Raw genomic sequence first — 53,700 nt, 5'->3', positions numbered from 1 at the left:
GAGGATACTTGGAGGGAGACTTCCTGGGAAAGTAGGACGTTGCCAGGCGAGAGAGAAGAAAGCCCCCTGTGCGCCACGAGATGTGGTGGCAGGGGGCTTTTTGTTATGCAGAAAAGCCTTGTAAGTCAATGATCAACCCATGAAATTTACTCGCTTTTGTGCATTGCTTATTTTGATACGGGGAAGCATGTCTATAACAATAATTATTAAATTCTGTCTATATGGAGGAAATGTGTCTGTTTAGGTTCGTCAGAGTCTCCTTTTACATATTGCGTTGACACCCCTATAGGGCGTTGCTATACTGCATTCAATATTTTCGGCCTAGACAAGACGGGTCAGGAGAATTACGGGAGGGACTGTGATGACGGATCGCTTTGAGACAAAATTTGCACAAGAGGGTCTGACGTTTGACGATGTGCTCTTGTTGCCAGCACATTCCAAAGTTTTGCCGCGGGATGTCGATGTCAGCACGCAATTGACGACAGATATTCGATTGAATACGCCAATCATCAGCGCAGCGATGGACACGGTGACAAATGCAACGATGGCAGTGGCTATGGCACGTGAAGGCGGCATCGGCATCATTCACAAAAACATGAGCATTGAAGAACAAGCTGAAGAGGTGGATCGCGTCAAGCGGTCGGAGAGTGGGGTCATTACGAATCCCATTTTTTTAACGCCTGAACACCCGATTCGCGATGCTGAAGGACTGATGGCGAAGTATCGGATTTCTGGTGTGCCGATTGTCGCAGATGGCACACAGCGCTTGGTTGGTATCATCACAAACCGTGATCTCCGTTTTGAACGCAACTATAATCGACCGATTGGTGAAGTGATGTCGAGTGGCAATCTGGTGACAGCGCCAGTTGGTACGACTTTGCTCGACGCCAAGGAGATTTTACGCAAACACAAGATCGAAAAACTCCCGCTTGTCGATGAAGCTGGCAATCTGCGAGGTCTGATCACGATTAAGGACATCGAGAAAGCCCGTCGTTTCCCGAATGCTGCAAAAGATGTACATGGCCGCTTGTTGGTCGGTGGCGCCGTGACGGTGTCCGCAGAGTTCACTGACAGGGTTGCAGCGCTCGTGGAGGCACAAGCGGACGTCATTGTCATTGATACGGCGCACGGGCACTCAGAGAGCGTGTTAGAGGGCATACGCGAGGCTCGTCGCCGCTATCCGGACGTGCAGTTGATTGCTGGCAATGTCGCGACTGGCGAAGGCACACAGGCGTTGATCGACGCCGGCGTGAATGCAGTGAAAGTCGGGATCGGGCCGGGATCAATCTGTACCACGCGCGTTGTCGCCGGCGTCGGTGTACCGCAAGTGACGGCCATCTACAATTGTGCTGCTGTCGCTAGGCGGGCTGGCATCCCTGTCATTGCTGATGGGGGCATCAAATATTCTGGGGATATCGTCAAAGCGATTGCCGCTGGTGCAAGCACGGTCATGGTAGGCAGCCTCTTGGCTGGTACGGAAGAGAGCCCAGGCGAGGTAGAAATTTATCAAGGACGTCAATTCAAGGTCTATCGCGGCATGGGATCCATCGGCGCGATGAAGGCGGGCAGCGGCGCGCGTTATTTCCAAGGTGGCGAAGGCGGCGAAACGAAGAAACTCGTGCCGGAAGGCATTGAAGGACGCGTGGCCTATCGCGGGCCGGTCAATGAAATTCTGTATCAGATGGTCGGCGGCTTGAGGTCTGGTATGGGTTACTGTGGTGCGCCGGACATTCAAACGCTGCAGAATGAAAGTCAATTTGTCCGGATTACGGCGGCTGGATTGCGCGAAAGTCATCCACACGACGTGCAAATTACAAAAGAGTCACCCAATTATAGTGTTTGAGCGTATTTCTTGGGGTGACAGGCGCAAGCTAGTGTACTAGAATCAAGGTTGGCGAAGAAATGACTGCCGGACTCATTAGGTATCATAAGTGCAACAACTAGATTGGCTCGACGTAAGGAGGCAGGTCATATGGCGAAGACAGGAACGGATCTTGTCAAACGTGGTATGGCAGAAATGCAAAAGGGTGGCGTCATCATGGACGTCATCAATGCGGAACAGGCGAAGATCGCCGAAGCAGCAGGTGCTTGCGCTGTCATGGCACTTGAACGTGTTCCATCTGACATTCGCGCTGCAGGTGGCGTCGCGCGCATGGCTGACCCAACCATCGTAGAAGAGGTGATGAACGCAGTTTCCATCCCAGTGATGGCAAAATGCCGGATCGGCCACATCGTGGAAGCCCGCATTCTGGAAGCGCTCGGCGTTGATTACCTCGATGAGAGCGAGGTCTTGACACCGGCTGACAACAAGTATCATGTCGACAAGTCGAAATTCACCGTGCCATTTGTCTGTGGCGCGCGCGATCTCGGCGAAGCCCTCCGTCGCATCGGCGAAGGCGCGTCCATGATTCGCACCAAAGGCGAACCGGGAACAGGGAACATCATTGAGGCTGTGACGCACATGCGCATGATGCAATCGCAGATTCGCCAAGTGCAAAATATGTCCGAGGACGAACTCTACGCTGAAGCAAAGAACATCGGCGCTCCCTTGCACTTGCTGAAGGAAGTGCAAGAAAGTGGCGGATTGCCAGTTGTCAACTTTGCTGCTGGTGGGGTAGCGACACCTGCGGACGCAGCTTTGATGATGGAGCTTGGCGCAGACGGCGTATTTGTCGGATCCGGCATCTTCAAGTCGGATAACCCGGAGAAATTTGCACGTGCAATTGTACAAGCAACCACCCATTATCAGGATTACGCGCTGTTGGGCGAGTTGTCCAAAGATCTGGGTACGGCGATGAAGGGCATTGATTTGAACACGTTGCGTGATGAGGATCGGATGGCAACGCGCGGTTGGTAATCAACAGATAAAAAGGGGATCAAATCGGATGAAAGTTGGCGTAATCGCGGTTCAGGGGGCATTTCGAGAACATATTCGCGTGCTCCGGGAGCTTGGCGCGGACGCCGTCGAAGTGCGCCGAGCAGAACAACTAGAAGATGCGGACGCTGTGATCATCCCTGGTGGGGAGAGCACGGCGATCGGCAAGCTGATGCGCACATACGACTTAATGGAGCCGGTTAAAGCGCTCGGCCAAGCGGGCAAGCCGGTGTTTGGCACGTGTGCCGGGATGATTGTGCTCGCCAATCGCATTTCAGGCGGCGAGGCGACACATCTCGGGCTCATGGATGTCGAGGTCAATCGAAACTCATTTGGACGGCAAAAGGAGAGCTTCGAGGCTGATCTGGACATGGCGGTACTGGGTGATGAACCATATCCAGCTGTGTTCATTCGTGCACCACATATTGAGTCAATCGGTGCAGAAGTGGAAGTTTTGGCGACATACGAAGACAGAATCGTCGCCGTACAGCAAGGCAACTTGCTGGCAGCATCCTTCCATCCCGAATTGACAGGTGATGTGCGCTTGCATGACTACTTTTTAAGCTTGGCAAAACGATCTTAATAGACCAGAACCGCCTCTGTTCAGAAGGTGGGCAGCCTTGTGTTGTCTGCTTTTGCGCAGGGGCGGTTTCTTATATTGCATACAACATGCTATGCTTTGTACAACCATTTCAGACGAATGAGGTGCCAGCATGCTTGACATCCGTGCCATACGGCAAAATCCAGACGCGTTCAAGACGGGTCTTGCGCGGAAGAAGGTAGATTCGAGCGTCATAGACAATTTACTGCTTGCTGATGAAGCATGGCGATCCAATTTAAGTGAGACAGAGCGGTTAAAGAACCTGCGCAACACGACATCTGAGGCCATTGCTCGCAAGAAGAAGCAAGGCGAAGATGCCACAGAAGATATCGCCCAAATGAAGCAGGTTTCGAATCGCATTAAAGAACTGGACGATGAGGTGCGCACGCAGGAAGAACAGGTGCGCGAGATTTTGCTTACGCTGCCAAACGTGCCACACGCATCCGTGCCAGAAGGCGCGTCAGAGGATGACAATCCGACTGTACATACCTGGGGCAACATCCCCACACTCACCTTTACGCCAAAGCAGCACTGGGAAATCGGCGAAGAACTCGGCATTGTGGACAGCGAGCGGGCTGTGAAAATCACGGGATCGCGCTTTGTTTTATATAAAGGACTTGGCGCCCGCTTGGAGCGCGCCTTGGCCAGCTTTATGATCGATCTGCATACAGACAAGCACGGCTATACCGAGGTTTTCCCGCCGTTTATCGCCAATGAGGAGAGCCTCATCGGCACAGGCAACCTGCCCAAGTTTGACGACGAGATGTTTAAACTCGAAGGGCTGCCGTATTACCTGATTCCGACGACAGAAGTGCCTTTGACCAACTACTATCGCGACGAGATTCTAGCCGCTGATCAACTGCCAGTGAAATTGACCGGCTACAGCGCTTGCTTCCGTTCCGAAGCCGGATCGGCCGGTAAAGATACACGCGGTTTGATCCGCCTGCATCAGTTCCAGAAGGTTGAATTGGTCAAGCTGGTACAACCGGAGGTTTCCTATGAGGCGCTGGATGAACTCGTCAAAGAATGTGCAGCCGTGCTGGAAGCGTTGGAATTGCCATACCGCGTGATTGAGATTTGCACGGGCGATCTCGGTGCCAAAGACGCGAAGAAGTTCGACATTGAGGTTTGGTTGCCTGGCGCCGAGACGTATCGGGAAATCAGCTCATGTACCAACTTCGAGACCTTTCAAGCCCGTCGGGCAAATTTGCGTTTTCGGCGCGATGATACATCAAGACCGGAGTTCGTGCATACGCTCAATGGGTCGGGATTGGCTGTGGGACGTACCGTGGCAGCCATCCTCGAGAACAATCAGCAAGCAGATGGCAGTGTACGCATACCGAAGGCCCTGGTGCCGTATATGGGCGGTGTAGAGGTGATTCCGGCGGTGAGCGAGGCGTAATCGCGTAAGCACAGACCCATGTGCCGTTGTGCGCGCTTGTTTGTCAGGCGCGCATGAGGTGGCATCACGGGCGCTGATTTCATATGTAGGATAGACCGGACTGCGATGCGTGGTGCGTTGCCGTACCAGCAGCCATCATGAAAGTGGCAGTCAATCGAAGCATCGCGATGATGTACATGACGATACTGTATTATTTTCAAGGTAGGAGGGGACTCATGCGCATTTCGCATGTGAGTTTGCAGTTGACGGCTGACGATTTGAATCAGTGGGTGCAAGAACTTGCGCCTGATGTGAAGTTGCGGATTAGCGAGATACGCGAAGATGGCGTCCACGGGCAGCTGAAGTTTTTGATGTGGTACGTCGATTTTGTCGCGCGGCCGCATTGCTATCGGGATAGGGAAGAGATAGCTGTGGAGATCTCTGCGCGAAAACTGGTCCCCATTCCTGCTGCGATCGTCCAACGTCAGTTGGAAGAGGCGATGAAGGATGCGCCGCAGGGTATTGAGGTGTTGCGGCAAGTGCTGAAGCTGCATGTGCCGAGTTTGTTGGAGCCGCTGAATATTGGGCTGAATGTGCGGGATTTTACGTGTCGGGATGGACGGTTGCTGATTAATGTGGATGATTGTGAGCTGCCGTTTTTGAAGGGGAAGATGGGATTGCCGATACGGGATGTGGGGGTGTGAGGTAGAGATAAGGTAGCGGATGAGGAGTGATGGCAGCGCGGTTAGAGCGGTGAGGAACGGTGGTTGGAGAATTGTGGATTTTGGGCAGTTGTGTATTGAATTGGTGTGTGGGAACGGGTAGAATAAAGGGACGTTGATTGATGTGCACCCGTAGCTCAGTCGGATAGAGCGGTGGTTTCCTAAACCGCGTCTCGCGGGGGTTCGAATCCCTCCGGGTGCGCCAAAAAACACTCCAACCACGCGAATCTCTGGATATCCAGAAATTCGCGTGGTTTTGTCTTTATTGGCATTTTCTCTCCCAACATTCATATCTCTCGCCCACTTGACACACCAATGTTACAATCATATACAATGGTACGTATACCCGATTTGAAACGTTTCGATTTTTGGAGGAATACGGATGGCTACACTCAAGGACGTTGCCAAATTGGCTGGAGTCTCCATTGGCACAGCGTCAAGCGCGTTAAATAGATACGCTGGCGTCAAAGACTCCACAAGGAAAAAGGTGTTGGAGGCAGCTTCGCTATTGAATTACAGACCGAATGGCGCAGCACGAGATCTCAAAACCCAAAAAACCGACACGATTGCTGTCTTCCTGCATGACTTGGCAGGGCCATTTTACTCTGAACTCATCAGAGGAATTCAAGATGTTGCAGATGAGTATGAGTATGCCACCATTGCGAGCAGAGGGGGGAAAGGAAGAAACACGACGTGGACTCGACTATTACTAGAAGGTCGGGTAGATGGCGCCATCGTTTTGGATCCAACCGTCCCTGATGAAGTGATTCGATCCACGGTGGGTCCTACTCTTCCAATTGTTCTTTTGGATCGCATTCTTGATACGCCTTACTGTCTGTATGTCGCGGCGGATCACGAGGGAGGGGCTTATCAGGTCACCAGGCATCTGTTGGAGACTGGCATGAGGCGAGTTGCCTTTGTATCAGGTCCTGCAGATTCCCATGACAGTAATTTGAGATTCAAAGGATACCAGAGGGCGCTCAAGGAATTTGGAATTGAAACAGATCACGGGTTGATATTTCACGGCGATTTTACAGAGAGAAGTGGGGAGTTAGTCGCAAGGGCGATGCTGTCGTGCAATGAGTTGCCTGAAGGGGTTTTTGCGGCAAATGACGAGATGGCATTGGGGATCATACACGGTTGCGAGTCTAGCGAAATTAGAGTGCCAGATCAGATGGCGGTTGTTGGCTTTGACGACATTACCGTCGCGTCATATATAAATCCCGCATTGACAACCGTTCGGCAACCGATGTATGAACTCGGTGGAGCTGCAGCTCGAAATCTTTTCCGGGCGATTCGAGGCGACAAGGACATACCACCCGTCATATTGCCGACGCAGTTGATTTTACGTGACTCATCCAGGTTTTATGCACGCGGGGGAGAGGGGCATAATTTACCAGTCAACGTGTAATCCTTTTTTGTATTGATATATATGTAGGACAAGTGATACTATTATCACTACAGAATTTGAATCGTTTCAATTCGCAGATTTGTAAACGCTGTCGCGTCGATCCCGGTTAGATTCGCAGATAGGCGTCCAATGTCTGCCACTGTTCCATTATGGGATAGTTTTGAAACGTTTCAAAACTAAAACGTTTCAAATGCCGGATTTGGGGTGCTTTGTTGGATAGTTACAAAATTGAGGCGTTTCATTGAAAGGTGGTGTTGTTTCATACAGGGTTGCGCAAGCGTGTGAGCAATTGCCCTGTTGTTTGTATCGATTGATTTGAGCGTAGCCAAAATCCAAGTGCATGAGAACCAGGGGGTTAATAAAAACATGGCAAAGAAAAGAACACTACTCGGTATTGGCGCAGTTGTTGTGGCTTTGGGCATCTCGGGATGTTCGACTGCGGCTGGAAATGGTACTTCTGCAACAAAAAATACGGGCGCGGCTTCGACAACGACTTCGAATTCCGTACTGACGCTCGGCGGGCCTGTCCAAGGCTCTTACACCAGCAAGAATTTTAACCCGTTTGTCCCTACGAGTATCGACACGAAGGGTACGGTTTATGAATCGATGTTTTACGTCGATGTAGTGAACAATAAAACATGGTCACTGCTGGGGACAAAATACGCTTGGTCTAAGGGTTCTACGGTCCTGACCGTCCAGCTTCGCCACGGGGTAAAGTGGTCTGACGGCACGCCGTTTACGGCCAAAGACGTTGCATACACCTTCAATATCATCAAGAAATACCCAGCGGCGGATCAGAACGGTGTGTGGAATATTCTAAAGTCTGTCCAAGTGGTGAATCCATATACGGTTCAGTTTACGCTGAAAAAACCCGATGTTCCAGATGCGACCCATATCCTGGAACAGCCGATTGTGCCGCAACATATATGGTCAAAAGTCCAGGGCGATGTCACGAAGTCGCTGAATTCGGATCCTGTAGGTACTGGACCTTATGTGCTAAGCCAGTTCAGCCCGCAGGCCGTATTCTTCAAAGCGAATCCAAACTATTGGGGTGGCAAGCCGGCAGTAAACGAGATAAAGATTCCGGTGTTCAGTACCAATGAGGTCGGCATCATGGCCATTGAGGATGGTCAAGTAGATTGGGGCGGTACGCCGATTCCGGGTATCCAGAAACAATTTATCAGCAAAGATCCCGCCCACAATCATTACTGGTATCCCACGACGAGTAACGTGTTGTTATACACCAATCTCAGTGATCCCGCGCTTCAGAATCTCGCAGTGCGGCAAGCGGTCAGCGCTGCAATAAATCGCGAGCAATTGTACACGTTGGCTGAAAACGGGTTCGAACCTGTGGCAACCCCGACAGGGCTGTTATCTAGTCAATTGAGTTTCCAGGATCCAAGTCTTCCGAAATCCGAGAAGACCTTTACGTTCAGTCCATCCCAGGCAGAGAAGGATCTGACTGCAGCTGGTTACCAAAAGGACAGTTCTGGATACTTTGCGAAGGATGGCAAGGAATTAAATTTCACCATAACCACAGTCGCGGGTTGGACGGATTATGATCAAATTGCATCGATGATCGCGCAAAACTTGAAAACGGTTGGGATCAAGGCCACTGTCCAAGAAGGTCAATACAATTCGGTATCTGCCAATCTCACCAATCACAAGTATCAATTGGCAGTGATGGCTTCAAATTCGGGACCTGGACCGTATTTCTTCTATGAAGGTTTGTTAGACCCGAACGGCACAACAGACTATGAGGGTTATCAAAACCCTGCGACCACTTCTTTGTTAAAACAGTATGCTGCTGCGACGACGACGGCAGCACAGAAGAAAATCGCCTATAAGCTGGAGGATATTGTCGCAGGGGACTTGCCATCCCTCCCGTTGCTCCAAGCGGCTTCGTGGTATGACTATAACACCACGCGCTTTACAGGTTGGCCAAGTAAGCAAAATCCGTATGCTGATCCGATGCCAGGTGGCATGGATGAAGGGATTATCTTGACCCATCTCAAGCCCGTGAAATAACGCCTCGTTGCCCGGAGAAATAAGGTTTTCATTCCGCGATGTAGGGTTGCTGTTCATTTCAGCGCCCTACATCGCGTATCGTGATCGGGCGTATTTGGTAGATATGTTGCAGTGTGTGAAAATGCGCAAGGTTAAAGGAGGGAACAGCGATGTCCTATATTTTGAAGCGTGTTGGCACCTTTGTTTGGATGCTGTGGGTTGCGACCACGCTCAATTTTATTATCCCTCGTATGATGCCAGGGAATCCGGCTGAGGCTATATATGGGAAGTTCCAAGGACAGCTATCTCCATCCGCTTTGAAGGCGATGGAGATTCAATTCGGCGTAAATACGGGTGTTCCGCTTTGGAAGCAGTATCTCACCTACTTATGGAATATGCTGCATTTGAATTTTGGGGTTTCGTACAATTACTATCCTACAAAGGTATCGACCATCATCGCTCAATCTTTGCCGTACACGATTGGTTTGGTTGGCATTTCTTTGGTCATCGCTTTTGCTGTCGGGACCTTGTTGGGCATTTATGGGGCTTGGAGACGCAATGGCAAACTGGATTCCATCCAATCGCCCGTGCTGCTTTTTTTTCAGTCGATCCCGGCATTCTGGCTTGGTCTAGTAATGCTATTTTATTTCGGTTTTATCAAAGGATGGTTTCCTTACAGTCACGCATATTCGGATGGTGCAACGCCATCCTTAACATGGGGCTTTATCAGTGACTTGTTGTGGCATGCAACATTGCCTGGCTTGGCCCTCATATTGACCGGCCTCGGTGGCTGGATGTTGGGTATGAGAAACATGATGGTGCAAACGCTTGGCGATGATTACATCACGTTTGCGGAAGCCAAGGGCGCGCCGCAAAGAACTTTGATGCTTCGGTATGCGGCTCGGAACGCGATACTTCCGAATTTCACTGGATTTGGGCAATCCCTGGCTGCTGTCATTGCAGGATCAGTCCTAGTGGAGAGTATATTTTCCTATCCTGGAATCGGATATGCGTTGCAACAGGGGATTCTCGCTGAGGACTATCCCTTGATCCAAGGTATTTTTCTAATTATCGCAGCGGTCACGCTGTTCGTGAACATGATTGTTGACATTCTGTACGTTCGCTTAGATCCGCGTGTTAGAGGTGGGGGGGACGCAGTGTGAGCACAACCCAAGTCGGTACCAATTCGGCGCAGAACAGCCGATCGAACGCGAGACGTAAGAGATTTGCAACGCTCGGTGTCTTCTTCAAAAACGGGAAGGCAACGTTTGGCATCGTGCTCATCGCCTTATTTGCTTTAGTTGCGATTTTCGCACCTTTGTTAACGCATGTCGATCCACAGGCGATTGTGGGTCAACCAAATCAGGCGCCGAATGGGCAGTTTTGGTTCGGAACGACAAACGAGGGACAAGACATTTGGAGTCAATGGGTCTGGGGAACGCGCACATCGCTGTATGTGGGTATTGTCGCTGGGGCGATCTCGACCGTCATTGCGGCATTCATCGGTATACTCGCCGGTTATAAAGGTGGATGGATAGACTATCTATTGAACCAGTTGATTCAAATCTTTCTTGTTATCCCTGGGTTTCCGTTGATTATTGTGATTTCGACTTACGTGCATAACGTGGGGCCCAATGTGTTTATTCTGGTGATTGGTCTCACTTCATGGTCGTATGGGGCACGTATGAAACGCGCACAAGCACTGACCTTTGCGCAAAGGGACTTTGTCTTGGCTGCAAAGTTATCAGGTATGGGTGACCTTCGTATTGTAATGACGCAAATTTTCCCGAACATGTTGTCGTTCATATTTAACACCTTCATCTTCGCTTGTGTAGGATCTATTCTGGCCGAAGCTGGATTAGAAGTGTTGGGAATCGGCAGCCAGAGTGTAGAGAGTTGGGGCGGTATATTGAACGGAGCACTCCAGAACGGCGCGTTATTGAGCGGCGCGTGGTGGTGGTTCATTCCACCTGGATTGTCGATTGCGCTCGTTGGGTTAGGGTTTACGTTCATTAACTTTGCATTAGATGAAGTCGCCAATCCGCGTTTAAGAAAACCGCCCAAAATCAAGAAACGCCGGACTGCGGAGGTGAGCGCATGAGCCGAACACCAGTATTAGAAGTGAACAATTTATCTGTCGGCTATGAGACAACCAAGGGTCTGCTTGAAGCGGTTCGAAAAGTGGACTTCAGCGTCTATGAAAACGAGATTGTTGGCTTGATTGGTGAGTCGGGCAGCGGGAAGTCAACGTTGGCCTATGCACTCATGCGGCTATTGAAAAATGGCGCAAAAGTGACCGGTGGATCTGTGAAAGTGCTTGGTCAAGACATCTACAATATGGATCCCGAAACGTTGCGTAAATTCCGTTGGAGCAGCATTTCTATGGTGTTCCAAAGCGCAATGAACGCGCTCAATCCGGTCATGACTGTTGAACAGCAGATCATCGATACGCTTCGTTTCCACAATCCCAATATCAGCAAAAAAGCGGCTTTCGAGGCAGCTTGTGAGTTGTTCGAACTGGTCCGCATTGATCCAAGCCGCTTGAAGAGTTATCCACACGAATTGTCTGGCGGTATGCGGCAGCGGGTGGTCATTGCCATTGCGATCGCGCTGAAACCCAAGTTCGTCATCATGGACGAGCCAACAACCGCACTTGACGTGGTCGTTCAAAAATCGATTTTGGATCAGATCATGGAGTTAAAAGAACAGCTTGGATTTTCCATATTGTTTATTAGCCATGACTTCAGTTTAGTTTCGGAGATTGCGGATCGAGTGGCCGTCATGTACAGCGGTCGATTGGTGGAAGTCGCTGATAGCGACACGCTGTCCACGCCCGAGGGGCATCATCCATATACAGAAGGGCTGATTCACGCCATTCCGCGGTTAACGGACAAGCACACCAAATTACGGGGCATTCCAGGGAACCCTCCGGCCCTAGATAAAATCCCAAGTGGGTGCGCATTCCACCCGCGATGCAAGTATGCTGAGGCCGCTTGTTTTACCGAGGCGCCACCTATCGTGAAGACGGAACATCATTCGATTGTCGAGTGTCATTTGCATGCGAAAGTAGGTGGAGCCCGTGTCTGAACAATCACTTGTCGATGTGCAAGACCTCGTTGTTCGATTCGCGGTTGGCGGGCGAGGCGGCAAACCGAGATACATCACGCCTGTTGACAACGTCAGTTTTCAAATTGGACAAAGGGAAGTATTGAGTGTCGTTGGGGAATCCGGCAGTGGAAAATCGACCATTGGCCGCGCGTTAATCCGTGCTCTCACACCTTCTCGTGGGAAAATTCATTTCAATGGTACGGACGTGACCAAGACCAAAGGTCGTGGGCTTAAAGCGTATCGTGAAGATGTACAAATGATTTTCCAAGATCCGTTTGGATCCTTGAATCCAGTAAACACGATCGAACAGCACTTGAAGTTTCCAATTCGCAAACATCAGCATCTTACTGGATCGAAATTGAGTGACAAAGTCGAGGAACTGTTAACCGTGGTCGGCCTGACTCCGGCGAACGAAGTGCGTTATAAATATCCGCACGAGTTATCTGGCGGACAACGTCAACGTATTGCCATTGCACGCGCATTGGCAGTGAATCCGAAATTTCTGGTGGCGGACGAGCCGATTTCCATGTTAGACGTATCCATCCGCGCAGATATCTTGGAATTGCTGAATCAGCTCAAGGAGAATTTTGATCTGAGTTACCTCTACATCACGCATGACCTTGCTTCAGCGCACTATTTCGGCGATAGAATCATGGTTTTGTATGGCGGACGGGTGATGGAAATCGGAGAATCCGACGAGTTGGTCAGAAATCCGAAGCATCCATACACGCACTTGTTGTTGGCTGCGACACCGGGAACGTCCACTCGCAGGAACTTGCGTGAAACAACCATTCAAGCGCCGAATCTGTTTGAGGGACGGAAAGGATGCCCATTTGCGCATCGCTGCCCGAAGGTGACGGATGTATGCAGAAAGACTGCGCCTTCTCTGTCGACAGTTGACAATGATACGCACCATGTGGCGTGCCACCATATTGACTGATTCGTTTCTGTATCTCGTCTTACGAAATGTGGGCAGGTTGGGTCTTTACGTGATCCGGCGCGGCTGACAAAAGCAAAAAGCCATTTTGGAGGGATTTATCGTGCGGATTCTGATGTTGGATATCGACTCTCTGCGGCCTGATCATCTCGGCTGTTACGGCTATCATCGCGACACGTCGCCGAACATTGATAGAATTGCGGCTGAAGGTGTGCGTTTTGAAAATTATTACACCACTGATGCGCCTTGTTTGCCGTCGCGCACGGCGCTCATGAGCGGACGCTTCGGCATCCACAACGGCGTTGTGGGACATGGCGGCACTGCAGCTGATATTCGCCACGAAGGGCCATCTCGTGAATTTCGGGATAAACTCGCACATGAAAGTCTGCCAGCGTTTATCCGCACACTTGGGCTTCGCACTGCGCTTATCAGCCCATTTGGGGAACGGCATTCCTCCTGGAATTTCTATGCGGGATTCAATGAAATGTACAATACCGGGAATTTTGGTATGGAGTCGGCGGAAGAAGTGACACCGACCGTGCTCCGCTGGATTGAGGGAAATGCAGCGGCGGACAACTGGTTTCTGTACGTGAATTATTGGGACCCACATACACCGTATCGCGTGCCGGAAGCGTTTGGTGATCCATTCCAAAACGAGCCGTTACCAGCGTGGTTGACCGACGAGGTCTTGGCACATCACAGAGGCATAGTCGGTCCACATACTGCCCGCGACATCAACATGTATGACAATGGTGTCGATCCACGATTCCCGAGGCATCTCGGGGAGATTGCAGACTTTGATGGGCTGCGCAAAATGATCGACGGGTATGATACGGGCGTTCGTTATGTCGATGAGCACCTTGGACGTGTCTTTCAGGCGCTCGAAGCGCAGGGTGTGATGGACGACGTGATTATCGTGATCACATCAGATCACGGGGAAAATCTCGGTGAACTCGGTATCTACGGTGAGCATGGTACGGCGGATAACGCCACCTCTCGCATTCCGATGATTGTCCGTTGGCCTGGGATGCAACGGGATCATGTCGACCAGGGCCTACATTATCACCTCGACCTGGGGCCAACCATTGCTGAACTGACTGGTCGGGATCCGATGCGAAGTTGGGATGGGCGCAGTTATGCAAAAGCCCTCACCGAGGGTCAAGATGCCGGACGAGACTATCTCGTCGTTGGACAATGTGCGCACGTCGCGCAACGCAGCGTTCGATTTGGTGACTGGCTGTATATCCGGACCTATCATGACGGGTTCCGCCTCTTCGATGACGAGATGTTGTTCAATTTGAAAGATGATCCGCACGAACAGCACAACCTCGCGAACAGTCAACGGGATGTTTGCAAAGAAGCGGTTTATTTGTTGCACGAGTGGCACACCGACATGATGAAGTCGATGGATTTTGATGTCGATCCCCTGTGGACAGTCATGCGCGAGGGTGGCCCACACCATGCGCAGAACGCTGATTTGCGCACATACGTGAATCGGCTGGAAGAGACAGGCCGGGGGTGGGCGATTCCAGAACTCAAGCGCCGTCACCCGAAGGCATTTGAGTGAAGTGGTGACTTCATGCCTCAAGCTTTGTAATGAAACGGAAAATAGGGGGATACATCGATGACTTACGACAATTCAGCGTTTCATGTAAAAGCTGGAGATTTCGACTTCACCTTTTTAAATAGTGGAGATATCTCTAAAGCGACATATAAATCCATGTTAATCAATCGTTTGGTGACCAATTCGATTGATGGGGCTTTCAACAATCTGTACTTACGGGTGCATCGAGGTTCGACGATGAAAGTCTTTCCGTTGCTTGGCGTCAAGTCCACGAGCGATGTGTATTGTGGCGATGGAAGGATGATCTGGCGCGGAACTGCAGATGCGGTCCAATATGAAGTGACCTTCTATCTCTCTGATCAAGGGATTTGGTTTTGGGATGTAAAAGTGAGCGGCGATGATGTAGAAATCGATATCATTCTCGGGCAGGATCTAGGTTTGGCGATCAAAGACACCGTGCGCACGAATGAAGCGTATGCATGTCAATACATTGATCACAAGGTTTTCGAGGACGAAAACAGGGGCGTTGTGATGTGCTCACGACAGAATCAACCCCAAGATGGATCATATCCCTATATCCAACAAGGTTGCTTGACGAAAGTGATTGGCTATTCGACAGATGGGTACCAATTTTTCGGGCTTTCTTATAAAGAGACAAACCAACCAGAAGCGTTGATGAAAAGTACGCTGGCGAATGAAGTATACCAATATGAGTTTGCGTACACGGCGTTACAGTCAGAGCGAAAACACCTTCGTGGCACCGACCATATTGTCTTTTATGGATTATTTAAAGAAGATCATCCCTTGGCGGTTAAGCAGTTGGAATTTTACGGGGAAGTCGAGGCTGCTTGGGATCATATTCAATTACAAAATCATTTGCCGGTTTATCAAATGAAGAGAGCATTCATTTCACCCCGATTTGGAGCGCCGCTTCGGACAATTCAAATGACGCGTGAAGAAGTGGGGGGCCTCTTTCCTCGCAGACATGAAGAGGAATGGGACGGAGAGACGTTACTGTCGTTTTTTACAGACACCCACGAGCACGTGGTGTTGAAAGACAAGGAACTACGCGTGGAACGGCCGCACGGGCACATTTTAATGACGGGGAAAAATGATGGCATCGTGGAAGATGTGCTCACATCAACTTCATATATGTACGGTGTGTTTAATTCACAGCTGACAGTTGGCAACACTTCGTTTCACAAAATGATCACCAATACGCGTGACGCGCTGAACATCATGAAGACATCGGGTCAGCGAATCTATATCGAGATGAATGGCACATATCATTTGTTGACCATGCCATCCATGTTTGAGCTCGGGTTCAATTATGCAAAGTGGTACTACAAGACCGAAGACGATCTGATCATCGTAACAAATTACACCGTATTTGACAGTCCAGAAATACGATTGAACGTGTGCTCCACAGCAGGTAAAAGCTATCGCTTTTTGGTTACAAATCAAGTAGCTATGAATAACCAGGAATATGAAGTGCCATTCCGTTTGGAATTTGATGATGAAACGGTTTCGTTATATGCAGGTGACGGATCTGACAGCTCGTCTGTATATCCGAAGTTATGTTATCGTCAGCGGGTTGACGGAACTGATATCGCCTTAAAGGACGAAAATCTGTTTGCTTCGAATATTGCAGCGGGGACTTGTTCACTCGTTGTGCTTGAATTGCGTGCGACGAATGAGTGGACGATGGTCACGCAGGGGCTTCTCCATGGAGAAGCGTCTTCTTTTGTAGAGCGCGAGTGGAAGTCTGAAGTCGAGCGTTTTCGCGCATTCTATCAATCCTTGATGAACGGCTTTCGTTTGTCACAGAATGGCGATTCAACCGATGAATTCGAAAAGTACAATGACACTGCATGGTGGTATACACACAACATGCTTGTTCATTTCTCAGTTCCGCACGGGCTTGAACAGTATGGTGGAGCGGCATGGGGAACCCGCGATGTGTGCCAGGGTCCAACAGAATACTTCTTGGCTACACAAAACTATCATACGGTTCGGCAGATATTGGAGACTGTCTACACGCACCAATATGCAGATGACGGGAATTGGCCACAATGGTTCATGTTTGACAAATATCATCAAATTCAACAGGAAGATAGTCACGGGGACATCATTGTTTGGCCGATAAAAGCATTGGCTGATTATATCATGACATCTGGAGATGACAGCATCTTACATCAAGAAGTGCCCTATACGGAACGGGGCAGCTTTGATTTCACAAGTGTGTCGGAAACGATCCTCGACCATGTGAAAAAGCAAGTTGGCTATATCAAGCTGCACTTCTCTCCGGGTACACATCTTCCGATGTATGGTGATGGCGACTGGGATGATACGCTGCAGCCAGCAGATGCGCAACTGAAAAAACGTTTGATCAGCAGTTGGACTACGGCGCTCACATATCAGGCATTGGTCAAGTTGTCTTTGGCGCTGGAGCAAGTAGACAGCGAATTTGCTATGGAGTTGCAAAGCGTAGCTTCTAAAATCGCCGAGGACTTCACCGACGTTTTAGCGAAGGCCGGGGTCGTCCCAGGCTTTGTTCTGACCGCGCCAAACGGACAGATGGAGCTGATGCTGCATCCGAGCGACGAGAAGACTGGGATTCAATATCGCTTACTTCCGATGCTCCGCAGCACGATAAGTGAATTATTCACCCTTGAACAGGCAGAAGCACACTATCACATCATTAAGAAAGAAATGTTCTTTCCAGACGGTGTGCGGTTGATGAACAAACCCGCTCAATACGATGGAGGGGTGAGCCATTACTTTAAGCGTGCTGAACAGGCGGCCAATTTTGGTCGTGAAATCGGGCTTCAGTATGTCCATGCACATATTCGATTTATAGAAGCAATGGCGAAACTCGGAAAGTCGGAAGATGTATGGCAAGGGTTGCAGATCATCAATCCAATTGGCATCAAGAAAGTTGTTCCAAACGCTGCGCTTCGGCAAAGCAACACTTACTTCAGCAGCTCCGACGGCAATTTTCTCACGCGGTACGAAGCGCAGGAACAGTTTGACAGGTTAAGAACGGGTACTGTAGAGGTCAAAGGCGGATGGCGTATTTACTCCAGCGGCCCTGGCATCTACATGAACCAATTCATTTCTCACGCTTTGGGCATTCGGTTTCATCTCAATCATCTTGTGATCGATCCCGTTTTGCCGCAGAAACTCGATGGATTGCAATTTCAGTTCCAGGTAAAAGGCTATCTCGTTGTCTTTGTTTATCATCTTTCAGGTGCGGCCTTGAGCCGAGTCGTCATCAATGGGCAAGATGTGTCGACGGAAGCCGTAGTGAACAAATATAGAAATGCAGGGTTGATGATAACGAGTGATGAATTGGATAGGGTTATGACAGACGGGGCGAACGTGATCGACATTTTCATGGAATAAGGTCATGCCAAGCGCAGCGCCAACGTCGTTTGGTTAGCATGCAGCCAAGTGGTGTAGATCCATCTGTGTAAAATTGACGCTGATGCAGCAAGTTGCGATCACGATATTCACTTATGACGTGCAAGGCTCAAAAGGGCCTTGCACGTTTTTACATGGTCTTATCAAGGCGCTGCTTGTGGCGAAAAGGGACACTGGACTGTACAGTCGCCATCTCTGAATCCATAACCAATGTGATGACATCTGACGAAGACGATATATTTTTCAATGAGTGCGTGATGTACAATAAGACTAAATATTTTAACAGGGGAGTGTTCGCGCTGGCAAACATCATCTCATTCGGGATTGTTGGTGGTGCAAGCTTTCGTGCCCAGTATTTCTTGCGAATCGCGAGAGCGCTTCCAGAACGATTTCGCGTGTGTGGCATGGTGGTCAGGAATGAAGAGAAGGGCACGGCATTACAAGAGGCGTGGGGTGTGCCGACGTTTCGCACGATAGATGAAATGTTGGCCCGTGAACGGCCACTGTTTGTTGTGGTGTCTGTCGGTGTTCAGTATTGTGCGGACATCATATTGCAATTGGCGCAAGCGCGTATCCCTGTATTGTCAGAAACACCGCCGGCTGCTGACTTAAACCAGTTAACGGCGCTCTATGAACAAATCGTTGTCCTAGGAGCAAAAGTGCAGGTAGCAGAGCAGTATCATTTGCATCCGATGCACAGCGCACGGATAGGAATGATTCAGTCCGGCTGGCTTGGTAAAGTCTCTCAGGTTACGGTCTCTATTTCGCATATGTACCATGCGGTGAGCTTAATGCGAAAATATTTGGATGTAAAATTTGAGAACGCCACAATTCGGGCCATGAGATTCCACACATCCATTGTTCTCGGTCCTACGCGTGAAGGCCCGCCAACTGAAGATAAAATCATTCCAAGCACGCGCGATCTTGCGTGGATTCAATTTAGGGATAAATTGGCGCTGTATGACTTCGAACAGAATCAACATCGTTCGTGGGTTCGCACCAATCACTTAGCTGTTCGTGGGGATAGAGGGGAAATTTTTGATACCCACCTCAATGTGCTGCAAGATGTATCAACACCATTACATCTGGACTTGAAACGGATTCATAAAGGTGAGATGGAGAATCAAGAGGGACATTATTTGGAAGGGGTGATTGCAGGAGAACGATGGGTGTATCGTAATCCCTTTGCCCCTGGAAGATTGTATGATGACGAAATTGCGATCGCCACTTGTTTACAGAAGATGGCGGATTACGTTGACGGTGGGCCTAGTTTTTATGGCTTGCCAGAAGCCGCACAGGATCACTATATCGGATTGATGATTGAACAGGCGATTGCAACTGGTTCAACCGTGACAACGGTTCAGCAAGCTTGGGCCGCTGAGGGATTATGCATTAATATCATAAAATAAATCATATCAACATTTACTTCATGCTCACCGCGCTACCGAATCTTTTCTGACTCACAGGAAAAACAATCATGCCCGATGGCGCGATCACGCCAGCATCAACTCGAATCCCATACGAAAGAAGGACGACCGCATGAAAATCGCCATCATTGGCACAGGGAACATCGGAGGTTCACTCACTCGTCGCTTCACGCAACTCGGTCACGAGGTATCCATCGCCAATTCGCGGGGGCCGGAGACATTGCAGGATCTCGCAGCGGAAACCGGCGCCTCGCCGAAGACCGTTCAAGATGTCGTCCGTGGTGCTGAAGTTGTGGTTGTCACAATACCACAGAGAAATATTCCCAATCTACCAGCTGATCTCTTTGTCGAAGTGCCGCAAGATGTAGCCGTGATCGACACCGGAAACTATTATCCCAAGCAGCGGGATGGTAGAATTGCGGCAATCGAAGATGGATTGCCGGAGAGCCGCTGGGTGGAACAACAACTGGGCCGGCCTGTCATCAAGGTGTTCAACAATATTTATGCGAAACACTTGTTGGAGCGCGGTGTACCTGCGGGCACGAAAGGTCGGATTGCACTTCCGGTGGCTGGAGATGATGCTGCGGCTAAGACGAAAGTGATGCAATTGGTGGATGAACTCGGCTTTGATCCGGTTGATGCGGGTGGACTAGATGAATCGTGGCGTCAACAGCCTGGTACGCCATGCTATGGAGCGGATTTGGACGCCGAGGGACTGCGTGTAGCCTTACAAGCGGCGAATCCTGACCGCACAGATGACTGGCGCGCTTGATGGTCGATAAAGGAGTCTAGGAAGGTTTTGTCTATGGCGAGAAACAGCGTTGAATGTGGAACCCTGCGGAAATCCTCAATCACTTCTGCGACAGCTCATCAAGTGATTGAGGTAAGGGGTTCTACATCCCGTTGTAGTATCCCAAGTAAAGAACAGACAACGACACACATAAACATTTCAAATCAGCCTCTACACACCGTGGCAGCATTTTAAATTGACTTCGATCACGCTGGAATTCTAAATCAAGATGTCCGCATCTTTGACACGAACCAGCAGGAAACAAACTCGTGCATGAACCGCGAAGCTGTCAAACGAACAAGCGGCACTAGGGAAAATCCACCCTACATAGAAGTGAAATAAAAGGTCATATTTTTACACTACACATCGCGTTATATTTATGAAAAAATACTGTATGTATATTCAGGACGCGCTTACATTGAGACAAAGGTTGTCTAATGGCGAATCAAATTACGTGATAAAATGAAATGGCTCGCATCGTTTGTATGCTGAGCGTTGATTTTATAGAAAATTTAGATGTCCGGCGCTGATGTCATTGTTTCACAGTTGGAGTTGTGTCCACTCATCGTTCTTCGTTCAGCAAATCGTATATTTTTGGGGGGCCTTTTTTTATTGTGAAGGAATGTCGCAAGCAACTGCTTAGAGAGGTGATTTGCCATCAAGAGCGTCAATGAGAGTGATCATGCCAAGAAATTGTTGTGGGCGTATGTCAGAAGTCACAAGATGTATTATGTCATATCCTTTCTCGCCATCATGGCGGCCGAGATCATTACGGTACAGTCGCCAGCGCTAGTCGGGCGGTTTACGGACGTGTTAAACAAGGGGAAATTAACCTTCGGATTGGTGGAGCGTTATAGTCTCTGGTTGGTCCTGATTGCGATAGGTTTTTCCATCTTTTTTGGTATCGGTCAATTTCGCACAGGTCAGATGGGGCGTCAATTCGAATATTTATTGCGCCGTCACTTGTTCACGCATTGGGAGACATTGTCGACTTCTTACTTTCGCAAGCGCAGTATCGGGGATTTGCTGAATCATGCGATGAATGATGTTCAAGCAGTCCGTCAGGCGATTTCACAGGGGCTAAATCAGCTCTCGAACGCCATTTTTCTGCTTTGCAGCTCACTGTTCATGATGTTTCACACAGTGAGCATCAAGTTGACTGCAGTGAGCATCATTCCCATATTGTTCATCCCGCTCTTTGTCGTTTGGTTTGGCCCGCGGGTGCGCAACGCTTCTCGGCGCGCGCAAGAGTCACTGTCCAGTATGACCGATTTAGCGGAAGAGAATTTCTCAGCCATCCGATTGATCAAAGCGACTGCCAATGAAAGCGTTGCAGTAAACCGGTTTGAAGGCAGTGTAGACACGGTTGTCGAGCGACAGCTGATCATGGCTCGCCAAACGGCATTATTTCAATCGCTCATCCCTTTGATGGGTTCCATTAGCTTTTTCATCGCGCTGTTGTATGGCGGTTATTTGGTCGTTACCCATCAAATTCTGCTTGGCGCGTTTGTTGCGTTTACCATGTACTTGGCCTTGGTCATCAACCCACTGCAACAGATAGGCAATGTCATCAACAACTTCCAACGGGCTTCTGCCTCGTTGTTGCGGTTGAGCATACTCCTTGGCGAACAGCCGGACATCACTGACAAGCGCAATCCTGTGGAGCTGGAGTCGATTCGCGGCGACATCGAGTTCCGGATGCCAGCTTTTCAGTATCCGGATGGGGATCATCCGGCATTGGCGGATGTCTTTTTTGCCATCAGCCATGGTCAAACGCTGGGGATTGTCGGTCAAACGGGCTCTGGCAAAACGACGTTGGTCAACTTATTGCCGCGTATTTTCGATCCGCTGCCAGGCACGGTCTTTGTCGACGGCTACGATGTCAGGGATTTACGGTTAGAGGATTTGCGCAATGCCATCTCCTATGTGCCGCAGGATGGATTTCTGTTCTCTGCCAACATTGGGGAAAACATCAGCTTTTCGAAGGAAAACGCCAACTTGGCGGAGATTGAACAGGCGGCCCGTCTGGCATGCATTTATGAAGAGGTGCAGGCGTTTCCGGCCAAATTCGACACGGTGATTGGCGAGCGTGGTATCGCATTGTCTGGTGGACAGAAGCAACGCACGGCCATTGCCCGGGCATTTCTGAAAGACGCCCCCATCCTGATTCTGGATGACTGTTTGTCCGCAGTGGATATGAACACCGAGAAGCGCATTGTCAATTCGCTGAATGAAGTGAGATCGAACCGTACCACCATCATCATTGCGCACCGCTTGTCCGCAGTACGTCACGCAGATCTCATCATCGTGCTTGACGAAGGGCGTCTGGTGGAAAAAGGGACGCATGATGAGCTGATAGCGCAAAATGGGATATACGCAGATATGTTCGCGCTCCAACAGCAAGATAGTGAGGTGGCGATGAATTGAGTGACCCTATGAACGCCAAGGCTCAAAAACAACCGGATTCTAATCAGCAGCAGGAGAGCAAAGAGAATAAAGACAGTAACGGAACCAGGAATGCGACCCCTGATCTCGACCGCAGTTCATCCAAGGGCATCACTGGCCTGATTCGGTTACTGCCGTACGCAAAACCGCGGGTATGGGGTTTTGTGCTGATTTTCGCATTCGCTATCATTTTCAATATTACAGGGACGCTTCAGCCGTATCTGGTCAAGGTGGCTATTGATAATGACTTAAACATATCCAATCCGGACTTGCGTGGTTTAATCATCATTGGCCTCGTATATATTCTGTCCGTGGTGATTGGCGTTGCGGCGAACTATGCCCAGGTCGTGATGTTGCAGTACAATGGGCAGTCCATCATCCGGGCCATCCGACTCGATTTATTTCGACATATCGCAAATCAGGCGATGCAATTTTTTGATCGCACGGCTATCGGGCGTTTGGTGACGAATGTCTCCAATGACACAGAGACGGTCAATCAATTTTTTACACAGTTCTTTTTGAGTACAGTCAGCAATGGGATGTCCCTGGTCATGATTGTTTTTGCGATGTACGAGTTGGACGCAAGGGTGGCCACGTACTCCATGATTCTGGTGCCGATTGTCTTTGTCATCTCATTTGTGTTTCGCAAACGGATGCGTCGGGCATATCAAACCACTCGTACAAGATTATCCAACGTCGTGGTGTTTCTGGCGGAGAATCTATCGGGTATCCGGATCATTCAGATTTTCCTGCAGGAAAAGCGTCAGGCCAAATTGTTCGAGCAGTTGAACAGCAGTCACCGAGAGGCCAACATTTTGGAGTATGGCACGTCGGTCAGCTTCAACCGTTCGCTCGAATTGCTAGGAAACCTCGCGGTGGCTGCAATGATTTTCGTAGGCGGGGACGTGGTGCTCCATCACGGCATGGAGTTTGGCACGCTGTATGCGTTCATCACCTATATCAGGAACTTCTTTGCGCCCATCAACGCAATTACACAGCAGTGGAACACACTGTTGTCCGCGTTGGTATCAGCGGATCGCATTGGGAATGTCCTGCGCTTGGAGCCAGCCATTCAAGATCCGGTCGAGCCAGTGCAGATCGACGATTTCCTTCGGTCTCAAGGCAGCATTGAGTTTAAGCATGTGTCTTTTGCTTATCATCCAGACCAGCCTGTGCTGCGCAACATCGATTTTACGATTGAGCCGGGCGAGTTTGTCGGGTTTGTCGGCGCGACGGGGGCAGGCAAGAGCTCCATCATGAGTCTGTTGATGCGCTTTTACGATGTGACTGATGGGCAGATCCTGGTTGGCGGCCAAGATGTGCGTGATTTCCGCCAGGCGGATTTGCATTCGCTCATTGGCTTGGTCCAGCAGGATGTATATGTGTTTTCGGGCACGGTAGCGGATAATATTCGATTGTTCCGCTCGGACATCTCCGATGAGCAAGTGGTGAATGCCGCAGTCACTGTGGGGGCGAACCGATTTATTGAACGGTTGCCGAATGGATACCAGACACCGCTGTATGCCAAAGGAATGAATCTGTCGATGGGTGAGCGACAGCTCTTGGCCTTTGCTAGAATCGTGGCGTTGGACCCAGCGATTATCATTCTGGATGAAGCCACGGCCAGCTTGGACAGCCGGACGGAAGAATGGGTTCAGGCGGGGCTGCAGGCAGTTTCTCAATCAAGGACCACGTTGGTCATCGCGCATCGGCTGTCGACGATTCGCAATGCGGATACGATTTATGTACTGGATAAGGGCAGGATTGTCGAGCGAGGCAATCATGAAGCGCTTGTGGCTGCTGGTGGTTATTATGCCGCCCTGCACGAAAACTCCGGTATCGACGCGAAGGACTTTCGCAAAAATGCGCAGATGAGACTTGAGTGTAAAGCGACGACTTAGGGAACTAAGCATAGGTAGGGCGCAGATATGTCCCATGATTCCGATTTTGTCCATCAGAAAAAACCAGGCTGTCGAGTATTTTCCCGACAGCCTGGTTTTTTGTGCATCAGCGTCCCCGTTTCATCACGGCTTCACTGTGACGTCTGATTCTGTGTCAGTGCGGTAATGAGCATTTGTCCGACCGGGCTGCCAAGCCCAGTGCATGGATCCCAGCCAGCTTTCGCTTGATAGGCGCCGTCCGGCGCATCAGCAATGTCGTTATTGCCGCTGGTGATGTCGTGAAACGCATCGGAATCAGAGCCAAGGCTGTATAGCGTCGGGTTGAGATAGCCGACGGCATGGCCCAACTGTTGATTGGCGATGGCAATCAATCCGGCCCAAAGCGGGGCGACGGCACTTGTGCCGCCCATGGCGTACTGTTGACCGTCCACCAGGATTTGATAGCCTGTATCCGGGTCTGCGTCACCTGCCACGTCAGGCACGCCGCGTCCGACTTGGCCGCCGGAATTCGCCGATGGTGGCACACCCGCGTTTTGTTGCCAGCTCGGGAGCGCAAACACGTCGCTGACGCCGCCGCCTGTGGCGCCTCCATTCGCTCCGTCGTTCCAGACGACCTCACTTTCGATGGTCCCCTCCCCTGTTGCCGTCAGACTGGTTCCACCGCAGGCCAGCGCGTAAGGCGATGACGCCGGAAAGTCTACGTGAACTTTGCCATCCCCGACATTGTCCGTCGAGCCATTATCTCCTGCAGCAACACACACTGTAATGCCGAGTGCAGCGGCATCTTGGAAGGCTGAGTTCATGGATTGCATCGCTTGTTGGGTCCATGAACTCTCCGGCGCGCCCCAACTGATGGAGAGGACGGATGGGTGATTGGTGGTATCGTGAATGGCCGTCGTGATGGCGTCCAAAAAACCGGCATCCGTGTTCGCCGTAAAGTACACGGATGTATGCACGCCAGGGGCTACGGACGCAGCGACTTCGATGTCGAGCTCGACCTCGCCATCCGGGCCGTTTGCATCGCCAGTCGGTTGATTTGTCGCGCCATCGACAGAGACGGACGTGACATTTGGCGCTGGCAGGCCGAGATCGGAAAAGTACGTCTGTATCGAATTCGTTTGATAACCACCGCCGAGTTCTATGATGCCAATGCATTGGCCTGTGCAATCGACGGACGGGAAGTTGTACAATGCAGCGACTTGAGGTGGTGTATACGTGACGGGTTCGGTCGCGGTCGCGCGCATCTCTGCAGTGCGCGCCTCGGTTGTGCGGATGCGGAAATGCGTTCTTGCCTGCGGGCGATTATCCAGGCCCAAGACGGCAATGACGATTTCATGCAAGTGACTGGGGATGTGGATAGGCCCAGTGTGTCCGCGATATGTGAAACTTGGGTGTTCAAACTGATAGAGATCAACCTGAAAAGCGGAAGTGAATGACGAGAGGGCGCCGGATAGCACCACGGTTCGCGCTGCTGTGTTGACACGTTCTACAGTCAACTGGTGCGCCTCTGCGAATAATTTGACAAGCGCGATGTCAGCGGGATCCGCTCCGTGCGCAGCCTCAAATTCAGCGTGGCTCAAGTGTTGACGCTTTGCAGGTGGTCGCTTGCTCAATTCGGCGATGTAGTCATCGAGGTTGGATGTGCTGCGCCGCCGCAGGATGAGCGTCACGGTGATGTGATCTGCCGGATTGGCCAGGCCAATGCGTTTGGCGCCAGGCACAATTGTTCGATCACTACCGACCAGCGGTATCCTACTACTGTCGTTTACTACGTTGTTTGTTGGTTGGTCCATTGCGGTTCAGTCCCCTTTCCAGTGTGTTCAGGAGATATGACAACAAGTGGAGACTTCATTTTACCATAACGGTTGGCAGGATTAAGTTCATTTTTGATATTAAATACGCAGTTTCATGACGCATTATCATAACTCCGGTGTTTCTGCGATATCTGGGGATTCTTTCAGCCTTCGTCCGAATTGGTCTTCACCCTGGCGAATGGCGGGAAAACAGACACCGACAACGCCACATAAAACCAATAATATACCGGATGCGAGATATATACCCGAAGGGGGAATGCGGTCCATCAACCACGAACCCACAAATAGCCCCAAGGGATTGCCGACACCGGCAAAAAGGCCGAATGCGGCCATCACACGGCCGCGGATTTCATCAGGCGCTAAAAGTTGCAGAGCCGTAAATAATGGAATGTTCATCAACGTAATGACGACAGATGCGAATACCAGCGCCAGGATGGATTCTGTAAGATTTGCGAACACAGGTAGGCTGACGAGGGCGAGACCAGAACCAGCAAGCGCGAACAGCAGGAGTTGCCACATGTGAAATCGCTGTGATAGCCGTGACGCGACGATGGCGCCAACTACGCCACCTACCGCCCAGGAGGCTTCTAGAAAACCGTACCCACGTAAGCCGGCATGCAATACCACTCGGCTAAAGACAATGGTGAGAATGCTAACCGGGCCGGCAACGAAATTGAGGATTGCGACATACAATCCGAATGTGCGCAGCGACGGACGCTGCCAAATGAAGCGTATGCCTGCAAGGCTGTCTCGCAAAAAGCCTGATGCACCGCGTTGGCCCTTGCTGCGAATGGTAGGAACACGTAGCATCGCAATGGATAGCGCGGAGAGTAAAAAGGACACCCCGTCTAATAAAACGGCGTTTACGGGATGGAGAACGGCGACCAGCATGCCGCCAAGTGCATATCCCGTCAAATTGATGATATTGCTGGTCGCGCTGAGCAAGCTGTTGGCGCTTGTCAGTTGGCGTTCAGGGTCTGGTAGTATCTTGGGCAAAACGGCGTTCTGCGCCGGGCCGAATAGATAGGCAGCCATCGTCAATAAAAATGACGCAGCGTAGATGCCAAATGTGCCAGCGTGATCGAATGCCATGAGCGTGCCCACGGTCAGGACCACAATTCCCCGGAAGACATCACTGCTGACCATCGCCGCTTTTTTGGGCAGTCGATCCGCCATGGTTGCGAACGCCTGAGACACGAAAAGTTGAGTCAGCATCGGTATCAAGACGACGACAGCTGTGTCCAGGGCAGAGCGGGTTTTCCCCAACACGTACCACATGGTCGCCATCGAGAACAGCATGTCACCAAGCAGCGACACAACTCGGCCGCTCCAAAATACCATAAAAGTGGGCAATCTCATGAGCCCCAACCATGTGTGACTGTTGGCCCTTGTCTGTGATTCTCCCATCATTTAGCCCTCCACCTCAGGTTTCATGTATGGTGATCACGCTGGGTCATATGCGCCGTGGTTCTCGCGCAAGATGACGCGTTTGGCATGCTCAAGGAGTTCTTCTAACCGTTCTCGATTCAGTGAATAGTAGTAACGATGCCCCTCACGTTCGACATGAAAGACATCTAGGTGATAGAAAAAGGACATGTGATGTGACACCGCAGCGGCTGAAATACCCAAGTCCAGCGCTAATTCCTGACCATACCACCGCCTTTGCGACAGGCGATTGACGATATCCAAGCGCGTTTTGTCAGATAACGCTTTGAAAAGGACAGCCAACTGTTCCCAATCGGCATCCGGACCTAGATATGTGCCCGAGTTGGTGTCAATGATGATCCAGTCTGCTTCTTCATCAGGTCTTGGCATAATGGCTGACGCCAGATGTAATGGACTGATGTGGATTCGCACGCGTTTGGTAAATATTGATGTGTCTGCCTTTAACGTTTGTTTAAAGAACCGAATTGGATCTTTCTGAAATGCCATCGTGTATCGGGGAATGGCACTCGTCCCGATAGATGCCAGTTCATTTTTGATGGCTTGATAAGCCTGTTCGTAAAAACCTTTGAAAAGGTATAGCAGGCGGTGTTGGGTTTCTGCAGGATGACGTAGACATTCTAGAAATGTGGAAACTGCTGGTCTTGGTTCTTTCTCTTGTTCCATCAGTAATTTTTCGGTTTCAAGACACCCCGCTTCGACATTCCCGTGCCACAAAGTCATCGTCAACTGTTCCGGCACTTGCTCCTCGAATGCCAAACGGGCCAGGTATTCGAGCAATTTCCGTGGATCTAGCTGTTCCAGCACCCCAATCAACTCCGGGACTGAGCGCAGTTGAGGATGTTCCAATGCGAGGAAGAGCAGTGGGGCTTGGAAACTTTCGTTTCCCTCTGGTCGGCGGCAGAAAAAGTCCAATTCTTGCCTCAGATAGTTGGATAAGTTCGTCCTTAGACCCGCAGTGATTTCGCTGATGTTGTTATCTGCTGCCAAGCGATACTCCTGCAAGAGCGCTTCTATCAAGTCGTAGTTTGCTGCGTGGTACATGGATCTGATGAACTCCATCGGTTCATGGTACTCAAACGAGACATCTCTCAATAAACGCTCCCTTATTTCCTCCAATGTGTATGCACCCTCTTAGATTATATATATGGTTAATTTATAGATCTATCAATAACATTAATCAAGTGTTAAATGTAAATTGAAATTCATTTTGACAACTGCGGTTGCATGCTGTGCATGTGGATTGTGAGGTGAACTGCTTTTTGTGGGAAAGCAATATCGAGATCGAAAAAGGGTTATGCCGCAAAGGATTTGGCGGAATGACATTTACCACACGTCCGCCCGCGCCTACATGGAGGCGGCGGACGGTTTCACTGATTTTCGCATTTCACTTCTTCGGCCAACTGCGTACGACACATAGGGAATGCGACTCAGCCAGTGTGAAAGCACCATAGATGCCAAATAGACAAACAGGATGCAGACTGGCCACAATCCATAGTACAACCACTTCGAAGGCCCAGAGATCTTCAAGAAATTGAGCACTTGCTCAACGTAGACAATGAGCATCGGCTGAATGAGCAGGATGCCAAACGATGCGTTGGATGCGGTTTGCATAAAGCGGGTGACCGGCTGCCATGCCTGCTTCATTCTTCGCTTGGCCCATGCAACGCCCATGCACAGCAGAGCGATGGAAATGACGAGACTGTACGGAATCATAATCGGCTGCACCACCATTTGCGCGGTCGACTCCGACTCGCCAAACACGAAGATGTCGAGGAAAAAGTGGGCCCAGAGCACCGCAACACTGGCGCACAAAATGGTGACCACGGTCGTGATGTGTTGTTCAATAAAGTGCCTGATCTGCTCATAGTGACAGGCGATGATGCCGCCACCGATATACCAAAACTGGTATGTGAGGATGAACTGCTCCCGATATTTGACGATTTCCGCCAGAACCGGCGGCAATGAATTCGCTGGAATCCCCGGAATGACGAATTTGCATACGGCCATGAGCAAAAGTTGCAGAACGAAGCTGCCGATGAAGATGTGCAAGTGATACCGTCTGAACTTTTGCAGCCCTTGCAGAATCAGTGGGAACAAAATATAAAATTGCATCGTGACAAAGAGGAAATAGAGATAATATTGATTCCCTGTCAAAACGGAACCAATGAAGTTTCTGGACATATCCGGGAAATCCCAATAATGATGCAGCGGGTAGTAGAGGCCTTTAAAGATGATGTAAGCCATTATCCACACCAGATAAGGGATGCCGATGAGCAGGAATCTCTTTTTCCAAAACGTGACGACGCGAAGTGAACCACCATAATAGGTCACAAATAATACGAGGCCGGTAATCAACATGAACGATTCTCGCGTGAAGTGCAACGACGTGATCGCTGCACCAAATGCGAGAAACAAGGGCGTCTTGTAGGCAGCCATGGTCAGGTACACGGTTGTCACATGGACACATACGACTGCGAACATAATTAGCGCGCGCATGAAGTCAATCTCATAGAGATGGCGTTTCGCCACTTGGGTACCCCCTATTCACTGTTTGCAGTCTCAGTGAACAGGGTAACTTTTCTTTTTTGAATTTTAATTGATTTTCATATGCATGCGTTGGCCACAATGGCTGAACAGATTCATTCAGCGAAATCAAAATCGTCTATTTGCGCAATCACCGGCTGTGACCACACCCAACTGTTCGCTGGCGTTTCAGATGGGTTAAAAAATACGTATGCGTTTGGCACTACGTCATCTTTGTCCTGCAGGACATCGATGGCTGCTTGAATGTTCATGGCATCTGGGGTCCCGTAAATCGTCCCGTTTTCAACGCTCGTAAATTGATATGCGCCGCTAATGACTTGGAAAACGACGTCAGCTACCGTATCTCCGCCGTATGCGCCATTTGCCATGCGATTTGCGATGACATCTCCGACGCCAATCTGTGCTTCTTCCGTTTCACCGTCCGCTTCCGCGTGGATGACACGTTCCATCCAATAGAGGTTTTGCGCGACAGTCGATGTCGTGGGAATGGCGATTTCCTGTCCGATTTGTAGATTGCCCGCTGTCGCAGAAGGATTATCCGCCAGCAAATTGTTTAAGGATATCCCGTAGTCCGCGGCGATTTTCCATAGTGTGTCACTTGGCTGAACGACATATGCCGCAGATGTAACAGCATCTGATGATGTGGATGACGCACCAGTTGATGAATCTGGAATGTTGAGCGCGGTGCCTACCAGTAAATCCGCCGGGTTGACACTCGGATTGGCACTTTCCAACGCGCTGATGGAGACATGTTCAGCTTGTGAGATGGTCCATAACGTCTGACCTCCCTGGACAGTGTATGTAGCAGCAAATGCCGATCCGACGCCAGCCAAAAGTGTCGCAGCGGCGGTCGCTGTGCCAATAATCCATGATTTGATTCGCATATGTTTTTTCCTTTCATCAAAATCCAGGTGATTGTTTTGTCTTGGACAGTAGGTTATGCACACTATCAAAACATTCATTCAGTCTTCCATCAACCAACGATTTATTCCATGTGAAATCCTGTATTTTCTTTTGTGATCAATTGGATGATCGCGATGATAAGGATGGCAAGCCAGACCCTAAGCAGCTCTGAAAGGCTGGCGTGTTGCCCTGAACGACGGTGTCAACTCTGGCGCGTTTGGGAACACTCTCCTCAAAGCTGATCGAGGAGGTGGGTTTTGCACATGTTGTCGAAAAAGGCGACCATCGGGGCACGTGTGCCAAAGATGAACATCGAAGACGCGCCATTGACGTCTTTTCATCAAAGGTTGACCGTGTACTCCTCCGGAGGGCCATTCCTCGATGGATACACGTTGAGCATCATTGGCGTGGCGCTGCTCCAATTAGGTCCGCGATTGGATTTGGGCGCAGTCTGGAGCGGTTTGATTGGCGCATCGGCCTTGATTGGGCTGTTCATTGGCGGTTTTTTCGGTTATGTCACCGACCGTGTCGGGCGGCAATTGATGTACACAGTTGATCTTATCGTCTTCATCGCGGGTTCCATCGCCCAGATATTTGTCGGCAATGCGGTGGAATTGTTTATCTTGCGCTTGATTCTCGGTATCGCAGTGGGCGCGGACTATCCGATTGCCACTTCTTTGTTGGCGGAGTTTGCGCCACGCAAACATCGCGGCGCGATGCTTGGCATGCAAATTGTGGGATGGTATGTCGGGGCCACAGTGGCTTATATCGTCGGCGGACTGCTCATCCAATTTGGCGGATCTGAGGCGTGGCGGTGGATGCTTGGCAGCAGCGCGATACCCGCCATCATTCTGGTCTTTATGCGCAAAGGCACGCCTGAATCGCCGCGCTGGCTGATGAGCAAGGGGCGCAAGAAAGAAGCTCGCAAAGTGGTTAAAGAAGTTTTTGGTGAAAACGCGTCCGTAGCAGAAATCGCTGAAGATACGCAGGAGACGTCCTTTCGCATGGTATTTTCCGATGGCTATTTGCGACGTGTGCTGTTCGTCGGATTATTCGAGATGTTCCAGGTGGCCCCATTGTTTGCGCTCTACACGTTCGGGCCGCAAGTGTTCAAGGCATATGGCATCGCGCAGGGCGGATTCGCCAACTTGGGTCTCATCATCATCAGCGTGCTGTTTTTAATCGGCTGTATTCCCGCGTTGTTCTTGGTGAACAAAATGGGCCGCCGACCGATGATCATCTGGACATTTCTCGCCATGACCATTGGCATGTTGCTATTGGGTCTCTTCCCGCACGGGCCGCTTTGGATCATCTTCGTCGGCTTCTTTGTGTACGCGATTTTCTCCGGCGGGCCAAACGTGTTGGATTGGATTTATCCGAATGAGCTCTTTCCCACCGAAATTCGCGGCACAGCGGTGGGCATTGCCACATCCATCAGTCGCATCGGCGCTTTCGTGGGCACCTTTATTCTGCCCATCGGTCTGAACACCATTGGCATCGGTCCGACCATGATGATTGGCGCCATCGTGACATGCGCAGGTTTGCTGGTCTCCATCTTTATGGCGCCTGAAACGACGAAAAAAACATTGGTCGAGGCCAGTTCCGTCGACAACGGCTGAACAGATGAGATGATCATTCCGTACACGATTGTTTCGTTTTACTCAAACCGATCTCGAACTCCGAGCATCATCGGACAAACGTCGATGGTGCTTTTTCTTTCCGCGTATATTGAAGCGGTTGCCACAAGCCCAATGTAACTACCTCATCACTTGAAGAAATGGGTATTTGATACGAGATATAGGCCTTTACGGCATTCGACCACATTTCATAAATCTACATAAACCTGTATGTCGGTTCCTTGAATGGGGGTGTACAAGTGGACGACTTCAAGAAGGACATTCAAAAGCTCGATCTCGGCGATTTACATGCTGAACAGGTGAAGCCGACCGAAAAGACGGGGCAATATGATACAGTGCTTTTCCGCTGCGGCGGTTGTTATCGTTGTGCTGGTTGCGGTGGCTGTGGCGGTTGTTACCGCTGTGCTGGCTGTGCAGGTTGTTATCGTTGTGGCGGCTGTTATCGCTGCGCAGGATGCTTTGGCTGTTTCCCCTGGTAATCTTGTTTTGATTCTTCCGGTTGCGCACGCACATACGCATACATGTATTCCCCCCGTCCAGCAAAGCGGCATGCGGACGGGTTTTTTTATGGAACGGTATCAGCCCACCGTCGATATGATGAGGAAATGAATGTGTCATCGTGCCTAAAGTTCATCTTGCTGAAGGAGGATCAGCATGGCGAGTGTCCAACCTTGGATGCGATTGAAGGTGAAGGCCGATACGTTTTTTCTCCCTGACGCCGACGGGACGGTTTATTTCCGCAACAATGCCGGATCGTTCAGGATGGAAGGAACGTCGGTGCAATCGTGGATCGAAAAACTGCTGCCTGTCCTGAACGGACAGCATACGTTGGCGAGTCTGACGGACGGACTGCCAGCGCCGTATCAAGACCGAATTTACGAGGTTGCAGGCATCCTCTACGCCAACGGGTTTGTGCGAGATGTCAGTGAAGATGCCAAGCATCAGTTGTCCGAACAAATCTGTGCGTACTATGCCCCGCAAATCGAGTTTGTAGATCACTTGATAGGTTCTGGGGCATCCCGGTTTCAGACTTACCGAAATGCAAATGTTCTGGCGATAGGGTCTGGCGCGCCGCTGGTTTCGCTGGTTGGGGTGCTGTTGGAGTCCGGGCTCTCCACAGTCCATATGGTGGGTATGGACGCCGATGGGACAAATCTGCAGAGACTGGAGGCGTTCTTGGCCTCGTCTCAACGCTTGGACATCCGTGCGGCAATCCGAGATTTTACGCATCAAGTGAGTGGTTCGGATGCCCTGCGCGAGGCTGTAGAGACCATGGATGCGGTGGTCTATATATCCCCGACGGGAGACATGGATACGCTGCGTGAAATTGAATCCTTTTGCAGCCAAGCGCATAAATGGTTCTTGCCCGCGATTTGTCTGGAACGGTTGGGCATCGTGGGTCCACTGCTCAAGCCGACCGATGCTTCGCGCGTCATCACGACTTGGGACGCCATGTGGCGGCGGATTCATCCGTCGGTTTTCCAACATGACCTTCACGTGAGCGGCTTTGCATCGACGGCAGGCGCCGTGTTGGCCAATGTGCTTGTTTTCGAATTGTTCAAGGCCATCACGGGCGTGGAGGAGGCAGATGCAAAACATCACTTCTACACGTTGGATTTCGAGACGCTCGAAGGGAAATGGCATGACTTCATCCCAGGACAAATGGAACTGGGGCATGGGGAAGCGCGGTTCATCGCAAATCTGCAAGATCAGCTGACAACCACAACGTCGACGAACATGGCTGATGTGTTGGCTTACTTCGCCAAATTGACGGATAGCACTTCGGGCATATTTCACATTTGGGATGAAGGGGGACTGACACAACTGCCGCTGGCGCAATGTCGAGTGCAGCCGATTCATCCATTTTCGCCTGGTCCGGCAGAACTGTTGGTGGAAACGGTGTGCGCGGGATTGACACACGAGGAAGCGCGGCGTGAAGCGGGGATTGCGGGAATTGAAGATTACGCGCTGCAATTGAACACAGGCTCAGCAAACGATGGACAATTTATCGGCGTTGGCGCGGGGATAACCACGGCAGAAGCGATTGGGCGGGGCTTGCTTCGTTGTCTGATGAATGAACTCACGCAGACGCTACAGCATACCCCAGCCACGATACAGTTGGTTGAACTGAAGCAGATTCACGATGAAAAGTGCAAGTATTACTTTGAGACCATGTGCGCGGTTGGCATGGACCCCGTCGTTGGACTCGGACCAGAAGTCCTCGGTTTCCCTGTCGTTTGGGTCGGCAGCCACGGGCGTTTTGTCGGCAGTGTTGGATTTTGCGTCGGCATGGCGTTCCAGCGCGCCCTCGAATACACCTTGTTGCGTGAAATCCGGGCGGAGGAAGACGGCGCGGTGCGGGATGCCAGATGGGTTGTTGTCGATCCAGCGCATGCACTGAGCGAAGCGGCGGCGATGGCCATCGAGATCGAACCGTGGCTTGGGTTTGACGCCCATCACGCAGAGGTCGTCTCCGCGGTGGAAGCGCTGGCGCGCCAGGGGAAGGAAGTCACGGTCTTGGACCTAGCGCTGGAGCCCTTTTTGACGGAAATGCTGGCGGGCGTGTTTGGTGTATCCATCCGACAGGGGGCATCACGATGACGGCGCGTATTTTGGTCGCGGGAACGGGCGTGCTTGCAGACCATGTGTGCAAGCGATTGACCGTCGAAAACGTGTGTGAGGTGATCCGCCAGCCTGAAGTGGAGGCCGCAGTGCCTGCGGACATCTGTTTGGCGCTTGTGCTGGACGATGCTTGGCAACCGCACGTGCATTCCGCCGCTGAAAACATCTATCGCCCGGCTGGGGTTCCTTGGCTGCGGGGGTTTGTCGCTTTTGGCAACGGGATCATCGGTCCACTCGTTCGTCCGCATGGCGCTGGCTGTTCACAATGTGCGGACTTGCGCACATTGATGGCGGAAGCTGATCGCCGCGAGATGTTGGCGTTGCGCATCCAGTTTGCGACGCAAGGCGGGGTAGAACGAGATGCTTGGGCGACCCGGACTGGGCTCTTGCACATGGCGAACATCCTCGTGGCCGAGGCAGTGCGGATATTGTGCGATGGCGAGGCATGTCGCATGGTGGACCATATCGTGTGCACAAACTTGCAGACCCTGGATACGACGCGACACTTCATTTTGCCCAATGCGCAATGTCCTGTTTGTGGCACATTGCCGGAGGATGCGCCGGAAGCAGCTTTGATTCCACTTCATTCTAGCCCGAAACGGGACGAAAACAGCTTTCGCAGCACATCGTTGGCAGATTTGCAGGAAAAACTGACACATGACTATTTGGATTACGATACGGGGCTGCTCAACGGTAAAGTGCACGACTTAATCACCCCATTTGCCGCCGTCAGTGTCAATCTCCCGCTCTTGGTCGGAGACGAGGGCACCTCTGGTCGATCCGACTCGTATCCGGAATGCGAACTGATTGCCATTCTAGAGGGGCTGGAGCGATACTGCGGCTTGGAACCGCGCGGCAAGCGCACAGGCGCCATTTTTGACTCATATGCGAATCTGCAAAGCGATGCCTTCGATCCGGCGAAGGTTGGCTTGCACGGCCCAGCGCAATATGCCCGGCCTGATTTTCCCTATCAAGCGTATGACAGAGATACCCCGATGGACTGGGTGTGGGGATACTCGCTGACCGAAAAGCGGCCCATCTTGGTGCCAGAGCGGTTGGCCTACTACAGTTTGGGCGGTCAGGACGGGTTCGTCTATGAAACGTCAAACGGCTGCGCCCTTGGCGGCAATTTGGTGGAGGCGATTTTTCATGGCATCCTCGAAATCGTGGAACGGGACGCTTTTCTCATCACGTGGTATGCCAAACTACCTTTGCCTAGTATCGATCTCGCCGCTCATACAGACCCTGAATTGAAATGGATGGTGGAGCGCATCCGCGTCGTCGCAGGTTATGACATGCATCTCTACAACGCGACGATGGAAAACGGGATTCCAACGGTCTTCGTCATTGCGAAAAACAGGAAATCATCTGGGCTCAATCTGCTTTGCGCGGCGGGTGCGCATCTGGACCCGATGCGCGCGGTCAAAGGCGCCATGCAGGAGACGGCTGGTATGTTGCTGCGCTTTGATGAAAAGCTGGAGGCAGAGCGAGCGACCTATTTGCAAATGTTGCGCGATTCGACGCTTGTCCGCCATATGGAAGACCACTCAATGCTATATGGTCTGCCTGAAGCAGAGTCGCGGCTGGCGTTTTTGTTGGGAGGAAAACGGCCCGTTCAAACGTTCGCGCAAGCGTTCAAGTGGGATGCGTCGCACACAGATTTGACAGACGACCTGGAGGATCTATTGAATCTCTTCAGCCAGTTGAACCTCGATGTCATTGTCGTGGATCAAACGTCGCCTGAAATTGCGAGAAATGGTCTTCATTGCGTGAAAGTGTTGATTCCAGGCATGCTGCCGATGACCTTCGGCCATCATTTAACGCGCCTGGAAGGACTGGATAGAGTGCTGCGCGTGCCGATGGCGCTTGGGTATACAGATAGACCGCTGACCCGGGAAGAACTCAATCCCTATCCGCACCCATTTCCCTAACCCCCTGAGCTTTGGAGTGAGCGAAATGCAATTGGATGAATTTTTGCATCATCTTCATTTTGACACCGATAAAGTGCGTCCCGTGGATTTGGTGGTGGACTGGGCGGATGCGCCGCTGCCTTATAAGCTGTATCAGGATTTACCGGTCACTTCGCTGTCGGCTGAAGTTCCTGTATCGCTGCATGCGGTCCGGTCACAGGAATCGAGCGTCGGGATCGAAGAAATCGGCGGTTTTCTCTGGTATAGCTATGGTTTGACACAACTGTGCCACACACTTTTCCCGCTAGGTGAGGGAGAAAAAGCGGCAAATGTCATGCAGATGTTGCGGCGGTATGTGCCTTCCGGCGGCGCGCTCTATCCGAGTGAACTGTACGCATACTTAAAGTTGGAAGGTCTGGCTCCTGGCATCTATCACTACGATGTCGCGCATCACCGCTTGGTGTGCTTGCGAGAGGGGAATTTCGACCGATATCTGGCGCGCGCACTTGGCCATCGTTGTGACATGACATCTTGCTTTGGCGCGCTTTTTGTCTCGACGATGTTCTGGAAAAACTTTTATAAATACAACAACTTTGCTTATCGGTTGCAAGGACTCGACGCTGGCGCGCTCATCGGGCAACTGCTCGAAGTGGCCAAACAGTGCGGGTACGCTGCGTTTGTCGATTTTCAATTCCTCGATAGGGCCATCAATCACTTGCTTGGCTTATGTGACGAGGAAGAGAGCGTATACGCGGTCGTGCCGTTGGCCCTAGCGGATAGCGGGGGATTCATAGGGCAGGCGGATTTGCAAGGGACGAGCGGGATCGAATCTGCGGATGTGCTTTGCCGCGAATTGGCGGAACTGCCGCACAAGCACTATGTGAAATCGAAGAAAATCACAGGCTATCCGCTTTTGATCAAGATGAATGAAGCTGCGATGATGCACTCGACGCAGGCTTTCACCTACATGCCAAAGGCACAGCAGGAGACGGGGTACACTGCTGGTCCGATTGTGAACTTGCCGAATGAAGTTCAATCGTCGGATTGGGATTTTATAGACCTTTGTCGCCAGCGATATTCACCGGGACTGGATTTCATTCCGGGTGGTGTGGGGCTTGCGGAGCTATCCGCTTTACTGGCGGGGGCGACATCGTCGTGCGGGTACGGCGATGATTTGGCTTTGGCGAACGAGACATGCGCGCCAAGATTGGCCATGGCAGGCTGTGTGCATGGTGTCGATGGGCTGGAGGATGGGGCGTACATCTATGATCATCGGGCGCATGGCTTGCGGCTGCTGCGCGCGGGGGATCATCGCATGCATTTGCAGTTGGGGATGTCGATGCCGACCGTCAATCTATTTCAAGCGCCGCTATGTCTGCATGTGGTAGGTTGCCGCGACTTTTATCGGACACGGTTTGGCTATCGCGGCTATCGCATTCAGCAGATGGAAGTCGGGATGCTGTTGCAACGCCTGCTGTTGGCCGCTGCAGCGCTCGGCATGGGGGGACATCCATTGCTTGGTTACGACGAGGGCGTCTGCGATGACATCTATGACTTCGGGCAACAGGGCAGGACGTGTCTGATTCAGGTGCCAATGGGGTTTTATCGAAAAACGTCTCGGTTTGAGGGGCTTTTGTGGGGATAACTGTGTGGCCATGTCATCCACAATGACCTTATCGCCTTCAATGTGTGATGCAAGCTCTTCCGCCAGTACGAATTGATTCGGAAACAAGCTACGAACTTGCTACGCTCGCTGGCGCACCGCCGACTGCGCAGCCAACACGAGCAAGCTAAGCGCCATGCATTCATCGGACGACTTAATTCAAAGCCACGTTAGTGGCAAGACAAAAAGTCACCCCAATCTGGCGCCTAAACCAAGAGGGGTGACTTTTATTTATGTGAACGAAAAGCGACTATGATCGTTACTAAGAGTGCCAGAAGAGCAAGAAGAAACATGCCCGCCTGAAATGCAACTTCTAGTGCGCTGCACTTCCAATTGAGATTTTACTGCTTAAATCCGGGCTCCCTTAATGGCTCCTTCTTCGTCTGCATCCTCGTCCACAGCGTCGGATGCTGGTGTGTCATCGCCATTTTGCAAAGCGACAATGGTCTTAAATTTCTGATCGACAACCCAATACGTGACAACTGCCGAAATGCTGAAGAAGAGGGTGATCATCAAAATCGACAACGCGTGGTGAATGGATAGGGAGAACCAGACCCATAGGGCGACTAGATTCAAAAGTGTGAGATAAGGTTTCAACAGGTTCAGCTTGACTGCGTACAGAAACAGCTGCGAGGTCTTTAACCGCACGTGCGCCATCAGCGGGAAGACGTGTGTGAGCGTAGACAAGGCAAAGAGGGTGATAATCCCCATCACAATCAGGCCTAGCGTGCTGAATTCTGTATGCACCATCAGGAAAAAGCGATAATCAGCCCACGCAATGATGCCTACGACACCAAAGACGATGGCAGTGATCCAGCTTTGCACAATATTTTCCTTGAAAGACAACCAAAAAGTTTTCAGCAAAGGGGGTTCATCTTTGTAGACGAGTTTCCTCGCGACGGAAAACAAGGCGGCAGTGGCTGGCGGAATGGTGACGAGCGGGATACAGAACGCGATGAACAACAAGTTGAGCAACAAACATTGGTACAGAAACGACAACACCTTATATATCGGGCCGTTAAAGGAAAACACGGGGCAAAACTTCCTTTCGCAATGCTGTTTCTTCCGACATGGACGAAAAAACAATTCTCACTGTAGCGAAGACACGGTTGAATCGCAAGTGTCTTTTTTTTAATTGACAACGCTGTCATTCGTCTTTTATATTAGACAACAGTATCCGTTTTCAAGTCTTGTTTCAAGAGGAATGACATCGTTATCACTTTAAGGTGACAACGATGTCAAATGTCTGGCGAGTTTGAGTTCGGATGAGATCGCCATGTGTGATGCATTCTGTACCAGCAGAAACTTGAGATATCAGTCATCGGATGGAGCGCACAAAGGCAACGATGTATTTATCAGCGTATCAATTTAAAAGTTCTTAATGTTTGGTGGGTGAGGGTATGACAACCATTCACGACGTTGCAAAATTAGCCGGTGTATCGCCAATCACGGCATCCCGCGCGTTGAACAAGCCGGACATGGTGCGTCCATCCACACTGCAGCGGGTGAAGGAAGCGGCGGATCGACTTGGCTATCAACCGAATTTCGTGGCCAGAAGCCTGCGCACGGGTCAAACGCGCATTGTCACGCTCGTGGTGAATCAGAAAACCACGTATGACCCACTCATGTTTGAATTTGCCACAGGCGTGAGCGAGTCATGTCGAGCGCATGGGTATTCGTTGCTCATTTATCCAGCGAAGGAACCCAATAGCGCACTGGATGAACTCATTGGCAAAGTCGATGGTCTGATTCTGACCGATATCGCCGACCAGGATTCAAGAGTGGAGGATCTGCTTGGCAAAATCCCCATCGCGATTTTTGGCGAGAGCCGACATCGCATTCCCCAGGTGGACATCGACGACGCGTGGGGGGCGATGACGGCGACCGAACACCTGCTTGGCCTGGGTTATCGGGACATTGTCATGGTGACGAGCGACGTCAAGCTGTTGTTTCTCAAGCACCGCATGCAGGGATACAGCAACAGCATGATATCAGCCGGGCTGACCCCAAAGTTCGCATTCGGCTCACTCGATATCCTTGGTGGGGAAGCCGCGATGGGGACGCTGGATCAACTGCCCGAGGCTGTGTTGTGTGTGTCCGATAGTATGGCCATTGGCGTCATGCGTTATCTGAATCTCAGAAACTTGCAGATTCCGGTGGTTGGATATGATGGCGGGTACTTAGGGGAAATCACCACGCCGACACTGACATCGGTGAAACAGCCATTTTACACAGCTGGTGAACAGCTGGCCCAAGGCATGTTTCAACACTTGCGATCCCGCCGGTCGACAAAGCAAGTCATCCGACCGACGCTGGTAATTCGCGAGTCCACATGGCCCAAGGCCCCGGATACAGCAGGTGAATCATAACCACTTTGCGTGATTACAAATCACGTCATGAAGCTTCATATGTGGCAGAGGAGGTTGTTCAATGGGCACGTACAAGGAAAAAAACCATCAACTGACGGATCCCTATGTGACGGCTGGCAATCGCGTTTATGTGATTGGCGCCCAGAATGGGCTGTTCCCGGATGAGGGTGGTCACATTGCGGGAGAAATGGCTGGTGTTTGGAATCATCCCATCAAATTGTTGGACGGGTTCTTTGTCGGCATCCGGGATGAAGCGGGCACGCGGTGGCCAACGGCCAAGGCGTTTCGCACATATTCGTTTTACACAGAGCACCATTACGACGAAGCGGGTTTTCAACTGGTTCGCCGTCAATTCGTGCCAGACAATGAAGAGTTGGCATTCATCACGTTTGAGGTCGTCAATCAGACGGCAACGCCTTTGCAACTAGACTTGATTTTTGCCGTCAAGTCGGATCTTCGCCCCGGTTGGTTGGGCGAGGAGACAGACGGACAGGACGTTGTCGCTGTGCGGGAAAACAGCCTGGTGTTCAACGACAGCGCCAATCCGTGGTCTGTTGCAGTGTGTTCGGATTTGGACGCGCAGCAAACAGAATCCAGCAGTTTGGGCTGCCCGTTTGAAACCAAAGGAAATGGCGCATTTGGCGCGCTCATTCTCCCGCTTACTTGCGAAGCTGGACAAACGGCTACTGTGACTGTCTGCATCGCAGGTTCCTTGACCGACTCGGACAGGGCGACAGAAAGGGTTAAAGACGGATTGAACCGTTACGAGTCACTTTGGCAAGCCAAGCAACAGCGCTATGAGGAACTCGACAACACAAGCAAAGTGACCGTGCCTAACGCGGATTTGAATGACACCGTCCGCTGGGTCAAGTTCAACACGGATTGGCTTGTGCGCGATGTGCCCGCCATCGGAAACGGCCTTGGCGCAGGTTTGCCAGAGTATCCGTGGTGGTTTGGCTGTGACAACGGTTACGCCTTGCAGGGCGTGTTGGCAGCGGGAGCGTTTTCGGTCGCTGAAGATACGTTGCGCTTGTTAGCTTCCGTTTCCGCGCGGGAGAACGGCAACGGTCGGATCATCCACGAGGTCAGCACGACCGATGTGGTGTTCAATCCTGGCAACACGCAGGAAACGCCGCAGTTCTGCATGACGGTGTGGGAGACGTTCAAGTGGACTGGCAATCTCGAATTCCTGCGTGAAATGTATCCCGCCGTGCAGAAGGCCATCGAATGGACGATATCCATGGCCCCGGATGGGAACGATCTCGCCGTAGGCTACGGCATCATGGAAGTCGAGAACCTGAACGCCAAGCTCATTGACACCGCGGTATACACAGAGCAGGCGTTTGAGGCGTATGCGCAGATGTCGACATTGCTCGGTTATGAGGATGTTGCCACACAGATGCGTGAACGGGCAGAGAAGCTGCGCGAGGAAATATTGAATCGCTTCTGGTTGGCCGACGAAGGCCTATACGCAGATGTGCTCGTTGACAGCCAAGGGATGAATCAGCATCTGTATCTATGGGCGGATCGTCAGGACAAAGAGGGCCGTCATCGGGCAGCAGAAGAATATCGCAGTTTGATAGACAAGGACGCGCATGGAGAACGGCCGTTTTTGCTCAAGAATTGGGTCATCAGCACACCGGTTGAAACGGGCATTGCGCCAAAGGCGCAGGCCGAGCAGTTGCTGGCGCGCATGCGGACGCCAGAATTCAAGGGTTCCGCAGGTCTGTATCTCTCGGGGATTGATCAGACACACATGATGACCATCTCCACGTCCGTTCAAGCAGTTGCGGAATGTCGTTACGGACATGTGGATGAGGCGGTTGAGTGGTTGGAGCAATTGGCAGCCACCCGCGATTTGCGTGTACCGGGCTCCATTTCAGAGATGTCACCTGATTACGGCTGTTTTGTCCAAGCCTGGACCATCTATGGCGCCATGGTTCCGATTGTGCGCCACATGTTTGGTGTCGATCCGCTGGCACACAAACAGTGTTGCTCGATAGACGTTTGCATGCCGAAGACCTGGAATACGGCCAAGTTGGAACGGCTTCGCGTCGGGGAAAACGACATTTGTTTGCAGTATGAGCGCGTTGGGGACGAAGAACAGTTGACGATTCGAACGACGTTGGACTGGACGTTCCAATTTGCGCGTCCTGTCACCGTACTTCAGCAGGCGGGTTTACAAACGCCAGTGTCTGATTTGCAAATTAGCGCCGGAGAAACGGTTACGGTTCGCTTCGGATAAATGTGTCAGGATGGGGCGTCCGCAAGGAGGTGAGCGACGCACCTGCATATGTCGGAGAAATACATGCAACCTTAAGTGGATAAACGAAGAAATCGCACTGATTATATCATTTATTTTCTAGCCATTACTTTAGAGGGGGAAATTCAAATGAAGAAAAAAGCTCGCCGTTTAGCTGGGACATCTTTAGGGTTGACCGTGTTGTCAGCAGGTATGTTGTATGGCTGCGGAACCCCATCCGGCAACCAAAGTGGCAGTGGGCAAAGTGGCTCAACAGGGACCATCACGCTGAACGTCGCAACATACGAAGGCCAAGGCACTTCTTTGACAGACCAACACAAAATCGCTCAGGCCTACATGAAGCTGCATCCAAACGTGAAGATCAATATCATCTCCATCCCGAGCAACTACGATCAAAAAATAGAAACAGAAGTCGCCGCCGGCGATGCGCCGGATATGTTCCAGATTGGCGACGGTGACGTGTCGATGTATGCGAATAAGAAGAGCATCATCAATTTGTCGCCGCTGTTGGCCAAGAACAATGTCAACTTGAAGGCGTATTATCAGTCCGTTCTCGACACAGGCAAAGTCAATGGCCAAATCTACACCATGCCCAAGGACTGGAGCGATCTCGCTGTCTACTACAACAAGAAGATGTTCCAGGCGGCGCACATTCCGCTTCCAACGGCAAATTGGACGTGGGCGCAACTGGCTGCCGACGCCAAAAAGCTCACCATCACGAAAAACGGCAAGACCACACAATGGGGTGTTTTGCTCCCGGGTGACTCGACGCGAGAAGTGGAGCCCATCGTGTTTGCCTATGGCGGCAGCATCATCAACCCGAACGGGAACTCCTACACGGGTTATCTAAACAGCAAGGGCACAGCAGCAGGTTTGACTGAATACCAAAGCATCTACAATAGTGGCGCCGCTCCAAGCGCTTCTACGGTCAATGGATTCCAGGGTGTGGATTTGTTCCAGGCGAAAAAAGTCGCCATGGAAGTGTCGGGGGATTGGCCGAACGCCAACTACAAGACGACACCGGGGCTGTCTTATGGTGTTGCGCCACTGCCTGCTGGACCAAAGGGGAAAGCGAACACCATTTGTTATTCCGGCTGGGGGATTTCCTCACAGTCCAAGAACCAACAAGCAGCATTCAAGTATCTTGAATACCTCGCTGGACCGAAGGGTGAAGCGCAGTTGACGAACTATTCGCTCGTCTCTTTGCCAGCTGTTGCAAAGACTCAAGGCCAAGACAACGACCCAACTTTGAAAGGGTTCCTGGATGGCGTCCCGTATATCAAACCGCTGCCGGATCTCATCAGTCCATATTGGAATGCGAGCGGCAATACGCAGTTCCAAGACGTCCTTGACAAGATGTTGGCCAACCCGTCGCTGGATATCCAATCCACTTTGAATTCAGCGGCAACTGCGGCAAACAGCGCGCTGCAACAGGCCAAAGCGCAGGATTGAGCTGTAAACCAGTTGCCGATGCGCGACAGTCAGACCGAAATCACCTGGCTGTCGCGCACGAAGGAAATGGTTCGCCCCTGAGCGACATCCCTCAGGGTGCTTTGAACCTTCGTTGAGCAGGAGGGTAAAACAAATGGGAGTCAGTTCTTTGCCACTCGAACAGAAGCCGAAAGCGAAAAAATCAGTCCAGAGAAGGCGTGAAACAGTGACCTTCTATCTGCTGATAAGTCCTTGGATTGTCGGTGTGTTGGCTTTTATCTTGGGGCCAATGGTTCGCTCTCTGTACTTGAGTTTCACCAACGATGACCTATTAAGCCCACCGCGTTGGGTGGGGTTGCTCAATTACAAGACGATGTTGCACGATCCTCTGTTCTGGCAGTCGCTCAAGGTGACCTTTGTCTATTCTATTATCGCTGTGCCTGCGGGGCTCGTGGCTTCATTGGCCATCGCGCTTTTGCTCAACAACGCGGTTGTTGGCATGCGCTGGTTTCGAACGATATTTTATCTGCCATCCATCTTGCCGGGCATCGCTGTCATGATTCTCTGGGTCTATATCTTCAATCCCAATCTCGGACTCTTGAATTCCATTCTCAGCGATTTCGGCATTCATGGACCGCAATGGATTTTCAGCAGCCGCTGGGCCTTGCCGTCACTCATCATCATGAGTTTGTGGACAGCAGGCGGCAATATGCTCATTTGGCTCGCGGGCCTAAAAGGCGTGCCGGAATATCTCTATGAGGCCGCGTCGCTCGACGGCGCCGGAACATGGGCGAAGTTCCGTCATGTGACCATCCCGATGATCACGCCGACGATTTTCTTCAATCTAATTATGGGACTCATCGGCGCGCTGCAGACCTTCAGCCAAGGGTACGTTATGACCAACGGCGGCCCGCTCAATTCGACGCTCTTCTTCAACCTGTTTCTGTTCAACAACGCGTTCGATAACTTCCGTATGGGATACGCGTCAGCGTTGGCTTGGGTGCTGTTCATCATCATCATGGTGTTTTCCTTGATTGTCATTCGTTCGTCGTCAGCTTGGGTTTATTACGAAGGGGAGAGGAGATAGGAACATGGCTCAAATTCACTCACAGGGATCGTCAAAGTCAGTTTCCATGTCCCCGTCTTGGAATGGTCGATCCGCTCGGCGCATCTTTTCCCTTGTCATCATATACGCCCTGTTGATCATCTTTTCTATCGCGTTCATCTTTCCTTTCCTTTGGATGTTGTCCACTGCGCTCAAGCCAAATTGGCAAGTTTCACAGTGGCCTGTTCAGTGGATTCCGCATCCGATGTTGTTTAGCAACTTCGTCCATGCGTTCACTGTCCTGCCGTTTGGCCGTTGGTTCGTGAACACCTGCATCATTACAGGGCTGACCATCGTTGGCACCCTCTTGTCTTGCACGGTCGTCGCCTATGGATTTGCCCGCTTTCGCGCGCCGGGACGCAATGTGTTGTTTGTCGTGTTATTGGCCACGATGATGTTGCCTTCTTCGGTCACCATCATCCCGCTGTTTGAGTGGTTCCGCGAACTGCATTGGATCAACTCCTTTAAGCCGCTGATTGTGCCGCAGTTTTTTGGCAACGCCTTTTTCATTTTCTTGCTTCGCCAGTTTTTCATGACGATACCGGTGGAACTTGAGGAGTCGGCCAAGATTGACGGTTTGGGCACACTCGGCACGCTCGTTCGCATCATTCTGCCCCTTACGATTCCAGCGCTCGCCACGGTTGGGGTGATGCAGTTCAATGGCACGTGGAACGACTTTTTCAATCCGTTGATTTATCTGGATGACCCGAACAAGTACACACTTGCGATTGGGCTCAACTTCTTCAAAAGCGAACAAAATGTGCAGTGGAACTATCTCATGGCGGCTTCCACCGTCATCATGCTACCGTCCCTGATTCTCTTCTTCTTCGGACAACGGTTCTATGTGGAGAGCATCACGTTAACCGGAGTGAAGGGATAATGACAATATAACTGTGGGGGATACATGTTGGATTACCTAGTGATTAAAGATGAGGATTTGTTTTTGTTGACCGACGTTTTGGGGAACATCAGCCCCGAATCGGAAAAAGGGCTTTATACACATGACACCAGAGTGCTGGACACGTACGTGATGACACTCAACGAAAAGCCGTTATCACTTTTGCACAGCTCCTGCGAGAAAGGATATATCTCCACCATTCACCTCACCAACAAGGAAGAAGTGAATGATGGCGCGGTCAAGGTGCGGCAGGAATCGCTTGAAATCAAACGTGAGCAGATTGTGCAAAAAGGGGTCTTCTACGAGCGGGTGACATTGTTCAACTATGCTCGGGAAACCCTGCCGGTCAACATTGGATTGTCCTTCGGCTCCTCCTTCACGGATCTATTTGAAGCACGTGGCGTCGTGCGGCCAGCGCGTGGTCGGGACTTGGAACCCGTTTGGGAAAATGGCTTTGTTCGGCTTGGTTACGAGGGCTTGGACGGGGTTGTCCGTCGGATTGAGGTGCGCTGTGACGCGGCCACGAAAACAGAAGCAGGGAAGTTTGAGATATCCGGGGTATTGACGCCGGATCAACCACTGGTCATTGATATCGCGGTGCGCGCGATGGTCGGCGACGAAGCTGGTTTGACACGCTCCTTCTCCGAGGCATTGTACGCACTTGAACATGCGCACGCCGAGTGGCTGAACAACTGTATGCAGGTCACCACAGACAACGAAGTGTTTAACGCAATGGTTGAGCGAGGCCTTGTCGATCTCCGCGTCTTGTTGACGGATCTCGGATACGGCTCGTTCCCAGTGGCGGGCATTCCGTGGTTTGCAGTTCCATTCGGACGCGACAGCATCATCGCTTCACTGCAACTGCTGCCGTTCAATCCTGCCATCGGAAAAGGCACCTTGCGCACCCTTGCGCACCTGCAGGGACACGAGGTCAACGCTTGGCGCGCCGAGCAACCGGGGAAAATCTTGCACGAGATGCGTCGCGGTGAAATGGCGAATATGAAAGAAGTGCCTTATCAGCGATATTACGGTTCCATTGACGGTACACCGCTATTTCTGATTCTTGCGGTCGAGTATTTCCGTCTCACGAACGATCTCGCCTTTATCGAGGAAATCTTGCCGAATTTGAAACGCGCCATCGCTTGGTTGGACGAGTATGCAGATGTGGATGGCGACGGTTTTACTGAGTACCACGTAGAGGGATCCAATGGACTGAGCGTCCAGTCGTGGAAAGATTCGTATGACTCGATGATTCACGTGGACGGCCAGTTGGCTGAAAGCCCAATGGCTGTCGTTGAAGTGCAGGGCTACGTGTACCACGCTAAAATGGGTTTGGCCGAGTTGCTGCCGCGCTTGGGCGAGGACGAGTTGGCCGCGCGCTTAGGCGCCGAAGCAGAAGCGCTCAAACAGCATTTTAACGAAGTGTTTTGGATGCCTGAAAAAGAATATTTCGCGCTTGCGTTGGATAAAGACAAGAAACAAGTTCAGATTACGACTTCTGATCCCGGGCATTGCTTGTGGTCGGGCATTGTGGACGAAGAGAAAGTCCAACCACTGGTCGATTGCCTGATGAGCGACGGATTGTTTTCCGGCTGGGGCGTTCGGACGGTCAGCAGCGAGGAAGCTGTCTACAGCCCCATCAGCTATCACAACGGATCGGTCTGGTCACACGACAACTCGCTTGTTTTGATGGGGTTGGCAAAACAAGGCGCAGAAGAAGCTGTGAATCGCTTGTCCGAAGCGCTGCTGAAGGCATCGCTGCAGTTTGACTACCAACGTCTCCCAGAACTGTTCTGCGGACATGATGATTCCCTTGGTTCCATTGTTCGTTATCCTGTGGCATGTATCCCTCAAGCATGGGCTGCGGGGACACCGCTGGTCATTGCCCAGGCGATTCTGGGCGTCGATGTGGACGTGGCGCGCAAGGTGGTGCGCTTGTCGCCAACTTGGCCGGATTTCGTCAATCGGATCGAGGTCAAGCACATGCCTGTGGAGAACACCGTGGTGTCTTTCGCCATCGACAAACGGGAGGGCCTTCAGTTGCTGGAGTCGAATGGATACAATGTGGAACTCAAGCAGACGGAGGGGATTCCCCAACCGCTCTGACAATCAACGGCCGCCATGCATGATGCGCCTTGCACCATCATGAAAATGTCAGTCCATCAAGGCATCGCGGATGGCGCACGCACAGGTATCGATTTTATTTTCAGGGTAGACATGGAGGGTTGGCGGTGGCTGCGGGTTTGTCGGGAAAGCAGTTTGTCATTGATTATCTCAATCAATTGAAGTTAAAGCCGAGCAAAAACTTTCGTCAATTTTGGAACGACCTCGAATATCAGCATGGTCGACGCGCCATCGCTCCATTGAAGGAAGCCATGAGTCAGCGAAATCCAGGCGCAACGACGAATGATATCTACGTCTTGAAGAATCAAAATCTGAAGTTGAGTCTGGATTTCGCCAAATACTCGGCGGATCTGTATCGGCGATTTTTCGATTGGCTCGTTGCAAGGCCGCATCCACAAGCTGGTCGCTTACTGGATGTCGGGTGCGATAACGGCATTGTGACGTGTTTCATCGCATCGCTTTTCCCTGAATCCGAAGTGGTCGGCGTCGACATTGAGCCTCGGGCTGTTGCCTGCGCAGAAGAATTGGCCAATCGGCTGGGGTTGACCAATGTGCGCTTCTTTCAGTCAGATGTCAGGCAACTAGATACGTTGCTTGACGCGCGCTCGTTTGACCGTATCCTGTCCGTGCGTTCATTCCACGAAATGCTTGGTGAAGTAAGTGAGCCGCCGCGTCACTGGTCGACACAAGAACTTTTGGGACGATCGGTAGAGGCGGGCCACCTCCATCTCCTGCGCATGATGCGCAATTTACTCCGTGATGAAGCCGCAGAACTCATCACCTTCGAGCGCCTTCCTTGGCTCGCTTCAGCAGCGATGTGGGCAGATGAACTCAAGCAAGCCGGTTTATTTGTGGACTGGGCGCAAGCGGAGTTCATCGCCTTCCAAGAGGTGGGCGAAAATCAGGAAATGCCCGTGTTTGTGTGTAGGACAACCCCTTCTGACTGCGCCATCCTCGAAGGGGTGTATCGGTTGTATGGGGCAGGCAGTGCGGCAGCGTTGATGGCCGGAGCAGAATATGAGGACGCCGAGGCGGAAGCGCTGTTTTACAGAATCGAAAGCAAGCAGTTTTTATCCGGGATCCAAATCGACTTTCCCGAAGATACACAAATGCGATACGAACTTTGGCAGACCGAATCATCTCCGGTGCTGTATCAATACACGAATGTGGGCAACCGCAAGTTGAACGTCCTGTCTGTGGGTGATCTCGAGACCGCGATGCGGGACTTCGAGGTGACCCTTCCCGCGCATTATCAGAATCAGGGATTTAAGGTGAAGACATACCATGAGCAAGTGCAGCGCGGCGAAAAGTGAACGCTAGCGAGGAAGTAGTACGAGCATGCAGGGGAGATGAGGGAAGGACCATGAAGTCAGGCATTAAAATCGAACCTTGTCAGCGAATCTACGAGGAAGGCGCTGTGGTAGAGAGCTGGCTTCACATCCGGAATGATGGGGAAGCATCTGCGGCGGTGCCACGTACTGACTCTCTGGTATTGGAACTTCCGCAAGGTGACTATGAGCTCCTTTACTATACGAGCTCCTGGGGAAACGAGTTTCAGCCAATTCGGCACAAGCTGACAGAGGAAGTTCACCTTTGCAACCAGACTGGGCGTTCTTCACAGGGCGTGCATCCCTGGTTTACGTTAATTGGGCCTGATGCACGAATCATGACGGGCACCATCATGTGGTCGGGCAACTGGGCAATTCACTTTGAGCCACACGCGAACGGTCTTTGCGTGCGGGCCGGGATCGACGAATCCCTCTTGCAAAAAACGTTGATGCCAGGCGAAGCGATGGAGACGCCGCATGTGGCGGTCGCCTACGCTGCTTCTGGGGATCTGAATGACACCTCGGTGCTGCTGGCGAGGGTGGGCCGCGCGCATTGGATTCCCGCATGTGGCGCGACGGACAGTTTGGCGGTGGAGTGGAACCACTGGTGGGTGTATGAAGACAAAATCATTGATGAAACGGTGTTTCGCCAAAACGTCGATATCGCCAGCGAACTGGGCTTTGAACTCTGCACGCTGGATGCAGGTTGGTTTGGCCCATCTGATGCCGAGGTGTCGTGGTTTGACGTGCGCGGTGACTGGGATCTTGTCAATGAAGCTCGCTTTCCCAGCGGCATTCGAGCGTTGTCCGACTACACGCACGCAAAGGGAATGAAGTTTGGGCTGTGGTGTGAGATAGAGGCGCTGGGGCAAAAGGCCCATTTGGCCATTGAACAGCCGGATTTTTCCGCTCTGCGAGACGGGAACCCCATCGGATACGTATGTTTCGGCAATCCCGCTGTGCAAGAATGGGCGTTTCACGTGCTTGACCGCCTCATTACAGATTATCGCTGCGATTGGGTGAAACTCGATTTCAATCTTGATCCCATGGCAGGTTGTAATCGCGTGGATCACGGGCACGGCGCGGGTGACGGACTGTATGAACACTATGTCGGCTATTACATTGTCCTAGATAAAATCCGAGCTAAGCACCCGGATGTGGTGCTGGAAAACTGCGCGAGCGGCGGACTTCGCATTGATCTCGGCATGCTTCGCCATACGCATACCACATTTCTGAGCGATCCCGATTGGCCGGACCACAACCTCCAGGTTTTCTGGGGCGCGACTACAATGCTGCCTGCTCACGCATGTCTGCATTGGGCCAACAGCGAGTGGTACGGCGAAAATCCCAACCAAGTCTTTCATCCAGATGATCCAAACGTGACCGACTACGAACTCGATCTCTATGTGCGCAGCGCGATGTTAGGCGGGCTAGGCTTTTCCCAACGCCTGCCGGATCTCCCACAATGGATACGAGAACGGTACAAGGCACATGTGGTGACTTATCAGCAACTTGTCCGCCCGTTTGTCAGGGAAGCGGATGTGTACAGGTTGACAGATCAGCCGAGACGGGACGGCGTCGGCACCCGCTGGGCTGCTTTTCAGTATGATCTACGCACAGTTCAAGCGCATCTTCTCTTTGTGTTTCGGCTCACGGGAGCGGAACAGACCAGGCGCATCAAAATGAAAAATCTGAAGCCGGAAATCATGTATGGCTTGTCCTGGGATGCGATTGGCTGCGCTGGGCGCGAAGCGCGTTGTTCGGGAGAACAACTGATGCGAGATGGGGTGCTGTTTGATGAACTGCGGGAAATGGAGTCTGCGCTCCTTCATATCACGGAAATAGACTGCCATGCGTGATGCACCCCGCACCAGCAGAACCATGAAAATGCCAGTCAATCGGAGCATCGCGGATGGCGCGCGCAGGTATCGACTTTATTTTCAGGATAGATGAGGGAAATCAGGGAGGGACATCATGCCTGTCATAAGACAAACAGACCAACAAACGTATCCAGTTTGGAGTGAGTTGAGTCATTACGGCGTGAACCACTTGCATGTTGGCGACGAAGTGGAAGTGCATTTTCACGACTGTCACGAATATTGGATCATCGTTTCCGGAAAAGGGATTTGCACGACGGAGGGCGACACGTACGAGATTGGGCCGGGAGATCTCGTGCTGACCAAGCAGGGAGACGAGCACTCCCTTGTTGTCACAGAGGAGATGGTTGCGGTCTACATCTATGGAAAAATGGATGAAGGCGGCAGAATAGGTCATTTACATCGATAAATACATCGCTAAGAGGTGCATAGCTATGCCATTGCAACTGATACAGGTGGGACTGGGCGCGCATGGATTGGGTGTCGCACAAAGTGATGTGCTCATGGCGCAGGACTTTACCTTTTGCGGGATTGTCGATATCGATGAATCCAGACTGCGCCAAGCGAGTCAGCTTCTCCAAGTTGAGCCGGCGCAGTGTTACACAGATTACAAAACAGCGTTTACCCAAGGGGGCGCCGATGCAGTGTACATCACGGCTGCCTCTCCATTTCATTATGACATCTGTAAGTGCGCGCTAGAGGAAAATCTGCACGTATTGGTTGAAAAACCTTTTGTGACCGAGATCGACCAGGGAAAAGAACTGGTGGCCATCGCAAAGCGTAAAGGGCTTAAATTGATGGTCGATCAAAATTATCGCTGGGTTAAAAGCGTGTTGACACTCAAACGCGAGATTGGTCGGCAGGCGCTCGGTGAACCGATGTTTGTAGACGCCAAGTTTTTCTACTCCCATGAGGGAAAGCCATATCAACGCCAAATGCAGGATTATATGTTGTTTGAGATGGGTATTCACCATATTGATATGATGCGCTTCCTGTTCGACGAGAATATTCACACGGTCAGAGGGCGCACGTGGAATACGCCTGGCAGTGGCTATCTCGGTGACCCGCACGTGTACGCCGTCTACGAGCTCGATGGAGGCATGCCGATTTTTTACATCGGAAGTTTGTTGACACAGGGTCTGTCTTCGCCGTGGGAAGGACAATGGCGCGTTCA

The 53,700-nt window shown here is 51.4% G+C and carries 38 protein-coding genes and 1 tRNA gene (1 of these 39 cut by a window edge); 33 read left to right on the top strand and 6 right to left on the bottom strand.

Annotated elements, in window-relative coordinates; all coding sequences use genetic code 11:
- Positions 1 to 361: 361 nt before the first annotated feature.
- The 18 genes from guaB (at position 362) to ACFSB2_RS12800 (ending at position 24,592) form a co-directional block, all read left to right on the top strand.
- Positions 362 to 1,843, top strand: coding sequence for an IMP dehydrogenase (guaB, locus tag ACFSB2_RS12885; protein ID WP_377943469.1), 1,482 nt, complete (start codon positions 362 to 364; stop codon positions 1,841 to 1,843).
- A gap of 129 nt (positions 1,844 to 1,972) precedes the next feature.
- Positions 1,973 to 2,857, top strand: coding sequence for a pyridoxal 5'-phosphate synthase lyase subunit PdxS (gene pdxS, locus ACFSB2_RS12880; RefSeq protein WP_377943468.1), 885 nt, complete (start codon positions 1,973 to 1,975; stop codon positions 2,855 to 2,857).
- Positions 2,858 to 2,885: 28 nt separating this feature from the next.
- The gene (pdxT, locus tag ACFSB2_RS12875) at positions 2,886 to 3,458 is read left to right on the top strand and encodes a pyridoxal 5'-phosphate synthase glutaminase subunit PdxT (RefSeq protein WP_377943467.1); all 573 of its coding nucleotides are present in this window, start codon (positions 2,886 to 2,888) and stop codon (positions 3,456 to 3,458) included.
- A gap of 130 nt (positions 3,459 to 3,588) precedes the next feature.
- On the top strand, positions 3,589 to 4,878 hold the full coding sequence (gene serS, locus ACFSB2_RS12870; protein WP_377943466.1) for a serine--tRNA ligase: 1,290 nt from the start codon (positions 3,589 to 3,591) through the stop codon (positions 4,876 to 4,878).
- A 215-nt stretch (positions 4,879 to 5,093) separates the two neighbouring features.
- Positions 5,094 to 5,561, top strand: a complete 468-nt coding sequence (locus ACFSB2_RS12865) for a hypothetical protein (RefSeq protein ID WP_377943464.1) — start codon at positions 5,094 to 5,096, stop codon at positions 5,559 to 5,561.
- A 144-nt stretch (positions 5,562 to 5,705) separates the two neighbouring features.
- Positions 5,706 to 5,784 (top strand) — tRNA-Arg (locus ACFSB2_RS12860).
- 177 nt (positions 5,785 to 5,961) lie between these two features.
- On the top strand, positions 5,962 to 6,990 hold the full coding sequence (locus ACFSB2_RS12855) for a LacI family DNA-binding transcriptional regulator (protein WP_377943463.1): 1,029 nt from the start codon (positions 5,962 to 5,964) through the stop codon (positions 6,988 to 6,990).
- Between the two features lie 366 nt (positions 6,991 to 7,356).
- Positions 7,357 to 9,018: an ABC transporter substrate-binding protein gene (locus ACFSB2_RS12850; RefSeq protein WP_377943462.1), complete on the top strand. Its 1,662-nt coding sequence runs from the start codon at positions 7,357 to 7,359 to the stop codon at positions 9,016 to 9,018.
- A 149-nt stretch (positions 9,019 to 9,167) separates the two neighbouring features.
- The gene (locus ACFSB2_RS12845; RefSeq protein ID WP_377943461.1) at positions 9,168 to 10,160 is read left to right on the top strand and encodes an ABC transporter permease; all 993 of its coding nucleotides are present in this window, start codon (positions 9,168 to 9,170) and stop codon (positions 10,158 to 10,160) included.
- Positions 10,157 to 11,098, top strand: coding sequence for an ABC transporter permease (locus tag ACFSB2_RS12840; RefSeq protein ID WP_377943460.1), 942 nt, complete (start codon positions 10,157 to 10,159; stop codon positions 11,096 to 11,098). Before ACFSB2_RS12845 ends, ACFSB2_RS12840 begins: the two co-directional genes overlap by 4 nt.
- Positions 11,095 to 12,084 (top strand): ABC transporter ATP-binding protein, encoded by a 990-nt coding sequence (locus ACFSB2_RS12835; RefSeq protein ID WP_377943459.1) that lies wholly within the window; start codon positions 11,095 to 11,097, stop codon positions 12,082 to 12,084. The genes ACFSB2_RS12840 and ACFSB2_RS12835 overlap by 4 nt, the downstream gene beginning before the upstream one ends.
- Entirely contained in the window at positions 12,077 to 13,045 is a 969-nt protein-coding gene (locus tag ACFSB2_RS12830; protein ID WP_377943458.1) for an ABC transporter ATP-binding protein, read from the top strand. Before ACFSB2_RS12835 ends, ACFSB2_RS12830 begins: the two co-directional genes overlap by 8 nt.
- A 100-nt stretch (positions 13,046 to 13,145) precedes the next feature.
- Positions 13,146 to 14,609, top strand: coding sequence for a sulfatase family protein (locus ACFSB2_RS12825; protein ID WP_377943457.1), 1,464 nt, complete (start codon positions 13,146 to 13,148; stop codon positions 14,607 to 14,609).
- A gap of 57 nt (positions 14,610 to 14,666) precedes the next feature.
- Complete coding sequence (locus ACFSB2_RS12820) at positions 14,667 to 18,011, top strand: GH36-type glycosyl hydrolase domain-containing protein (protein ID WP_377943456.1); 3,345 nt, start codon at positions 14,667 to 14,669, stop codon at positions 18,009 to 18,011.
- Positions 18,012 to 18,319: 308 nt separating this feature from the next.
- Positions 18,320 to 19,438: a Gfo/Idh/MocA family protein gene (locus ACFSB2_RS12815; protein WP_377943455.1), complete on the top strand. Its 1,119-nt coding sequence runs from the start codon at positions 18,320 to 18,322 to the stop codon at positions 19,436 to 19,438.
- A 46-nt stretch (positions 19,439 to 19,484) separates the two neighbouring features.
- Complete coding sequence (locus tag ACFSB2_RS12810; protein ID WP_377943473.1) at positions 19,485 to 20,228, top strand: NADPH-dependent F420 reductase; 744 nt, start codon at positions 19,485 to 19,487, stop codon at positions 20,226 to 20,228.
- Between the two features lie 741 nt (positions 20,229 to 20,969).
- On the top strand, positions 20,970 to 22,673 hold the full coding sequence (locus ACFSB2_RS12805; RefSeq protein ID WP_377943454.1) for an ABC transporter ATP-binding protein: 1,704 nt from the start codon (positions 20,970 to 20,972) through the stop codon (positions 22,671 to 22,673).
- A complete protein-coding gene (locus ACFSB2_RS12800) occupies positions 22,670 to 24,592 on the top strand; it encodes an ABC transporter ATP-binding protein (RefSeq protein ID WP_377943453.1) in 1,923 nt (640 codons plus the stop codon). The genes ACFSB2_RS12805 and ACFSB2_RS12800 overlap by 4 nt, the downstream gene beginning before the upstream one ends.
- A gap of 131 nt (positions 24,593 to 24,723) precedes the next feature.
- Here the strand turns inward: ACFSB2_RS12800 and ACFSB2_RS12795 are convergent, their stop codons facing one another.
- From ACFSB2_RS12795 to ACFSB2_RS12775, 5 genes are all read right to left on the bottom strand, one after another.
- Positions 24,724 to 26,385 (bottom strand): S53 family peptidase, encoded by a 1,662-nt coding sequence (locus ACFSB2_RS12795; protein ID WP_377943452.1) that lies wholly within the window; start codon positions 26,383 to 26,385, stop codon positions 24,724 to 24,726.
- A 126-nt stretch (positions 26,386 to 26,511) separates the two neighbouring features.
- Complete coding sequence (locus ACFSB2_RS12790; RefSeq protein WP_377943451.1) at positions 26,512 to 27,813, bottom strand: MFS transporter; 1,302 nt, start codon at positions 27,811 to 27,813, stop codon at positions 26,512 to 26,514.
- Positions 27,814 to 27,849: 36 nt separating this feature from the next.
- Entirely contained in the window at positions 27,850 to 28,968 is a 1,119-nt protein-coding gene (locus tag ACFSB2_RS12785) for an ArsR/SmtB family transcription factor (RefSeq protein WP_377943450.1), read from the bottom strand.
- Between the two features lie 228 nt (positions 28,969 to 29,196).
- Positions 29,197 to 30,381 carry an acyltransferase gene (locus ACFSB2_RS12780; protein WP_377943449.1) on the bottom strand — a complete coding sequence of 395 codons (1,185 nt, stop codon included), beginning with the start codon at positions 30,379 to 30,381 and terminating at the stop codon, positions 29,197 to 29,199.
- Positions 30,382 to 30,491: 110 nt separating this feature from the next.
- Positions 30,492 to 31,280, bottom strand: a complete 789-nt coding sequence (locus tag ACFSB2_RS12775; RefSeq protein WP_377943448.1) for a LysM peptidoglycan-binding domain-containing protein — start codon at positions 31,278 to 31,280, stop codon at positions 30,492 to 30,494.
- A gap of 282 nt (positions 31,281 to 31,562) precedes the next feature.
- On the opposite strand from ACFSB2_RS12775, the gene ACFSB2_RS12770 reads away from it, so the two are divergent.
- The 5 genes from ACFSB2_RS12770 (at position 31,563) to ACFSB2_RS12750 (ending at position 39,113) form a co-directional block, all read left to right on the top strand.
- Complete coding sequence (locus ACFSB2_RS12770; protein WP_377943447.1) at positions 31,563 to 32,918, top strand: MFS transporter; 1,356 nt, start codon at positions 31,563 to 31,565, stop codon at positions 32,916 to 32,918.
- Positions 32,919 to 33,175: 257 nt separating this feature from the next.
- Complete coding sequence (locus ACFSB2_RS12765; RefSeq protein ID WP_377943446.1) at positions 33,176 to 33,415, top strand: heterocycloanthracin/sonorensin family bacteriocin; 240 nt, start codon at positions 33,176 to 33,178, stop codon at positions 33,413 to 33,415.
- A 175-nt stretch (positions 33,416 to 33,590) separates the two neighbouring features.
- A complete protein-coding gene (locus ACFSB2_RS12760) occupies positions 33,591 to 35,537 on the top strand; it encodes a putative thiazole-containing bacteriocin maturation protein (protein ID WP_377943445.1) in 1,947 nt (648 codons plus the stop codon).
- Positions 35,534 to 37,489 (top strand): TOMM precursor leader peptide-binding protein, encoded by a 1,956-nt coding sequence (locus ACFSB2_RS12755; RefSeq protein WP_377943444.1) that lies wholly within the window; start codon positions 35,534 to 35,536, stop codon positions 37,487 to 37,489. Before ACFSB2_RS12760 ends, ACFSB2_RS12755 begins: the two co-directional genes overlap by 4 nt.
- Before the next feature lie 25 nt (positions 37,490 to 37,514).
- A complete protein-coding gene (locus tag ACFSB2_RS12750) occupies positions 37,515 to 39,113 on the top strand; it encodes a SagB family peptide dehydrogenase (protein WP_377943443.1) in 1,599 nt (532 codons plus the stop codon).
- Positions 39,114 to 39,479: 366 nt separating this feature from the next.
- Here the strand turns inward: ACFSB2_RS12750 and ACFSB2_RS12745 are convergent, their stop codons facing one another.
- A complete protein-coding gene (locus ACFSB2_RS12745; RefSeq protein ID WP_377943442.1) occupies positions 39,480 to 40,163 on the bottom strand; it encodes a YesL family protein in 684 nt (227 codons plus the stop codon).
- 368 nt (positions 40,164 to 40,531) lie between these two features.
- Between ACFSB2_RS12745 and ACFSB2_RS12740 the strand changes: the two genes are divergently transcribed.
- The 10 genes from ACFSB2_RS12740 to ACFSB2_RS12695 form a co-directional block, all read left to right on the top strand.
- The gene (locus ACFSB2_RS12740) at positions 40,532 to 41,500 is read left to right on the top strand and encodes a LacI family DNA-binding transcriptional regulator (RefSeq protein WP_377943440.1); all 969 of its coding nucleotides are present in this window, start codon (positions 40,532 to 40,534) and stop codon (positions 41,498 to 41,500) included.
- 61 nt (positions 41,501 to 41,561) lie between these two features.
- Positions 41,562 to 43,745: an amylo-alpha-1,6-glucosidase gene (locus ACFSB2_RS12735; RefSeq protein WP_377943439.1), complete on the top strand. Its 2,184-nt coding sequence runs from the start codon at positions 41,562 to 41,564 to the stop codon at positions 43,743 to 43,745.
- A gap of 147 nt (positions 43,746 to 43,892) precedes the next feature.
- Positions 43,893 to 45,215: an ABC transporter substrate-binding protein gene (locus tag ACFSB2_RS12730; protein ID WP_377943438.1), complete on the top strand. Its 1,323-nt coding sequence runs from the start codon at positions 43,893 to 43,895 to the stop codon at positions 45,213 to 45,215.
- A gap of 133 nt (positions 45,216 to 45,348) precedes the next feature.
- Complete coding sequence (locus ACFSB2_RS12725; protein WP_377943437.1) at positions 45,349 to 46,281, top strand: carbohydrate ABC transporter permease; 933 nt, start codon at positions 45,349 to 45,351, stop codon at positions 46,279 to 46,281.
- Between the two features lie 4 nt (positions 46,282 to 46,285).
- A complete protein-coding gene (locus ACFSB2_RS12720) occupies positions 46,286 to 47,179 on the top strand; it encodes a carbohydrate ABC transporter permease (protein ID WP_377943436.1) in 894 nt (297 codons plus the stop codon).
- A gap of 27 nt (positions 47,180 to 47,206) precedes the next feature.
- Entirely contained in the window at positions 47,207 to 49,303 is a 2,097-nt protein-coding gene (locus ACFSB2_RS12715) for an amylo-alpha-1,6-glucosidase (protein ID WP_377943435.1), read from the top strand.
- A 125-nt stretch (positions 49,304 to 49,428) separates the two neighbouring features.
- The gene (locus ACFSB2_RS12710; protein ID WP_377943434.1) at positions 49,429 to 50,634 is read left to right on the top strand and encodes a methyltransferase domain-containing protein; all 1,206 of its coding nucleotides are present in this window, start codon (positions 49,429 to 49,431) and stop codon (positions 50,632 to 50,634) included.
- Positions 50,635 to 50,684: 50 nt separating this feature from the next.
- Positions 50,685 to 52,508: an alpha-galactosidase gene (locus tag ACFSB2_RS12705; RefSeq protein WP_377943433.1), complete on the top strand. Its 1,824-nt coding sequence runs from the start codon at positions 50,685 to 50,687 to the stop codon at positions 52,506 to 52,508.
- 115 nt (positions 52,509 to 52,623) lie between these two features.
- Positions 52,624 to 52,935, top strand: a complete 312-nt coding sequence (locus ACFSB2_RS12700) for a cupin domain-containing protein (RefSeq protein WP_377943432.1) — start codon at positions 52,624 to 52,626, stop codon at positions 52,933 to 52,935.
- Between the two features lie 25 nt (positions 52,936 to 52,960).
- Positions 52,961 to 53,700 carry the 5' portion of a Gfo/Idh/MocA family protein gene (locus ACFSB2_RS12695; protein WP_377943431.1) on the top strand. The gene runs 274 nt beyond the window's last position, so 740 of the gene's 1,014 nt are visible here — the first part of the coding sequence; its start codon is at positions 52,961 to 52,963; its stop codon lies beyond the right edge, outside the window.

Origin of the sequence: Alicyclobacillus fodiniaquatilis (assembly GCF_042678105.1) — a bacterium.
Taxonomy (GTDB): domain Bacteria; phylum Bacillota; class Bacilli; order Alicyclobacillales; family Alicyclobacillaceae; genus Alicyclobacillus; species Alicyclobacillus fodiniaquatilis.
This window is presented reverse-complemented; position numbering and strand designations above follow the sequence as displayed.

Excerpts from the sequence above, each read along its gene's own strand:
- ACFSB2_RS12820 (WP_377943456.1), top strand. The coding sequence starts at position 14,667 with ATGACTTACGACAATTCAGCGTTTCATGTAAAAGCTGGAGATTTCGAC.
- ACFSB2_RS12795 (WP_377943452.1), bottom strand. The coding sequence starts at position 26,385 with ATGGACCAACCAACAAACAACGTAGTAAACGACAGTAGTAGGATACCG.
- ACFSB2_RS12730 (WP_377943438.1), top strand. The coding sequence starts at position 43,893 with ATGAAGAAAAAAGCTCGCCGTTTAGCTGGGACATCTTTAGGGTTGACC.
- ACFSB2_RS12700 (WP_377943432.1), top strand. The coding sequence starts at position 52,624 with ATGCCTGTCATAAGACAAACAGACCAACAAACGTATCCAGTTTGGAGT.
- pdxT (WP_377943467.1), top strand. The coding sequence starts at position 2,886 with ATGAAAGTTGGCGTAATCGCGGTTCAGGGGGCATTTCGAGAACATATT.
- ACFSB2_RS12775 (WP_377943448.1), bottom strand. The coding sequence starts at position 31,280 with ATGCGAATCAAATCATGGATTATTGGCACAGCGACCGCCGCTGCGACA.
- ACFSB2_RS12725 (WP_377943437.1), top strand. The coding sequence starts at position 45,349 with ATGGGAGTCAGTTCTTTGCCACTCGAACAGAAGCCGAAAGCGAAAAAA.
- ACFSB2_RS12835 (WP_377943459.1), top strand. The coding sequence starts at position 11,095 with ATGAGCCGAACACCAGTATTAGAAGTGAACAATTTATCTGTCGGCTAT.
- ACFSB2_RS12760 (WP_377943445.1), top strand. The coding sequence starts at position 33,591 with ATGGCGAGTGTCCAACCTTGGATGCGATTGAAGGTGAAGGCCGATACG.
- ACFSB2_RS12850 (WP_377943462.1), top strand. The coding sequence starts at position 7,357 with ATGGCAAAGAAAAGAACACTACTCGGTATTGGCGCAGTTGTTGTGGCT.
- ACFSB2_RS12790 (WP_377943451.1), bottom strand. The coding sequence starts at position 27,813 with ATGGGAGAATCACAGACAAGGGCCAACAGTCACACATGGTTGGGGCTC.
- ACFSB2_RS12845 (WP_377943461.1), top strand. The coding sequence starts at position 9,168 with ATGTCCTATATTTTGAAGCGTGTTGGCACCTTTGTTTGGATGCTGTGG.
- guaB (WP_377943469.1), top strand. The coding sequence starts at position 362 with ATGACGGATCGCTTTGAGACAAAATTTGCACAAGAGGGTCTGACGTTT.
- ACFSB2_RS12855 (WP_377943463.1), top strand. The coding sequence starts at position 5,962 with ATGGCTACACTCAAGGACGTTGCCAAATTGGCTGGAGTCTCCATTGGC.
- ACFSB2_RS12705 (WP_377943433.1), top strand. The coding sequence starts at position 50,685 with ATGAAGTCAGGCATTAAAATCGAACCTTGTCAGCGAATCTACGAGGAA.
- ACFSB2_RS12755 (WP_377943444.1), top strand. The coding sequence starts at position 35,534 with ATGACGGCGCGTATTTTGGTCGCGGGAACGGGCGTGCTTGCAGACCAT.
- serS (WP_377943466.1), top strand. The coding sequence starts at position 3,589 with ATGCTTGACATCCGTGCCATACGGCAAAATCCAGACGCGTTCAAGACG.
- pdxS (WP_377943468.1), top strand. The coding sequence starts at position 1,973 with ATGGCGAAGACAGGAACGGATCTTGTCAAACGTGGTATGGCAGAAATG.
- ACFSB2_RS12805 (WP_377943454.1), top strand. The coding sequence starts at position 20,970 with ATGTATTATGTCATATCCTTTCTCGCCATCATGGCGGCCGAGATCATT.
- ACFSB2_RS12750 (WP_377943443.1), top strand. The coding sequence starts at position 37,515 with ATGCAATTGGATGAATTTTTGCATCATCTTCATTTTGACACCGATAAA.
- ACFSB2_RS12735 (WP_377943439.1), top strand. The coding sequence starts at position 41,562 with ATGGGCACGTACAAGGAAAAAAACCATCAACTGACGGATCCCTATGTG.
- ACFSB2_RS12720 (WP_377943436.1), top strand. The coding sequence starts at position 46,286 with ATGGCTCAAATTCACTCACAGGGATCGTCAAAGTCAGTTTCCATGTCC.
- ACFSB2_RS12740 (WP_377943440.1), top strand. The coding sequence starts at position 40,532 with ATGACAACCATTCACGACGTTGCAAAATTAGCCGGTGTATCGCCAATC.
- ACFSB2_RS12865 (WP_377943464.1), top strand. The coding sequence starts at position 5,094 with ATGCGCATTTCGCATGTGAGTTTGCAGTTGACGGCTGACGATTTGAAT.
- ACFSB2_RS12770 (WP_377943447.1), top strand. The coding sequence starts at position 31,563 with ATGTTGTCGAAAAAGGCGACCATCGGGGCACGTGTGCCAAAGATGAAC.